Source organism: Galbibacter marinus (assembly GCF_000300875.1).
GTDB classification, from domain to species: domain Bacteria; phylum Bacteroidota; class Bacteroidia; order Flavobacteriales; family Flavobacteriaceae; genus Galbibacter; species Galbibacter marinus.
Genome location: NZ_AMSG01000007.1, coordinates 1 through 57,671, shown reverse-complemented (window position 1 = coordinate 57,671; position 57,671 = coordinate 1). Strand labels below are relative to the sequence as shown.

The 57,671-nt window shown below is 38.0% G+C and carries 46 protein-coding genes (1 of these 46 running past the window's edge); 23 read left to right on the top strand and 23 right to left on the bottom strand.

The window, feature by feature from the left end:
• The 9 genes from I215_RS07065 to I215_RS16480 form a co-directional block, all read left to right on the top strand.
• Nucleotides 1-2,731, top strand: the 3' portion of a protein-coding gene (locus tag I215_RS07065; RefSeq protein WP_008991278.1) for a SusC/RagA family TonB-linked outer membrane protein. It extends 428 nt beyond the left edge of the window; only the last 2,731 of its 3,159 coding nucleotides appear in the window; its start codon lies off the left edge, out of view; its stop codon occupies nucleotides 2,729-2,731.
• An 11-nt stretch (nucleotides 2,732-2,742) separates the two neighbouring features.
• The gene (locus I215_RS07060) at nucleotides 2,743-4,632 is read left to right on the top strand and encodes a RagB/SusD family nutrient uptake outer membrane protein (protein ID WP_008991277.1); all 1,890 of its coding nucleotides are present in this window, start codon (nucleotides 2,743-2,745) and stop codon (nucleotides 4,630-4,632) included.
• A gap of 31 nt (nucleotides 4,633-4,663) precedes the next feature.
• Nucleotides 4,664-7,681 (top strand): SusC/RagA family TonB-linked outer membrane protein, encoded by a 3,018-nt coding sequence (locus tag I215_RS07055; RefSeq protein ID WP_008991276.1) that lies wholly within the window; start codon nucleotides 4,664-4,666, stop codon nucleotides 7,679-7,681.
• A 20-nt stretch (nucleotides 7,682-7,701) separates the two neighbouring features.
• Nucleotides 7,702-9,447 carry a RagB/SusD family nutrient uptake outer membrane protein gene (locus I215_RS07050; RefSeq protein ID WP_008991275.1) on the top strand — a complete coding sequence of 582 codons (1,746 nt, stop codon included), beginning with the start codon at nucleotides 7,702-7,704 and terminating at the stop codon, nucleotides 9,445-9,447.
• Nucleotides 9,448-9,481: 34 nt separating this feature from the next.
• Nucleotides 9,482-10,513: a DUF5627 domain-containing protein gene (locus tag I215_RS07045; RefSeq protein ID WP_040459992.1), complete on the top strand. Its 1,032-nt coding sequence runs from the start codon at nucleotides 9,482-9,484 to the stop codon at nucleotides 10,511-10,513.
• A 20-nt stretch (nucleotides 10,514-10,533) separates the two neighbouring features.
• A complete protein-coding gene (locus I215_RS07040; RefSeq protein ID WP_008991273.1) occupies nucleotides 10,534-12,669 on the top strand; it encodes an endo-1,4-beta-xylanase in 2,136 nt (711 codons plus the stop codon).
• A 284-nt stretch (nucleotides 12,670-12,953) separates the two neighbouring features.
• A complete protein-coding gene (locus I215_RS07035) occupies nucleotides 12,954-14,084 on the top strand; it encodes an endo-1,4-beta-xylanase (protein ID WP_193362584.1) in 1,131 nt (376 codons plus the stop codon).
• Nucleotides 14,085-14,120: 36 nt separating this feature from the next.
• Entirely contained in the window at nucleotides 14,121-15,455 is a 1,335-nt protein-coding gene (locus I215_RS07030; RefSeq protein WP_008991271.1) for a glucuronyl esterase domain-containing protein, read from the top strand.
• Nucleotides 15,456-15,497: 42 nt separating this feature from the next.
• A complete protein-coding gene (locus I215_RS16480) occupies nucleotides 15,498-17,651 on the top strand; it encodes a family 43 glycosylhydrolase (protein WP_008991270.1) in 2,154 nt (717 codons plus the stop codon).
• A 346-nt stretch (nucleotides 17,652-17,997) separates the two neighbouring features.
• On the opposite strand, the gene I215_RS07020 is transcribed toward I215_RS16480, so the two are convergent.
• From I215_RS07020 to I215_RS07010, 3 genes are all read right to left on the bottom strand, one after another.
• Nucleotides 17,998-18,534, bottom strand: coding sequence for a DEAD/DEAH box helicase (locus tag I215_RS07020; protein ID WP_040459968.1), 537 nt, complete (start codon nucleotides 18,532-18,534; stop codon nucleotides 17,998-18,000).
• A complete protein-coding gene (locus tag I215_RS07015) occupies nucleotides 18,486-19,010 on the bottom strand; it encodes an SWIM zinc finger family protein (protein ID WP_040459966.1) in 525 nt (174 codons plus the stop codon). Before I215_RS07015 ends, I215_RS07020 begins: the two co-directional genes overlap by 49 nt.
• A 94-nt stretch (nucleotides 19,011-19,104) precedes the next feature.
• On the bottom strand, nucleotides 19,105-19,449 hold the full coding sequence (locus tag I215_RS07010) for a cupin domain-containing protein (protein WP_008991269.1): 345 nt from the start codon (nucleotides 19,447-19,449) through the stop codon (nucleotides 19,105-19,107).
• Nucleotides 19,450-19,739: 290 nt separating this feature from the next.
• Between I215_RS07010 and I215_RS07005 the strand changes: the two genes are divergently transcribed.
• Entirely contained in the window at nucleotides 19,740-20,549 is an 810-nt protein-coding gene (locus tag I215_RS07005; protein WP_237738938.1) for an aspartate dehydrogenase domain-containing protein, read from the top strand.
• On the opposite strand, the gene I215_RS07000 is transcribed toward I215_RS07005, so the two are convergent.
• The 6 genes from I215_RS07000 to tamL all read right to left on the bottom strand — a co-directional run bounded on the left by I215_RS07000 (nucleotide 20,532) and on the right by tamL (nucleotide 29,304).
• Nucleotides 20,532-21,437, bottom strand: coding sequence for an NAD(P)-dependent oxidoreductase (locus I215_RS07000; protein WP_008991267.1), 906 nt, complete (start codon nucleotides 21,435-21,437; stop codon nucleotides 20,532-20,534). The two genes, I215_RS07005 and I215_RS07000, sit on opposite strands and share 18 nt — an antisense overlap.
• A gap of 145 nt (nucleotides 21,438-21,582) precedes the next feature.
• A complete protein-coding gene (locus tag I215_RS06995; protein WP_008991266.1) occupies nucleotides 21,583-23,793 on the bottom strand; it encodes a polyribonucleotide nucleotidyltransferase in 2,211 nt (736 codons plus the stop codon).
• 290 nt (nucleotides 23,794-24,083) lie between these two features.
• A complete protein-coding gene (gene rpsO / locus I215_RS06990) occupies nucleotides 24,084-24,353 on the bottom strand; it encodes a 30S ribosomal protein S15 (RefSeq protein WP_008991265.1) in 270 nt (89 codons plus the stop codon).
• A 264-nt stretch (nucleotides 24,354-24,617) separates the two neighbouring features.
• The gene (accD, locus tag I215_RS06985) at nucleotides 24,618-25,478 is read right to left on the bottom strand and encodes an acetyl-CoA carboxylase, carboxyltransferase subunit beta (protein ID WP_008991264.1); all 861 of its coding nucleotides are present in this window, start codon (nucleotides 25,476-25,478) and stop codon (nucleotides 24,618-24,620) included.
• A 69-nt stretch (nucleotides 25,479-25,547) separates the two neighbouring features.
• Complete coding sequence (gene fbaA / locus I215_RS06980) at nucleotides 25,548-26,615, bottom strand: class II fructose-bisphosphate aldolase (RefSeq protein ID WP_008991263.1); 1,068 nt, start codon at nucleotides 26,613-26,615, stop codon at nucleotides 25,548-25,550.
• A gap of 151 nt (nucleotides 26,616-26,766) precedes the next feature.
• Nucleotides 26,767-29,304, bottom strand: a complete 2,538-nt coding sequence (gene tamL / locus I215_RS06975) for a translocation and assembly module lipoprotein TamL (protein WP_040459964.1) — start codon at nucleotides 29,302-29,304, stop codon at nucleotides 26,767-26,769.
• A gap of 43 nt (nucleotides 29,305-29,347) precedes the next feature.
• Between tamL and I215_RS06970 the strand changes: the two genes are divergently transcribed.
• Complete coding sequence (locus I215_RS06970) at nucleotides 29,348-30,067, top strand: RNA methyltransferase (RefSeq protein WP_008991261.1); 720 nt, start codon at nucleotides 29,348-29,350, stop codon at nucleotides 30,065-30,067.
• 18 nt (nucleotides 30,068-30,085) lie between these two features.
• On the opposite strand, the gene porT is transcribed toward I215_RS06970, so the two are convergent.
• A complete protein-coding gene (porT, locus tag I215_RS06965) occupies nucleotides 30,086-30,802 on the bottom strand; it encodes a type IX secretion/gliding motility protein PorT/SprT (protein WP_008991260.1) in 717 nt (238 codons plus the stop codon).
• Between the two features lie 34 nt (nucleotides 30,803-30,836).
• Complete coding sequence (ubiE, locus tag I215_RS06960) at nucleotides 30,837-31,568, bottom strand: bifunctional demethylmenaquinone methyltransferase/2-methoxy-6-polyprenyl-1,4-benzoquinol methylase UbiE (RefSeq protein WP_008991259.1); 732 nt, start codon at nucleotides 31,566-31,568, stop codon at nucleotides 30,837-30,839.
• 384 nt (nucleotides 31,569-31,952) lie between these two features.
• Here ubiE and I215_RS06955 point away from each other — a divergent pair, with 384 nt between their 5' ends.
• From I215_RS06955 to I215_RS06945, 3 genes are all read left to right on the top strand, one after another.
• On the top strand, nucleotides 31,953-32,861 hold the full coding sequence (locus I215_RS06955) for a DUF4231 domain-containing protein (protein ID WP_008991258.1): 909 nt from the start codon (nucleotides 31,953-31,955) through the stop codon (nucleotides 32,859-32,861).
• Between the two features lie 115 nt (nucleotides 32,862-32,976).
• On the top strand, nucleotides 32,977-34,326 hold the full coding sequence (trkA, locus tag I215_RS06950; RefSeq protein WP_008991257.1) for a Trk system potassium transporter TrkA: 1,350 nt from the start codon (nucleotides 32,977-32,979) through the stop codon (nucleotides 34,324-34,326).
• A 3-nt stretch (nucleotides 34,327-34,329) separates the two neighbouring features.
• Nucleotides 34,330-35,823, top strand: a complete 1,494-nt coding sequence (locus tag I215_RS06945; RefSeq protein WP_008991256.1) for a TrkH family potassium uptake protein — start codon at nucleotides 34,330-34,332, stop codon at nucleotides 35,821-35,823.
• Between the two features lie 73 nt (nucleotides 35,824-35,896).
• Here the strand turns inward: I215_RS06945 and I215_RS06940 are convergent, their stop codons facing one another.
• The gene (locus I215_RS06940; protein ID WP_008991255.1) at nucleotides 35,897-37,090 is read right to left on the bottom strand and encodes a pyridoxal phosphate-dependent aminotransferase; all 1,194 of its coding nucleotides are present in this window, start codon (nucleotides 37,088-37,090) and stop codon (nucleotides 35,897-35,899) included.
• A 15-nt stretch (nucleotides 37,091-37,105) separates the two neighbouring features.
• Nucleotides 37,106-38,212, bottom strand: a complete 1,107-nt coding sequence (locus tag I215_RS06935) for a fatty acid desaturase family protein (protein ID WP_008991254.1) — start codon at nucleotides 38,210-38,212, stop codon at nucleotides 37,106-37,108.
• A gap of 134 nt (nucleotides 38,213-38,346) precedes the next feature.
• On the opposite strand from I215_RS06935, the gene rsmG reads away from it, so the two are divergent.
• Nucleotides 38,347-38,982, top strand: coding sequence for a 16S rRNA (guanine(527)-N(7))-methyltransferase RsmG (gene rsmG, locus I215_RS06930; RefSeq protein WP_008991253.1), 636 nt, complete (start codon nucleotides 38,347-38,349; stop codon nucleotides 38,980-38,982).
• Nucleotides 38,983-38,997: 15 nt separating this feature from the next.
• On the opposite strand, the gene I215_RS06925 is transcribed toward rsmG, so the two are convergent.
• From I215_RS06925 to I215_RS06910, 4 genes are all read right to left on the bottom strand, one after another.
• Nucleotides 38,998-39,246 (bottom strand): hypothetical protein, encoded by a 249-nt coding sequence (locus I215_RS06925; RefSeq protein WP_040459962.1) that lies wholly within the window; start codon nucleotides 39,244-39,246, stop codon nucleotides 38,998-39,000.
• A gap of 175 nt (nucleotides 39,247-39,421) precedes the next feature.
• On the bottom strand, nucleotides 39,422-41,053 hold the full coding sequence (gene pruA / locus I215_RS06920) for an L-glutamate gamma-semialdehyde dehydrogenase (RefSeq protein WP_008991251.1): 1,632 nt from the start codon (nucleotides 41,051-41,053) through the stop codon (nucleotides 39,422-39,424).
• 90 nt (nucleotides 41,054-41,143) lie between these two features.
• Entirely contained in the window at nucleotides 41,144-41,530 is a 387-nt protein-coding gene (apaG, locus tag I215_RS06915; protein ID WP_008991250.1) for a Co2+/Mg2+ efflux protein ApaG, read from the bottom strand.
• 254 nt (nucleotides 41,531-41,784) lie between these two features.
• Nucleotides 41,785-43,038, bottom strand: a complete 1,254-nt coding sequence (locus tag I215_RS06910; RefSeq protein ID WP_008991249.1) for a type IX secretion system plug protein — start codon at nucleotides 43,036-43,038, stop codon at nucleotides 41,785-41,787.
• A 167-nt stretch (nucleotides 43,039-43,205) separates the two neighbouring features.
• Between I215_RS06910 and I215_RS06905 the strand changes: the two genes are divergently transcribed.
• The 6 genes from I215_RS06905 to nqrF are packed head-to-tail and all read left to right on the top strand — an operon-like array spanning nucleotide 43,206 to nucleotide 49,133.
• The gene (locus I215_RS06905) at nucleotides 43,206-44,549 is read left to right on the top strand and encodes a Na(+)-translocating NADH-quinone reductase subunit A (RefSeq protein WP_008991248.1); all 1,344 of its coding nucleotides are present in this window, start codon (nucleotides 43,206-43,208) and stop codon (nucleotides 44,547-44,549) included.
• Between the two features lie 13 nt (nucleotides 44,550-44,562).
• Entirely contained in the window at nucleotides 44,563-45,720 is a 1,158-nt protein-coding gene (locus I215_RS06900; protein WP_008991247.1) for an NADH:ubiquinone reductase (Na(+)-transporting) subunit B, read from the top strand.
• A gap of 2 nt (nucleotides 45,721-45,722) precedes the next feature.
• On the top strand, nucleotides 45,723-46,448 hold the full coding sequence (gene nqrC / locus I215_RS06895) for an NADH:ubiquinone reductase (Na(+)-transporting) subunit C (RefSeq protein WP_008991246.1): 726 nt from the start codon (nucleotides 45,723-45,725) through the stop codon (nucleotides 46,446-46,448).
• 6 nt (nucleotides 46,449-46,454) lie between these two features.
• Nucleotides 46,455-47,174 carry an NADH:ubiquinone reductase (Na(+)-transporting) subunit D gene (locus I215_RS06890; RefSeq protein WP_008991245.1) on the top strand — a complete coding sequence of 240 codons (720 nt, stop codon included), beginning with the start codon at nucleotides 46,455-46,457 and terminating at the stop codon, nucleotides 47,172-47,174.
• A 25-nt stretch (nucleotides 47,175-47,199) separates the two neighbouring features.
• Nucleotides 47,200-47,814 (top strand): NADH:ubiquinone reductase (Na(+)-transporting) subunit E, encoded by a 615-nt coding sequence (nqrE, locus tag I215_RS06885; protein WP_008991244.1) that lies wholly within the window; start codon nucleotides 47,200-47,202, stop codon nucleotides 47,812-47,814.
• Between the two features lie 26 nt (nucleotides 47,815-47,840).
• Nucleotides 47,841-49,133 carry an NADH:ubiquinone reductase (Na(+)-transporting) subunit F gene (gene nqrF / locus I215_RS06880; RefSeq protein WP_008991243.1) on the top strand — a complete coding sequence of 431 codons (1,293 nt, stop codon included), beginning with the start codon at nucleotides 47,841-47,843 and terminating at the stop codon, nucleotides 49,131-49,133.
• Between the two features lie 74 nt (nucleotides 49,134-49,207).
• On the opposite strand, the gene I215_RS06875 is transcribed toward nqrF, so the two are convergent.
• Nucleotides 49,208-49,732 carry a hypothetical protein gene (locus I215_RS06875; protein ID WP_156800223.1) on the bottom strand — a complete coding sequence of 175 codons (525 nt, stop codon included), beginning with the start codon at nucleotides 49,730-49,732 and terminating at the stop codon, nucleotides 49,208-49,210.
• 38 nt (nucleotides 49,733-49,770) lie between these two features.
• The gene (locus tag I215_RS06870; RefSeq protein ID WP_008991241.1) at nucleotides 49,771-51,579 is read right to left on the bottom strand and encodes a YfbK domain-containing protein; all 1,809 of its coding nucleotides are present in this window, start codon (nucleotides 51,577-51,579) and stop codon (nucleotides 49,771-49,773) included.
• 170 nt (nucleotides 51,580-51,749) lie between these two features.
• On the opposite strand from I215_RS06870, the gene I215_RS06865 reads away from it, so the two are divergent.
• Together I215_RS06865 and I215_RS06860 are read left to right on the top strand one after the other, a co-directional pair.
• Nucleotides 51,750-52,109, top strand: a complete 360-nt coding sequence (locus tag I215_RS06865) for a hypothetical protein (RefSeq protein ID WP_008991240.1) — start codon at nucleotides 51,750-51,752, stop codon at nucleotides 52,107-52,109.
• The gene (locus I215_RS06860; RefSeq protein WP_008991239.1) at nucleotides 52,090-53,127 is read left to right on the top strand and encodes an FAD:protein FMN transferase; all 1,038 of its coding nucleotides are present in this window, start codon (nucleotides 52,090-52,092) and stop codon (nucleotides 53,125-53,127) included. Before I215_RS06865 ends, I215_RS06860 begins: the two co-directional genes overlap by 20 nt.
• Before the next feature lie 3 nt (nucleotides 53,128-53,130).
• On the opposite strand, the gene I215_RS06855 is transcribed toward I215_RS06860, so the two are convergent.
• The 4 genes from I215_RS06855 to I215_RS06840 form a co-directional block, all read right to left on the bottom strand.
• Nucleotides 53,131-53,898 (bottom strand): class I SAM-dependent methyltransferase, encoded by a 768-nt coding sequence (locus I215_RS06855; RefSeq protein WP_008991238.1) that lies wholly within the window; start codon nucleotides 53,896-53,898, stop codon nucleotides 53,131-53,133.
• Between the two features lie 6 nt (nucleotides 53,899-53,904).
• On the bottom strand, nucleotides 53,905-54,720 hold the full coding sequence (map, locus tag I215_RS06850) for a type I methionyl aminopeptidase (RefSeq protein ID WP_008991237.1): 816 nt from the start codon (nucleotides 54,718-54,720) through the stop codon (nucleotides 53,905-53,907).
• Between the two features lie 176 nt (nucleotides 54,721-54,896).
• The gene (locus I215_RS06845) at nucleotides 54,897-57,194 is read right to left on the bottom strand and encodes a M1 family metallopeptidase (RefSeq protein ID WP_008991236.1); all 2,298 of its coding nucleotides are present in this window, start codon (nucleotides 57,192-57,194) and stop codon (nucleotides 54,897-54,899) included.
• Between the two features lie 63 nt (nucleotides 57,195-57,257).
• Nucleotides 57,258-57,635: a DUF6702 family protein gene (locus tag I215_RS06840; RefSeq protein ID WP_008991235.1), complete on the bottom strand. Its 378-nt coding sequence runs from the start codon at nucleotides 57,633-57,635 to the stop codon at nucleotides 57,258-57,260.
• Nucleotides 57,636-57,671: the final 36 nt, after the last annotated feature.

Sequence of the window (57,671 nt, the reverse complement as noted above, 5' to 3'; positions counted from 1 at the left end):
TTTAGAGCGAACCGGAGGGGTGTCCAGTATTGGATCAGCTTTAACAGGGAATGTGCCTGGTGTAATCACTAGTGCAAGTACAGGGATGCCAGGGGAAGAAGAACCTAGAATCCTAATTCGCGGACAAAGTACATGGAATAATTCTGAACCCCTTATTCTCGTAGATGGAGTAGAAAGACCTATGTCAAGTGTTGCCATAAGTTCAGTGGAATCCATCTCTGTCTTAAAGGATGCCTCGGCTACAGCTGTTTACGGTGTTCGTGGAGCAAATGGTGTAATTCTGGTGACCACAAAAAGGGGTAAAAAAGGAGAAGCAACCATACGGGTTAGAGTTAACACTACCATGAAAGTGCCATCCAAGCTACCTGGAAAGCTTGATTCTTATGGCGCATTGATGGTTCGAAACCGGGCCATTGAAAATGAACTTGGTTTAAACCCTAATGGTTGGAATGATTATTTGCCATTAGATATTATTGATAAATACCGAAACCCTGCCAATCAGGATGAACGAGAGCGATACCCAAATGTCGATTGGGCTGAAACGCTATTTCAAGATTATGCGATGTCTTACAACGCAAATGTCAACGTAAGCGGGGGAACAGATTTTGTAAAATACTTTACATCAGCAGATTTCCTGAGAGAGGGAGATTTGATGCAAAAATATGATAATAGCAGAGGGTATGAACCTGGTTATGGATATAATCGTTTGAATGTACGAGGAAACCTTGACTTCCAACTAACACCTTCGACCTTGTTTCAAGTAAACCTATCAGGATCTCGTGGAGTAAAGAAAAGTCCATGGGGAGCTGATGGTAGTGAGTACAGCATGTGGGTCGCTGCCTATAGTACAGCACCAGATGTTTTCCTTCCTCAGTATTCAGATGGAACTTGGGGATATTATGCCCCTAATGAAGGAGCTGCGACCAACTCTGCTAGAGTCTTAGGTCTAAGTGGTGTTCAATATGTAACTACCACCCGTTTAACAACAAACTTCACCTTAAACCAAGATCTGGATATGATTTTTGACGGTCTTGATTTCAGTGGAACTATTGCACTTGATAACACCTTCGTTGAAGGTGATCGCGGAGTGAATGATTTGTATAATGACGCACAAGAAAAATGGATAGACCCTGTTACAGGGACGATCCTTTATAAAAAAGCTTATGATCCCAATAGCCGTTTTGATTTTCAAGAAGGGGTGAAATGGTCGCCAAGCGCAGGTTCAGTTCGAGACTGGGCTTCTCACAGAAAATTATTCTATCAATTACAGTTGAGATATGCCAAAAATTTTGGTGGGCGACACGATGTTTCTGTTATGGGTCTTATGAATAGAAATGAAAATGCTACGGGTAGTGAAATACCCCGATATAGAGAAGATTGGGTTTTTAGAACTACCTATACCTTAGATAACAAATACACCTTTGAGTACAACGGGGCGTATAATGGATCCGAGAAATTTAGCCCTGAAAATCGATTTGCTTTCTTCTCCTCAGGAGGGATTGGTTGGATCGTTTCTAGAGAAAACTTCCTTGAGTCGGCCTCTTTTATAGATCTGATTAAACTCAGAGCGAACTACGGAGAAATTGGAGATGATAATGTTGCTGGAAGATTCTTATACATGACTCAATGGGGCTATAGCGGTCAAGCAAGACTTGGAATAACAGGCGAAGGAGCCGAACAAAGCCCATACACTTGGTATACCGAGCAATCCGTAGGAAACCCTGAAGTGTCTTGGGAAAAGGTGAAGAAAACAAACATTGGGGTTGATTTTGGATTTCTCAATGGTTTTATCTCAGGGAGCTTTGATTACTTTAAAGATGAGAGAACCGATATTTTAATAAACGGTGGTGATAGGGCGATACCATCCTATTTTGGTACTGATGCTCCAGTTGCAAATCTGGGACATGTGGTAAATAAAGGTTTTGAATTTGACCTTAACCTAAGCCATAGATTCCAAAATGGTCTAAGACTTTGGTCTAACATCAATATGACTCATTCTAAAAATGAGGTGATCTATGCAGATGATCCTGCTTTATTACCAGATTACCAAAAAAGACAAGGATTGCAAATAGGACAAGCCTATTCGCACGTCACACCAGGATACTACAATACCTGGGATGAGCTTTATGCAAGTACCATTCACAATGCGAATGACAGTCAAAAATTACCTGGAAATTATCACATTATAGACTATAATGCAGATGGGGTCATAGATTCATATGATAATATTCCATACGGCTTTACGGGCTCTCCACAAAACACCTATAATATAACCACAGGGGTTGATTGGAAAGGATTTAGTGCTTATGTACAATTCTATGGAGTTAACAATGTTACGCGTCAGGTAGTTTTAGGAAGTTTAACCAGTCAGAATCATATCGTGTATGATGAGGGTAGTTATTGGTCAAAAGACAATATCAACGGAGATACTCCTATGCCGAGATGGCTTACCACTCCTAGTGGATTTAATGACGCCAATAGATTTTTCTATGATGGTTCTTACGTACGACTTAAAAATGCTGAAATAGCCTATACGTTTGATGCAAAATCCAGTTTGGCACAACGATTAGGGATTCAAGACCTTCGGATCTACCTCAATGGAAACAACCTTTTCTTATGGTCGGATATGCCAGATGATAGGGAATCAAACTTTGCAGGTACAGGCTGGGCGTCTCAGGGAGCTTACCCTACTGTGAAGCGATATAACTTAGGAGTAAATATTACATTTTAAACTAGCCTCGTATGAAAAAGTACTTAAAAAATATTATAAAATTTAGCTTTGCCATTGGTACGATGGCTGTGATTTCTTCCTGTGAGAAGTATTTGGATAGGGAAGATGAATCCATTGTTTCAGAAACAGAAGCATTTAAGAATTTCACCAATTTTCAGGGCTTTACAGAAGAACTGTATCACTGTATTCCAGATTTCACCAATGCCTATTGGACAAATTCCTGGAACTGGGGTGATGATGAAATTCAATCAACAGCTAGAGATTTTCACTTTTTATGTAAGATTGAAAATGGAGACTTTTGGGGATGGCAATCAGAATTTGATGGTTGGCAAGCAGGTTGGATGGATAGAAATAACACCAATACCAATGATGACAGGTTTACTAAATCTCTTTGGCAATTAGGTTGGTATGGAATTAGAAAAACCAATATAGGGCTAGCCAATTTAGAACTACTAACTGACGCAAGCCAAGAAGAGAAGGACTTGATTAAGGGGCAACTCTTGTTCTTTAGAGCATGGTTTCATTTTCAGTTTATCCAATATTTTGGAGGATTACCTTATATAAATGAGGTCTTGCCAAGTGATGAACCATTGCAATTGCCAAGACTGAGTTATCATGAAGCAGCTGATCTTGCTGCTCAGGATTTTCGTGAGGCTGCTAATTTGTTGCCAATTGATTGGGACGATACCGCAGCTGGTACTGCAACCTTAGGTAAAAACCAACTGCGTATCAATAAAATAATGGCTCTTGGATATCTAGGTAAGAACTATTTATGGGCGGCAAGTCCTCTGATGAACAGAGAATCTACTGGAAATTCTGGTTACAACACGGCGTATGCTCAAAAGGCAGCGGAAGCCTTTGCAGAATTACTTAACCTTACTGAATCTGGTCAGGCTGATTATTCTTTAGTGCCATTTTCAGATTATCATTTGAATTTCTATACCACAGGTCAGAATTGGCAAATCCCAGGGAGTACAGAGGCTATTTTTAGAGGTCCTTACTTTGGAGCACATGGATCCACCTATGGTACGGCTAAACAATATCAGCCTTCACCAATTTTAACGGACGGTGATGTCAAATTTCTACCTACTGCAAATTATGTAGACCTATATGGAATGGCTAACGGAATGCCTATTGATGACATTACCCAAGCTGACCCTACTTCAGGATATGATCCTGAGTACCCTTGGAGAAATAGAGATCCAAGATTCTACAACGACATTATGTTTGATGGGGTTCGCGCCGTTCAAGGTTCGATGCCACCAGAGGAGGAGTTTAACCGCTATGCCAACCTTTTTACTGGAGGTAGTTATAGAAACATATCTACAGGAAGTAGAACAGGGTACTTGCTCTATAAGTTCATTCCAAGAACCGCCAATAAGTATGATGACGGTTATGGTTATGGAAATAACCTGAATATCCACTTGCCATATATGAGGCTTTCTGGTGTATATCTAATGTATGCGGAAGCAGCCGCTCAAGGGTATGGATCACCTTCAGGTCAAGTTTCTGGATTTAGTAAGACTGCTGTGGATGCCATTAACCATGTAAGACAGCGTGCTGGGGTAGGACCTGTAGCAGGTGAGTTTTTGGGAAGTTTGGATGCTTTTATGGGTGAAGTTCGTAGAGAACGAGCTGTAGAGTTGGCGTTTGAAGGACACCGATTCAACGACCTAAGACGTTGGTTGTTGCTTATAGAAAGTCCTTATACGCTCAAGAAATCTGTTGAATTTGATAGAGCGGGTGAACTCAACACCGATGATCCTTCCCAAAATCGAGTACTAAACCTAAGGGAAGAAATAATTCTAGAAAGAAATTTTAGTAGCAAGCACTATTGGCTACCTCTAAAAAATGTAGATGTAAATATGTACTTGGAATTTAGCCAAAATCCAGGCTGGTAACCACATAGTGTTCAACTTAAAGAAATAAAGAATGAATAATATAAAATTTAAAATAGCCTTTTGTGCACTAATTGCATTGTTTCCATTAATGGGAATCGCTCAAACCTCAGATCAAATTGATCTGCAGGCGACCGTCAGAGGCAAAAAAGGGGCACCTCTAGTGGGTGCGACCGTCAGAGGAGAATCTGGTGAGCAGGTCCTTACCGATTCTGTAGGTAGTTTTGCTATCACTACAAGATTGTATTCTGAATTGGTCATTGCGGCATCAGATTATAGGTCTAAAACAGTGATGGTTAAACCAGATTTGAGTAATATACTTCTCAAACCATTGGATGAGTTTTCGGATGTCAATGTTGCCTTTAGAAGCGTCGAAAAGAGAAATTTAATTGATGGGGTTTCCGTACTAGACTATGAAGATCTCATGGAGAAGAATTATAATACCAGTACATTTGAGAATCTAGATGGTATGATCAACGGATTCCACGGCAATCTCTGGGGAATGGATAAATATTTGGTTCTTATCGATGGAATTCCACGTGATGCTGGTAGTGTTAATCCTACTGAAATCGAGCAAATTAGTTTATTGAAAGGGATTTCCGCAGTCGCTCTATACGGAAGCCAAGCAGCTAAAGGCGTCGTTCAAATCACCACAAAAAGAGGGAAGGTACAAAAGCAAGAAATTGAAGTTAATGTAAACGCTGGGATATTTGTTCCTAAAAGTTTTCCAAAATATTTAGGTTCCGCCGAGTACATGACCCTCTATAATGAGGCAAGAGCAAATGATGGATTAAGTCAACTCTACAGTGATGAGACAATTTATAATTATGCCTCTGGAAGCAATCCTTACAGATATCCAGATGTGAATTATTACTCTTCTGAATATTTGAAGCAAACTTATAATCGCTATGATGCATCAGCTCAAATTACTGGAGGTAATGAGACTGCTCAATACTATACCAACTTAGGTTTTTATACCGCTGGTAGTCTTATGGACTTTGGTGAAGCAGAAAACAACAGAACCCAACGATTTAATATCCGAGGAAATGTTGATATTAACATTAGCAAAGCCCTCTATGCCACAGTAGATGCATCGGCAGTATATTACAATGGCTGGGGTGTAAATACTGACTACTGGGCAAATGCCGCCACTTTAAGACCAAATAGATTTGCTCCTCTAATTCCCATTGATATGATTGAACCGAGTGATGAGAGCTCGATGCAGTATGTAAATAACAGTAGTTATATTATTAATGGAAAGTATCTTTTGGGAGGAACGCAATTGGATCAAACCAATCCATTTGCAGCCATCTATGCTGGAGGAAGCAATAACTTTACCAGTAGACAATTTCAGTTTAATACTGGTGTAGGAGCGGATCTTGGAAGTGTTTTAGAAGGATTGAGTTTCCATTCAAAATTTGGGGTGGATTATTCAACTTCATATAATCAATCATATAACAACCAGTATGCGGTTTATCAGCCAAGCTGGACCAATTATAACGGATCAGATTTAATTTCTGGACTAACTCAATATGGGCAGGACGCCAAATCAGGAGTTCAGAACATCAGTGAAAGCTGGTATAGACAAACGATTTCATTCTCAGGGCAATTTAATTATGAAACGGTATTTGAGCAACATCACAACCTATCGGCTATTCTACTAGCCAATGGATTCCAGCAATCTATATCAGAGCAGTACCACCGTACCAGTAATGCCAATTTAGGTTTGTATTTAGGCTATGATTACATGGATAAATACTTTGTAAATTTTAGTGGCGCTTTAGTACATTCTGCAAAACTACCAGAGGGAAATCGTCAGGCATTTTCACCGACCATTTCACTTGGTTGGCGTTTAAGTGAGGAAGATTTCTTAAGTAATTCTGATGTGGTAGATGAGCTTAAGTTTACCGTCTCTGCAGGGATTCTTCACACCGATATCGATATAGATGATTACTTCTTATACCAGAGTATCTACACCCAAACCGATGGTGCTTGGTTTAACTGGAGAGACGGTGCTTTAAGTCAATCCACAGATTCTAGAAGAGGGGAGAATAACGACTTAACCTTCGCTAAAAGAAAAGAAATTAACCTAGGGGTAGAAGCTTCCTTGCTTGATAAGAGGCTACAAATTCAAGGATCCTTTTTCGCCAATGAAATATCTGGAGGTGTAGTACAGGCCGATATACTTTATCCAAGTCACTTTATAACCTATTGGCCAAACTCTTCCTTTATTCCTTATGTGAATTACAACCAGGATCAGCGTATTGGTTTTGATTTTAATATCAATTGGAAGGAGCAATTTGGCCAGGTGGAAACTACCTTAGGATTGGTTGGTACTTATTACAAGACAACAGCCACAAAACGAGCTGAAATGTTTGAGGATGCTTATCAAAATAGAAAAGGTAACCCTATGGATGCTATATGGGGCCTAGAGAATGATGGTTTTTTCTCCAGTATTGAAGAAATTGAAAACTCACCCACCCAGAGTTTTGGTCAAGTAGCCCCAGGGGATATAAAATATAAGGATCAAAACAACGATGGAATCATCGATACCCAAGATGAGGTATACTTAGCCAAAGGAGGCTGGTTTGGTTCTCCCTTAACCTTAGGGGTGAATTTCACTGCCAAATGGAAAGATTTCACCTTTTTTGCCCTAGGAGTTGGACGATTTGGAGCCCACGCTATGAAAAACAGTTCCTATTTCTGGATGGATGCCGAGGATAAGTATTCCATTATAGCTCGCGATCGTTGGACCCCAGAGACAAGTGAAACGGCGAGCTATCCAAGGCTAACCACCACCAATAGCAACAATAACTTTAGATCCTCAGATTTCTGGCTCTATAGCACTGATCGTTTTGATCTTGCCAAGGTTCAGATATCCTATAACTTACCCAATACACTGTTCGCAAAATCCTTTGTAAACGAATTGGGTGTTTATATAAGTGGATCCAATCTATTAACTGTGTCTTCTAATCGTGAAGTACTCGAGTTAAATGTTGGAGGAACTCCACAGAATCGATTTTTCAACTTGGGTGTAAAAGCAATATTTTAAAAATTAAAACAAAATTGGAAATGAAAAGTAAACTACTACTTCTTTTATTTTTAGTCGTTGCAATTACCGGTTGTGATGATCTTATAGAACCCGCTATAGAGAACAATAGAAGCCTTGATGATATGTATGATGAAGCGGAATACGCCCAGGGTATTTTACTCAATGGCTATACGCGATTGCCAAATAATGGGTATTCCTTTGATGATGTGGCCACGGACGATGCGGTTAGTAATGCTGTTGGTACGGTAAATAGTAACAACTACCGCGAGGTTGCCACTGGGCAGTGGACCGCTCAAAACAATCCTTTTGATCAATGGAGAAACGCACGTGCCGCAATTCAGTATATCAACATCTTCTTAGCAGAGGCCGATAAAGTTACTTGGTCTACAGATGAGCAAATTAGTCAGATGTTTAACGATCGACTTAAAGGAGAGGCATACGGGTTAAGAGCATTGTATATGTACTACCTTTTACGTACTTCCGCTGGGTGGGCTAACGGTGAACTTTTAGGGGTGCCGATTTTATTGGAACCAGAAGAAACTGGATCTGATTTTAATCAGCCAAGAGCCACATTCGAGCAGTGTATGCAACAATTATATCAGGATGTAGCCCAAGCAGAGATACTACTCCCTTTGGATTATGAAACCGTAGAAACACTTCCAGAAGGTTATTCAAACCTAGCGGATTACAACCGAGTTTTTGGGGAGTATGCCAAACAGAGAATGACTGGAAGAATAGCTAAAACCATTAGAGCGCAAGCCGCTTTACTGGCTGCTAGTCCAGCTTACGCGCAAGGAAATACTACCACTTGGGCTGATGTAGCCAATTACGCTGCTGAGGTGCTAGTTGAAAATGGAGGCGTAGCTGGTATTGCAGAAAACGGACATACCTGGTATAAAAATACTTCCATCATAAGTGGAATTGGAGGTGGTAACAACCCACCAGAGATTATTTGGAGAACTGATGTGGTAGAAACCAATGATTTGGAGAGACGTAATTTCCCACCAACACTATTTGGTGAGGGAGAGATTAATCCAACTCAAAACTTAGTGGATGCGTTCCCAATGGCAAATGGTTATCCTATTGATGATCCAGCTAGTGGATTTGATCCTTCAAATCCTTATGCTAATAGAGATCCAAGATTAAACCACTATGTGGTGGTGAATCAAAGTACTGCAGGAGCCAACAATGTGACCATTACTACAGCAGCCGATGGCACCACCAACGATGCCTTAAATGCTGTTGAAACTTCAACTAGGACAGGTTATTATCTAAGAAAACTGCTAAGGCAAGACGTTAATTTAGACCCTGTGGTGAATAATACACAGCAACATTATACCTCAAGAATGCGCTATACTCAGTTATATCTGATTTACGCTGAGGCAGCTAATGAAGCTTGGGGACCAAAAGGTACTGGAGCCCATGGTTTCTCAGCCTATGATGTTATCTCTAGAATACGTGAGCGTGCAGGGATTACCCAACCAGATGCGTATCTAGAGGCTATGGCACAAGATCCAGCGAGCATGCGAGATCTTATTAGAAACGAACGTCGATTAGAACTCTGTTTTGAAGGATTCCGTTTTTGGGATATACGTCGCTGGGGAAATGATTTAACCACTCCAGCTAGTGGAGTAAGTATCACTAATAATACTCATCAAACCATAACGGTAGAAAATAGGGTTTTTGAAGATTATATGCAATATGGTCCAATCCCTTTTAGTGAGGTTTTAAAATATGATAAGCTTATTCAAAACCAAGGGTGGTAGTAAGTCCGTCCCTTTTATAAACAAAGAAAACAATATGAAAATCAAACTCTATATAGCAGCATTACTTATTTTTTCAGGTTTGACTTCTTGTCATAATGATAAGACTGAATTTGATGACTATCAGTTCCAAACGGTTTATTTTGCTTACCAATACCCGGTGAGGACAATTACCTTTGGTGAAGATATTTTTGATACCACATTAGACAACCAAGGAAAGACCAAAATAATGGCAACCATTGGAGGGACTTACCACAATGATCGCGATGTTCGTATCAATTTTCAGGTCGATAACACTATAACCGAAAACCTACTTTTCGAGCAGGGTGGTGAGAAGATCCTACCTATGCCAGAGAATTATTATACTCTTAATTCCAACGAGATCAAAATACCAAAAGGCGAGATTGCTGGTGGTGTGGAGGTTCAATTTAGCGATGCTTTTTTTGCGGATCCACTTGCCACTAGTAGAAACTATGTTATCCCGCTTCAAATGACCAATGTGGTCAATGCAGATTCTGTTTTGTCAGGAAGACCTCTTGCGGCCAATCCTAGAAAAGCAGTTGCGGATGATTGGGATGTTTTACCTAAGGATTACATCTTATACGCAGTAAAATATATCAACACTTGGGAAGGAAATTATTTGCGTCGTGGTGTTGATGTCATTAAAGGAACCCCAGGAAATGAAAGTCTTGACGATACAGTGGTTAGACATCAACAATATGTTGAGGATGATCAAGTCATAGGGCTTTCAACGCGTAGTCTAACTGAAACTTCATTGGACTTGACTTTTCAAAATAGCGAAGGATACGCAGTGAACTGTACCTTAATCTTAAGCTTTGATGATGCTGGGAACTGTACCATTAGTGCAGGTTCTGATCAGTATACCGCTAGCGGAAGTGGGAAGTTTGTGAAAGATGGAGAGAAGGAAAGTTGGGGAGGCGAAGACCGTGATGCCCTTTACCTAGAGTATCAAGTGAACATGGATGAAATTTCAGTAAGTACCACCGATACGCTAGTTCTTAGAGATCGTGGTGTGGCCATGGAGACCTTTTCACCAGTAGTAGAATAAAATTTAAAACAAAATCGATTATGCAATATATAAATCGTTTTCTCGTATATAGCGGCGTTTTAGCTATGGTCTTTTCCTGCGCCGACCTAGATCCATTAGAATTTGCAGTGGAAAAACCAAAAGCTATTCAGGCGCAAGAAGAATTAAATGAATATGAACCTCTTAAAAGTTATATCGACAGTAGTTCAAATCCTAAGTTTAAATTAGGCGGAGCCGTTTCATTATCTGACTATGTCAATAAAGGCCTTGCCTACCGATTGATCAATAAAAACTTCCATGAACTAACCTTAGGTTACGGAATGAAGCATGGTGCTGTGGTACAAGCTGACGGAACCATAGAACTAAGGCAGGTCAATGAACTTATCGCGGCGGCAGAAGCCGTAGGAACCTCAGTATTTGGACACACTCTTACCTGGCACGCCAATCAAAATGCAAGTTATTTAAACGGGACACTTGCTCCACTTGTTATTGAATCTCCTTCTTTTCCAAATGATTTGGATAAAGCAGGTTTGGAAGATGGGAGTCTATCTGGATATACCACTAATAGTCAAGGATTAAGTATTGTAGATGGACAAGGAATTGGAGAAGGGGCCAATGCAATTGAAATTCAAGTAGCCTCAGCAAATGAGGACCCTGGAGCTGTTCGATTGACCACTCCAGATATTCCAGTGGTTGCGGGACATGAATACGAAGTGATATTTTATATAAAATCAGACCAGCCTGGACAAGGACGAATATCATTCGAAGGTTTAAATGAGAATACCCCCGCGTTGGACTATGATTCAGATGGAGAAGCAACTGAATTCTTTCAAACAGGTTTTTCTTGGAATGAAGTACGATTCAAAGTGAAGGATTTTGCAGGGGATAGTTTTAGCTTAAACTTTGATTTTGGTTATAGCGCTGGAGTAACCTATACAATTGATGTTAATAACCTTTATGTATACGATACCCAGGGTGACCTGATTGTTAGCAATTTGGTTGAAAACGGAGATTTTGAAACAGGAACTGGCTGGGGAGGCTGGGGTAATAATGCTCAAATGGGCGTAACCCAAGATGGTCTTGGATATGGGAATCAAGGAAAGGCATTTTACTTAACCAATCCATCGATAACAGGGGGATTTTGGGAAGTACAATCTGTCTACGAATTTCCAGAAGCTTTGACTAATGGAGAAATGTATACCCTGAGTTTTTGGGTAAAAGGGGATGCAGAAGGTATCATCCGACCAGAATTACAAAGCCCTGATTACAGCTCCAATGCATTTGGACAAGTAAACGTAAACCAAGAATGGCAACGCGTTGAACTTTCCACAACCGCAACGGCAGCTGACCGTCAAAGACTCATCGTTAGTTATGGAGAATTTGCAGGAACAGTATATATCGATAATGTATCTCTGATTAGCGCCTCTGGAGGTGGCGGGTCTACCACCATACTAATAAGAGACGATGAGGTGAAAAAAGCCATCGTTGAACAAGAATTAGAACGCTGGATTGAAACTATGGTTACGGGACTTCCCTATGTCAATGCATGGGATGTAGTTAATGAACCAATGGATGACGGAAATCCCTATGAGTTAAAAAGCGCCCAAACCGATTCCGATATAAGTAGCGATGAATTTTACTGGCAAGATTATCTAGGAAAAGATTATGCCGTAAAAGCATTTAATCTTGCTCGGGAATTCGGAAAACCGGAAGACCTCTTATTTATAAATGACTATAATTTAGAGTACAATTTAGACAAATGTAAGGGTCTGATTGACTATGTGTCCTACATTGAAAGTCAAGGGGCTACAGTGGATGGAATTGGAACTCAAATGCACATTAGTATTGATTCTGATAAAGATAAAATTACTGAAATGTTTAAGCTTCTGGCTCAAACAGGAAAATTAGTTAAGGTATCGGAACTTGATGTTAGAACAAATACTTCAGAGGCCACAGAGGAGATTCTTCAACTTCAAGCGGAGATGTACGCCTATGTGGTACAAGCATATATTGATAATGTCCCAAAAGAACAACGCTATGGTATTACCGTATGGGGAATCAGTGATAGTCCAGAGGACGCAAGCTGGTTACCAGGAGAATTTCAAGGTCTATGGGATATTAATTTGAACAGAAAGCCAGCGTACCAAAGTTTCGCTGAAGCATTAAAAGGACTTTAATAGCTATAGTTTTATGAATTAGATACTTAAAATAACCATACATATATTTAATTTTAGTCAAGTGTAGTTTTACACACCATAGTTCTCCTAACCTAAGGAAGCTTGTTTATTGGAAAGCGCGGTGACGCTAAAATCCAGTATACTAATAAGCTTTCCTGGGCTTAGGAGACCTGTTTGATAGTAATAAAGAAAAAACCAACAATACTCAACCTTGATAAAAGATCATTACAATAACAAGGTTAGCGCATTTTTAAATAAACAACGGTATGTTAAAAAGAACCCATATGAGGATCATGACACTAATGTGCTATGCAGTAATAAGCTTTTCTATCTGTACGATCCAAAAAGCAGTAGCCCAAAGTGAGCCTAGCACGCAAATGACCCTTAAAGACGCTTACAAGGATAAATTTTACATAGGAACAGCCCTAAACGCATGGCAGCTAATGGGAAATAAACCAAGCGAAATGCACATTGCTCAGAGTCAATTTAATTCTATAGTTGCTGAGAATGTCATGAAGAGTGGAAGAATACAAGCAAAAGAAGGCGAATTTAACTTTGAGCTTGCCGATAAATTTGTAGAATTTGGGGAGCAAAACAATATGCATATACACGGACACACTCTAATATGGCATTCCCAGGCTCCAAGATGGTTCTTTACAGATCAACAAGGTAATTTGGTGTCCAAAGAAGTACTTACCGAGCGAATGAAAACCCATATTTTTACCGTTGTTGGAAGGTATAAAGGAAGAATAGATTCTTGGGATGTGGTCAATGAAGCCATTGAGGATGATGGGAGCTACCGCAATAGTAAGTTCTATCAAATTTTAGGAGAAGATTTTATTAAACTTGCTTTTAAATTTGCTCATCAAGCCGATCCAGATGCTGAGCTGTATTACAATGATTATTCGATGGCTATTCCAAGTAAACGAAATGGGGTCGTTAAAATGGTTAAAAAATTAAAAGATGAAGGAATTCCTATCCATGGTATCGGAATGCAAGGGCATATAGGGTTAAACCATCCAGATATAAAAGAATTTGATAAAAGTTTAGAGGCTTATTCGCAATTAGGGAAGGTTATGATTACCGAACTAGAACTCAGCGTGCTACCGTCTCCATGGGGTGATGCTGGAGCAGAACTCTCAGACACCTATACTTATGAGGATAAGATGAATCCATTTCCCAATGGACTGCCTGAGGATGTCCAAAGACAGTTTACCCAGCGATATGTAGAATTTTTCAAACTTTTCTTAAAGCATAGTGACCATATAAGTAGGGTTGCACTTTGGGGAATTAACGATGGGAATTCATGGAAAAATAACTGGCCTGTTAGAGGAAGAACCGATTATCCGTTACTTTTTGATCGTGATAACCAAGCTAAGCCCGTAGTGAAAGAACTAATAGAATTAGTGCGATAATTTCTCAAAACAACCTGGGTATTAAAAGATAATAAGATGAGACAACGATCACTAATTACTTTGATGTTATTTGTGTTTTCAGGAACATTGACCGCCCAATTTTCACAGCATGCCTTGGACAGTATTAATCGTTTAAATACTGCAGATCATAAATTGATGATGGATAAATTGGGTATTGAATCTTTAAGACCGGGACCTTCAGGGGATCCAAATGCACCAAATGCTGCAAATTCAGATGAATCAAAGGTACGCTCCTTTGAACTGCCAGAATTACTGAACTTTAATAACGGCACTACTGTCAGTTCTGTTTCCCAGTGGGAAGAGCGTCGTTTAGAAATATATGAAGCTTTTGACACTGAGGTTTATGGACGTTTTCCAGAGAAGATACCAGAAGTACACTGGAAGGTGATTGCCGAAAAAGATTCCGTAATTAGTCAATACCCAGTTGTTGTTCAAAAGCTTTTAGGGGTTGTTGACAATACCTCTTACCCTAATATTAAGGTGTGTATTGAAATGACTTTAACCCTTCCAACGGATTATAAAAAGGTACCCGTAATATTAAAATTTGATTGGCAGTTCCCAGCAGGATTTAATCCAGCAAGCCAGCAGAAAATCCCATGGCAAGAACAATTGTTAGCCGAAGGATTTGGTTATGCTTCCTTGATTCCCACAAGTTATCAAGCAGATAATGGTGCTGGACTTTCATCGGGAATCATAGGTCTGGTAAATAAGGGAGAACCTCGAAAATTAGAGGATTGGGGCACCTTAAAAGCTTGGGCATGGGGTGCAAGTAGAGCACTCGATTATTTTAAGAGTCACCCGAGGGTAAATGAGAAAAAGGTTGCCATAGAAGGACTTTCACGTTATGGTAAGGCCGCCATGGTAACCATGGCCTATGACAAGCGATTTGCTGCAGGATTTATCGGTTCTGCTGGAGCTGGTGGAACAAAGATCCTCAGACGTAATTTTGGGGAGCAGGTAGAAAATTTGGCCTCTAGTTTCGAGTACCATTGGTTTGCTCCTAATTTTATAAAATACGCAGGGCCCTTAACGGTTGATGATTTGCCTGTGGATGCTCATCATTTAATAGCGCTCACTGCCCCAAGACCAGTGTTCATAAGTGCTGGGGATCCAAGTGTTGAGGGCAATTGGGTCGATGCTAAAGGAATGTTTTTAGCCAGTTTGCATGCAAGTGAGGCCTACAAACTCTACGCAGAAAAAGGGTTGTCAGCATTACAATACCCCGAAGTAGGAGAATTTCTTTCCCAAGGAAAGCTCGTTTTTAGGATCCATGAAGGTGGACATACAGTAGAGCCGAATTGGCAATATTTTATAAGCTTTATTAAACCAATTTTTAAATCCTCAAAATAAAAGAAAAGTAACGTCAACTAAATAATAATAACAGCCATTACAATGAAAACAAAAATGCTTATCTACCTTGGAATGTTTATGGTAATTTGCCAAGCTACTGCCCAGGATCCCAATTTCCATATATACCTTGCTTTTGGTCAGTCCAATATGGAAGGTCATGCTAGAATACAGCCTCAGGATACTGTAGAAACAGATCCGAGGTTTAAGATACTTCAAGGGGTAGACTGCCCAGAATTAAACCGGGTAATGGGTCATTGGTATACTGCTAAACCGCCATTAGTTCGATGTAGTACAGGGATGACCCCAACAGATTTTTTCGGAAGAGAAATGATCAAATACTTACCAGATAATATACAGGTTGGTGTTATTAACGTAGCTGTTGGTGGTTGTAAAATTGAGCTATTTGATAAGGAAAATTACCAATCTTATGTGGATGCATCACCAGATTGGTTAAAAAACATGGTAAAAGAATATGATGGTAATCCCTATGGTAGATTGGTTGAACTTGCTAAAATCGCCCAAAAAGACGGCGTGATAAAAGGGATTTTGGTTCACCAAGGTGAATCCAATACAGGGGATACTACATGGCCACAAAAACTAAAAGGGGTTTATGATAATTTAATTAAAGACCTTAATCTAGATCCTAAACAAGTACCTCTTCTAGCAGGTGAAATGGTCAGTGAAGAGCAAGGAGGTGCTTGTTGGAGCATGAATGAAATAATAGCCACCTTGCCAGATCACATCCCAAACAGCTATGTGATTTCATCCGAAGGCTGTGATGCGGTAGCTGATCGATTACATTTTTCAACCAAAGGTTATCAAAAACTTGGAAAAAGATATGCAAGACAAATGCTTGAGCTTCAAGAAATAAAACTGCCCGCAATCCCAAGTATCTATAATCCGATTATTCAAACCAATTACACTGCAGATCCAGCCCCAATGGTTTACAATGGGACATTGTATTTATACACCTCACATGATGAAGATGAGTCTACGTGGTTTACGATGAATGATTGGAGATTATACACCACTCAGGATATGGTAAATTGGACCGATCATGGAACAGTGCTATCGTATAAGGATTTTAGTTGGGGCAAACAAAACGCTTGGGCACCTCAGGCCATTGAACGGGATGGGAAATTTTACATGTATGTACCCATTACCTCTAAAGAGGGTAAAAATGGCATTGGAGTGGCGGTTGCAGACTCTCCTTATGGTCCTTTTAGGGATCCACTAGGCAAACCTTTAATTAGCAATAGTAATGCAGATATAGACCCTACGGTTTTTATAGACGATCATGGTCAGGGATATCTTTTTTGGGGAAATCCTGAGTGTTATTACGTCAAACTAAATGAAGACATGATCAGCATAGAAGGGGAGATAAGTAAAATTCCAAATACTATTAAATCCTTTGGAAAGCGAGAGGGTGAGAAAGATGAGCTACGACCCACAACCTATGAAGAAGGTCCATGGCTCTATAAGAGAGATGATCTTTATTATTTGTTATTCGCAGCTGGGCCAATTCCAGAGCATATCGGATACTCGACGAGCAAGAACATAACTGGGCCTTATACCTACAGAGGGAAAGTAATGCCTCAAGAAGGAAGATCTTTTACAAATCACCCTGCTATTATTGATTTTAAAGGAAACACCTACTTTTTCTACCACAGTGGTGCACTACCTGGAGGAAGTGGGTTTACAAGATCAGTAGCAGTGGAAAAGGCTAATTTCAACTCCAAAGGGGAGATTGAACAAATGAGTATGACTGCTGGAATTCAGCAGGCCCTACAAACTTTAAATCCCTATCGTAAAAATGAAGCAGAAACAATCGCCTGGTCAGAAAAGGTAAAAGCTAAAGAAAATGAGACTGTAGGAATATATGTCACCGGGGAAGCTAAAGGGGCTTTTACAATGGTTAGATCCGTTGATTTTCAAAATACAGGAGCCAAAGAATTTACCGCTCGTGTCGGGACAGTTCATAATGGTGATGTGAGTATAGAAGTGCGACTTGATTCGAAAGACGGACAAAAGATTGCAGAGATTAAGGTACCACTCACTGGAGGGGAAGACCGTTGGGAGCTAGTAAGGTCAGAAATTTCAGAGAAAGTCACAGGTGTTCACGATGTGTATTTTATATTTAAAGCAAAAGCCCCAAGTAAAATTTTGCATTTTGATTACTGGATGTTTTCTAGATAGGTAGGCTTCCCTTGTATGGTTAGAAAAATATTCAAGACAATGATAACAGGCATTTGCCATTAATTTATATCTTTGCCAAATAAGTTACTTTGATATTTTTTTTGAACTTTATATAAGTTCACCACTTATTATAATATAATGTGAATTCCTTTTTTTAAAATAATCTATTGTTAAAGAGGATTGTAAAGCGCTGAATTAGATCAGTGACTTTAATCACATAAAGATAGTTGTGTTGTTCAGTAGCAGGAGTGCTGCTGAAGGTTTAATAGTTAAACCAATGAAAGGCTTTCCTTTTTAGCAATAGCTAGAAAGTTGAAGGCTTTTTTTGTTTTTGACCATTATGGAATTATCCCAGTGTAAACAAGTCTTTTAGTTCCTTATTGCTCAGGTTACCAATCCAATTCTCACCAGTAGAAACCGTCATCTCTGCCAATGCCTTTTTAGAATTAATCATCGCATTGATACGCTCCTCAAAGGTGTTTTTTGTAATTAGTCGATGAACCATTACATTTTTTTTCTGTCCGATGCGATAAGCTCTATCGGTAGCTTGTGCCTCCACAGCAGGATTCCACCACAGATCATAATGAATTACGTGATTGGCAGCTGTAAGGTTGAGCCCAGTTCCAGCGGCTTTCAAGGATAAAATAAAAATTTTGTCCGCAGGGTTGTCTTGAAAATCTTTTACCATTTGTGTGCGCTGTTTTAACGAGCATCCACCATGATAGAACATCGGCGACTCTCCGTAACGCTCAGCAATGAAGTGTTGCAATAGTTCACCCATTTCTCGGAACTGGGTGAAGATTAATACTTTTTCAGAGGTATTTACAATACTGTCTAGTTTTTCAAAAAGTAAATCAAGCTTGCCGCTAAGAGTAGAATCCATATTCTTATCCTTAAGGTATTGGGAGGGTTGTTATCAATCTCCGCACTGATTTTGTATATAACGGCAGCTAAGTGTTTGCAGGGAACTGCCCAATCTGGGCAATTACAGTTCATTTCAATGTCCGACCACTGTTTTGGAAAAATCTTTAAACCGTTCTTCTCGGCAAAGGTTAACAATGTTGGGTCCAACTCTCTATTAAACAATTTAGAAATCAATAAAGGCTTTTCGGCAAGTTTGTCTATAAAATCATTTAAGGCTACCCCAGAGAATTCAGGAAGTTTGAGCTGCACCTTATAGGGTGTCATTTTGCTCCCTTGTACAAAAGCGTCGATGTGATTTCCTTGTATTTTAATTTTGGTTACATAACCTTTTCTAGCATAAGTACTCCCACGTGGAAGACGATTACTATAGTCAATATTGTTAAGGGATTGAAGCCACTTTTGACCCCACCAAGTTTTACCGAATTTCTCTGCCATTAGTGATTGAAATAATAAATGTAAAAGTTTTTGCCAAAGTTTGAAAGATTCTACTCAATTCATTAGGGTTTAGTCAACCTAAAATGTAGGTGGATTATTGTTTTAAATTTATTCTATCCGCACTATTGCCAGGGAATGACAATACTAAAAAGCGCAAGTCTGTAGAAGAGGTGTTGGCAATTTTGTGAACCTGCTCTCTTTTAATCTCAATGCCCTCTCCTTTAGATACTGAAACATTTTTCTGATCTATATTAAAGGTAGCTTCACCTTCTAAAATATAAAAGAATTGGTCTGTTTTATGGTGGAAATGCAGTTGTTCTTGTGTTTGTGGAGGCATAAGTTCCTCTTTGATAATCACCTGATCAGATAAGAGTAATTCCCATGCCTTGCACTGATCACCCCAAGTGTATGACTTTGTATTACTATTATTTACAACCATAATGGTTTTTTATTTAAAATGCGTATTTCAAAAATAAAAGAATTATGAGCTGTTTGGAAAATGAATTTTTAAAAAGTTTCGCTATCCTTAATTTCATTTTGTTAATAGAAGGAGCAAAAGTCTTTGTTTGATCCATGTAGATTCAGGGTAATTACATTGTTATTTACTACCTTTGAGAGTTCAGTAAGTAACTTACTTATTTTTATGTAAATAGGAATAAGAACTAAGTTATAAGCTTAAGGGAAATCTTAATGCCTTAAGAATTGAATGTCTAAAAAAAATCAAATAAAATGATGAAAGAAGCAAAGAAAACACTAGCCATAGTTGGTTGCGGAAAATTAGCAGATATTGTTGTTGATGCATTACTTAGTGGGGTGCTTGATGATTATCAGCTAATTGGTAGCTACTCTAGGACATTTGAGAAAGCTCAGAAGCTTGCCGAGCGAATAAATAAGGAAGAAATTGGTTATCGCTGCGATGCTTATGAGTCTATTTCAGAGATCATAGCCCTTAAGCCAGATTATATCGTAGAGTCTGCTGCTCCAGTTGCTTTGCGTGAATTGGCTTTGCCAGCACTTAAAAATGGCTCTTCAATTGTAACTCTTTCCATTGGAGCTTTGGCCGATGAGGAGTTTTACAATCAAGTCCAGGAGACCGCAAAGAAACACGGTACAAGAGTACATTTAGTCTCTGGATCCATTGGAGGTTTTGATGTTCTTCGTACAGCCTCCTTAATGGGAGATTGTGAAATCACATTCGACACAGAGAAAAGTCCAAAATCTTTGCGTTCCACCAGCGTATATGAATCTGCACTTGAAACTGATGCTAAGAAAGTGTTTTCTGGGAATGCTAAACAGGCCATTGCTTTGTTTCCGACAAAGGTGAATGTAGCTGTTGCGGCTTCACTTGCCTCAGTGGGACCTGAGAATATAAAAGTTTCGGTGACCTCTGTTCCGGACTATATAGGGGATGACCACCGAATAGAAATTAAAAATGAAGAGGTTCATGCTATTGTTGATGTTTATAGCAAGACTTCTAAGATCGCAGGTTGGAGTGTGGTAAATACCTTAAGAAATATTACCTCACCCATTGTATTCTGATAAGTTAGCTAACACTTTTTCACTTAATCGGATATAGGCTTGTCTGGTACGCCCCACAGAAACTTCCATACAACGGACATTAGGGTGCTTTAAAAGCTCTTTATCGCCAAGAGCACCCAAAGTGTCACAGTAACAACGATTTTCAGCTTCAAGCCACTTTTCAAAGGGTTTCATATCCCAGGCAGGGGAGAGTCCTGTGTTAAATAGTATTTTATGATCACCTAGGCTCTTAAATTCTGATTCATGTAAAAGGACTGTGTTTTTGTTAAGGCAGCAGAGTATAACCTCATTTTCTGATAGCAGCGTATCAAGATCTTGGAAAGTATAACCCTTGGCTTTAGCTGCTTGTTTTTCACTTCGTGCAAAATAGGAAATCTCAGCTCCGAAGAACTTTAAGGCGTCTGCAATCATGCCTCCTGAGGTTCCAAGTCCAACGATCCCAACTTTGAGTCCTGTAATTTCTCTAGGTACACCATCCCAAGGTTTTTCTGGCTGACCATTTTTGTCAGTTCCAAATCCATGTAAACAACGAACAAGTTCGCTTACAACATATTCAACCACTCCTTCGTCACCATAATCGCGTATACCTGTTACTTTTATTCCTCGCTCATTGGCATAGTGAATGTCCACATTGGCCGTTTCTGGGGAATATAATGAACAGCACATACCAATGTATATGATATTGGGACATTTCTCAAGAATTTTCTTGTCCAATGTTGAAGTATAGCTTAAAAGTACCGCATCAGCATTGGAAATACGTTCAATAATTTGCTGATCATCCTTTGGGATATCTCTAAATAAAACAACTTCCTGTGCAAACTCTTGAAGTTTAAGCTCTGCGGATGGGATAAGATCCAAGGGTTCGATCCCTACTAATTTCTTGAACATAATACTTGAGATGAAAATTAATCAACAAAAGTAAGTAATACTTTTTTGTTAAAGCAATACAGCTGGGAAGACTTAAGGCTCCAAAAAAGAAAAAGCCTGGCACATGTCCAGACTTTTCACACACTTTAAAATTAACATGAATTGTTTAGTCTCTTCGAGGCTTTCTATCTCGATCACCACCTCTACGATCGTTATTAGATCTATGGCGATTGTCAGAGCTTCTTTCGCGTTCTACATAACCTTCAGGTTTTGGTAGAACTGCTTTTCTAGAAACTTTTTCTTTTCGTGTTTTAGGATCAACTCCAAAGTACTTAACTTCAAAAACATCACCAATGTTAACCACATCAGTTACGCTGTTAGTACGTTCCCATGCTAGTTCTGAGATGTGTAATAGTACTTCATTACCTGGAGCTTGCGTATATTCAACAACAGCACCAAAATCAAGTAACTTAATTACTTTTACCTCATATACTTCACCCTTGACTGGTTTGAAGGTAATAGAATCAATTTTTGCAAGTACTGCATCGATTCCAGCTTGGTCAGTACCAAGAATCTCAACTACACCTTTATCGTCTACCTCTTCGATAACAATCTCAGTGTTAGTTGTTTTCTGTAATTCCTGAATTACTTTACCTCCAGGACCAATTAAAGCTCCGATGTAATCTCCAGGAATTGTAACTGAAACCATTTTTGGTGCATGTGCTTTGACTTGTTCACTTGGCGTTGCGATTGTATCTGTTAGTTTTCCAAGGATATGTAATCTTCCATCTCTAGCTTGTGCTAGAGCGTTTTCAAGAATTTCATAAGAAAGACCTTTGATTTTAATATCCATTTGGCAAGCTGTAATTCCATTTTCAGTACCAGTAACTTTAAAGTCCATATCACCTAAGTGATCTTCATCTCCTAGGATATCTGATAAAACAGCGTATTTCTCACCATCAGTGATAAGACCCATGGCAATACCAGAAACTGGCTTCTTAAGTTGAACACCAGCATCCATAAGCGCCATTGTTCCAGCACAAACAGTTGCCATAGATGAAGAACCATTGGATTCTAAGACTTCAGATACTACACGAACTGTGTAAGGACATTCATCAGGAATCATGTTCTTAAGAGCACGTTGTGCTAGGTTCCCGTGCCCAACCTCTCTACGTGAAGTTCCTCTAAGGGGACGAGCCTCACCAGTGGAGAATGGAGGGAAGTTATAATGTAAATAGAATCGCTCCTCGGATTGCTCTGTAGGAAGATCTATTACGTTGGCTTGTTTTGAAGTACCTAGTGTAACTGAAGCAAGAGCCTGAGTTTCACCTCTGGTAAAGATCGATGATCCATGAGTAGAAGGTAGGTAATCTACCTCACACCAAATTGGTCTAATATCTGTAGTTTTTCTACCGTCCAAACGAATGTTTTCGTCTAGGATTAGGTTTCTAACTGCTTCTTTTTGAGACTTCGCAAAATACTTACTGATAAGTTCTGCTTTTTCTTCTAGCTCTTCTTCGCTATACCATGCAGAAATCTCCTCTTTAATTAAACTGAACTTCTCACCACGCTCTTGTTTTGAAGTATCTTCTTTGGCAACAGCATAACATTTATCGTAAGCAAAATCGTGAATTTTAGCTTCTAATTCTAAATCCTCAACTTCTAGTTCGTATTCACGTACCTCTTTTTTACCAACTTTTTCAACAAGTCTTTTTTGAGCTTCAACTTGTACTTTAATGGCCTGATGAGCAACTTTAATAGCCTCTGCCATTTCTTGCTCTGACACCTCTAACATTTCACCCTCTACCATGGCAACAGAATCCTCAGAGGCTCCAACCATAATATCCATATCAGCAGTTTCTAATTGTGCTCTACTTGGGTTAACGATGAATTCACCGTTAACACGAGCAACTCTAACCTCAGAGATTGGATATTCAAAAGGAATGTCAGATAATTGAATACAAGCGGACGCTGCCAAACCAGCTAAGGCATCTGGCATCACATTGTCATCATTTGACATAAGTTGAATCATCACCTGAGTCTCAGCGTGATAATCCTTTGGAAATAATGGTCGTAATACACGATCCACCAAACGCATTGTTAATACCTCGCGATCGCTCGGTCTAGCTTCACGTTTAAAAAAGCCACCAGGAAAACGCCCTGCAGCTGCAAATTTTTCACGGTAATCTACCGTTAAGGGTAAGAAGTCAATACCAGGGTTTGCGCTTCTAGCAGAAACCACGGTAGCTAGTAGCATAGCATCACCCATACGGACAACGACTGAGCCATCAGCTTGTTTTGCTAATTTTCCCGTTTCTAGAGAAATGGTTCTACCATCCCCTAAATCAATAATTTCTTGTTTTACTTCAGGAATCATTTAGTTTTTTTATTGCTCCGCATAACTGAAAATTATAGCAGCGGAATGTTAAACAATGGGCACCCGTGGATTTCACGGCCGAGTTGTGTTGTAGTTGTTGTTACCCAATGAAAAACTAGTTATCTAAGCTTTTTTGTTAACCACTTACTGTCTCAGGTTGTGGTTAAACGAAAATTGAATTCTCAATATATGAGAAATTCAAAAGTATGTCTTTAATGATAGAAAGTCCAAAAAAAACAGAAAAAATAAAGACTAAATTAAAAAGGGAGCAAATTGCTCCCCTTTATAATTTACTTTCTTAATCCTAATTCTTTGATGATAGCTCGATATCTTGTAATATCTTTCTTCTTCAAATAATCTAGCAGGCTTCTTCTTTTACCCACCAACATAACTAATGAACGCTCTGTGTTGAAATCTTTTTGATTGTTTTTCAAGTGTCCAGTTAAGTGTTTAATTCTGTGTGTGAACAAAGCGATTTGTCCTTCTGCAGATCCAGTGTTGTTTTCACTTCCACCGTGTTTTTTAAAAATCTCTGCTTTTACCTCTTTTGATAAATACATGCCAATATTTCTTTTAAATGATTCTTATGTATTTGATAGTCGATCTATCAAGGGCGCAAATATAGTAATTATTTTAATTTTAAACCGATAAAATTAATAATTAATCCTATTAGGTAAAAGAGCCTATTTTGTTAGATCTTAATTCTTTAAGCCTGAAAAAAAAGGAAAAAATTAGTGACTCTTTTTAATTGCTGAAAGAACCTTAATGGTTAAAAAACAAAAGCTCCGAAATTGGAGCCTTTGTAGTAGATTATGTTGCTAATATTACGAAGCTCTTACCGCTTGGTTTTGTATTAAATCTATATACAGGTTCACCTTGTTCTTTAGATCCCTTCTATGGACAATAAAGTCAAGGAATCCGTGCTCTAACAAGAACTCAGATGTTTGAAAATCTTCAGGAAGATCTTTTCCTGTAGCTTCTTTGACAACTCTAGGTCCTGCAAACCCAATGAGTGCGCCAGGTTCAGCGATATTAATATCACCAAGCATAGCATAAGAAGCGGTTGTACCTCCAGTTGTTGGATCGGTACACAATGAGATGTATGGTATTCCAAGTTCAGAAAGCTGTGCTAATTTAGCAGAAGTTTTAGCTAACTGCATAAGCGATAAAGCGGCCTCCATCATTCTTGCACCACCAGATTTTGAAATCATCATAAAAGGAATTTTCTTTTTGATGGAGTAGTCAATAGCTCGTGCAATTTTCTCTCCAACAACACTTCCCATAGATCCTCCAATAAAAGAGAAATCCATACAAGCAATGACCAAATTTTTACCCTTAGACTTTCCTACAGCAGTGCGAACTGCATCTTTAAGTTTGGTTTTTTCTTGGGCTTGCTTAAGACGGTCTGAATATTTTTTGGTATCGATAAAGCTCAGCGGATCCTTTGATTCTAAATTAGGATCTAGCTCCTTGAACTTGTTATCATCAAATAATATTGAAAAATATTCTTTGCTACCGATACGCACATGATAATCATCCTCTGGACTTACGTAAAAGTTTTTAGCCAACTCATCGGCCTCTACAATTTTACCAGTTGGTGATTTATACCAAAGACCAACAGGGGTATCCTTTTTCTCTTCTGTAGCGGTTTGTATGCCTTTTTCTTTTCTTTTAAACCAAGCCATTGCCATATAGTATATAGAATTAAAAAAGCACTAAAGAGATTTATATCTCCTTAGTGCTTTCTGTTCAATTTATAACGTATTCACGTTGTTTAAATCTTCAAAAGCCTTTTTCAAACGAGTGATAAAGGTTTTTTCTCCTTCACGAATCCACACGCGTGGATCATAATGTTTTTTATTTGGTGAATCTTCACCATCTGGGTTACCGATTTGCCCAGCAAGGTAAGCCTCTTTAGATTTCATGTAGTCTCTGATTCCTTCTAAATAAGCATATTGAAGATCCGTATCAATATTCATTTTAATAACCCCGTAAGAAATTCCTTCTCTAATCTCCTCAACAGTAGAACCTGATCCACCATGGAATACAAAGTTAATTGTGTTGTGAGGTACATTGTATTTCTGTGAAATATACTCCTGAGAATTCTTAAGAATTTTTGGAGTTAGCTTAACGTTTCCTGGTTTATAAACACCATGTACGTTACCAAAAGCTGCAGCAATAGTAAAACGAGGTGATACTTTCAATAACTCCTCGTAAGCATAAGCTACCTCCTCTGGTTGAGTGTACAATTTAGAGTCATCCACATCAGTGTTGTCAACTCCATCTTCTTCACCACCTGTAATACCAAGTTCGATTTCAAGGGTCATCCCCATTTTATCCATACGCTCTAGGTAAGTTTTACAGGTCTCGATGTTTTCTTCGATAGACTCCTCAGAAAGATCGATCATATGAGAGCTAAATAATGGTTTTCCAGTTTGTTTGAAATACTCTTCACTAGCATCCAACATACCGTCTACCCATGGAAGAAGTTTTTTAGCACAGTGATCCGTATGGAGGATTACTGGAACTCCGTATTTTTCAGCCATTTCATGAACGTGTTTTGCGCCTGCAACAGCTCCTGCAACAGCAGCTTTTTGCTGATCGTTAGACAGTCCTTTTCCAGCATTAAACTGTGCTCCTCCGTTGGAGAATTGGATAATAACAGGAGAATTTAAATCCGCTGCTGTTTCTAATACAGCATTGATAGTACTGCTTCCAATGACATTGACTGCTGGAAGAGCAAATCCTTTCTCTTTCGCATAGTCAAATATCTTTTGTACTTCGTCTCCAGTGGCTACACCAGCCTTAATGTTGTGACTCATAAATTTAAGTTTCTAATTTTTATATAGTTATATAGTTGTTCGCTTCAAATGCGTCTTAAAAAGCCAAAAATACGACAATTTGTTCAAGAGAAAAACTCCACCGTTTTTACAACTTGGAATTGTCTTTGCAAAAATAATAAATTTACACGGCTTAAAAAGGATAATTGATCCCAATGTTATAGACGGCGTTGCCAAAATTGTAATCATTAAACCATCGTTTACTCCTCTGATCATAAGTAGGATCGTAGGTTTTAAAGCCAATATCAAATCTAAATACAAAAAAGTTAAAATCGTACCTAAGACCAAATCCTGTACCTATTGCGATCTCTTCTAAGGAACGTAGGTTTTCAAAAGTTGCTTTTTCACTTTCCACATCGTCTAAAAAATCCCAGATATTACCTGCATCCACAAATAAAGCGCCATTGATATCACCAATTAATGGAAATCGGTATTCTAGGTTAAATGCTAGTTTTAAGTTACCTACATTAAAGTCATTGGTGCTTTTTGTTCTTCCAGGCCCAAGTTCATAGGGCTGCCAGGCTCTGTTGTCATTCGACCCTCCAGCAAAGTAACTTCTGATGAAGGGAATGCTTCCAGAGTTGCCATAAGGAATAGCAACTCCCATAAATGATCTAAAGGCTAGGACATCACGACGTGAAAGACGCCAATATTTTATATAATCAAATTCTGTTTTTACGTATTGGGAATACTGAACGCCAAAAATTAAATTATTCCCATTTTCATCAGTATCTAAATTTAAAGCGGTCGACAAGCTCGAGAGCAGGTTACCAGCCAATTCTATTTTAGCTCTAAATTGAAAAAAGTTATTGTCGTTAAAATTTCGTCTTGTGTTCTTATAATAGGTGTAATTGGTTGAGAATATTAGGTTATTGGCAGTTAGTCGGTCCCTTTGGTCATCTATACGGGCTACTTCATTTTGATCAGCGGTACTGGTGTTAATGTTGCCATTTAATACATCTTCAGTAAATCCGCTGGTTCCTGTTGGAATGCTAAGATTGCCATTGTCATCAAAATACTCAGGATTTGTCTCACTGGCATAATCCGAGGCTACATTGTTGAGGTCATCGTAACTGTTCTCATAAACATCGTAATAGCGATCGGTGTTTAAGTTCTTAACATATTGAATGTTTATAAGTTCAAAGATATTCCTTCTAATATTGGAAGGGTTCCACCTATAGCGTACTATTCCGTTAAATGTTTGCTTGTCCAGCCCTATGTTTTTTTGAAGCGTGGTTCCAAGTGAAAAACGGGTCTCTGGGGTCATCGATTTAGGAATGATCCCATTGGTGTTTAAGGGGAAAAAGATTCTAGGAATGTTCAGTCCAATGTCTGCTCCGAATTCCGCAATATTGAAAAATCCACTTTCTGTATTTTTAAAATCAGATGAAGATCCAAAGGTCCCCCTAAAGGCGATGTCTAAGGTCTCTGCTCCTCTAAAAATGTTTCTCGCGATCAAAGACGTACTCAAGGATATACCAATATCCTGAATGTTGGAATGTAGTAAATCAGAACTAAAACCTAAAGAAAATCGAGGTCTTGGATTTAGGTATATGTTGGTCCTTAGCTGACTGTCTGTACTGTCTAAATAACTGTAATTGATGTTGGGGTATTTAAATACCTTTAGGTTGTTGATCTGTTTGGCTGTTAAAGACCGATCAGACTCTTTATAAACACTATCTGGTAAAATGGCAATAACATCGGTGAGTGCTTTGGGTCGGTACTTAAGTTGGTCCTTGAAATAGATGGTGTAACCGTCGTAGCTTATCGAGCTTAAGCTATCTTGCGAGTTATTAAAGGAATAATCCGCATAGATGTTTACTTCTTTAACATGATGGATTTTGTATGGGACCTCATCGCCGCCTTGGGTTGCTGGAGCGTTTTGAATATTAATTACCACTGGCATTTTCCTGTCTTCTGTATTCAGGGTGGTGTCTCTTTGGATGTCGAAGCTAATGGAAGAGGGTTGGAATTTGTATATGCCTGAGTTGACAAAGATGTTGTTTAATCGCTCCTTCTCAGCATCAAAAAATATGAAGTCAAATTTCTGACCAGGTCGAATTCGTGAAAAACGTTTATAGCGATTGTATATGGAATCTAAATCTTTCGATTCAAAATTGGTGCTGATAGAGTCTAGGTAATAGGCTGGGCCGGTGGTGAGGTTGTAATTTACCACTGCACGCTTTTCTTTAGTATCACTGCTGTCGATTTCATAACTCACCTGATTGTTAAAATACCCTTTTGTATCGTAGTATAATTTTAAGCGCTCTGCAGATTTTTCTATTTTCTCCTTATCAATGATCACCGGTGCTTCTCCAGTTTTCATGAGCCAATTATTAAAGTTGATTTTGTAATCAGCTAATTGAGTAAGCTGTTTTTTAGAAATCATCCGATCAAAAAAACTCATGTCCTGAAGGTTGGAATCGAGTTTTGCGGTGTAATAGCGAGCGGGATTTGGTTTGGCCATGTTGTAGACTGCCAAACGAGTTTTATTATTGGGCCTTTGAGTAATTAAACCTTCAATTTCATCCTCGGTAACCTTTTGTTTATTGACATAAATATGGTTGTCTTCAAGTAACAATTGGCCACTTTCTACCCTCTTCACGGCATTACATGAATTCAGCAGTACTATTAAAAATAATACCGTTATTTTTGCAAGAAGTTGTCTCAAGAGGGTGAATAATTAAATTTACGGTCAAAAATACACTATTTGTATGGTTAGCAAAAACGAATTAAAACTTATAACGTCCTTACATCAAAAAAAGTACCGTAATAAGCATGAACTTTTTATAGCTGAAGGAATCAAAGGTGTATTGGAACTTTTAGAATCCAAATTGCTGCCCTATGCTCTTTATGTTACCCAAGAGGTAGATGGATTGCCAATTGGTAATACTGTGAAGATAGGTGCTGGGGAAATGAAAAAATTGAGCTGTTTAAAGACCCCAACTGAAATTTTGGGGGTATTCCATATGCCAGAACAAAAGAGTTTAAAAACCGAAGGAATAATTTTAGCTCTAAATAATGTAAGAGATCCAGGGAATCTAGGGACCATAATACGGCTTTGTGATTGGTTTGGGATATCTCAGCTTGTGTGCAGTGTAAATACGGTTGATTGCTACAATCCAAAAGTGGTTCAAGCTACTATGGGTTCTTTAGCCAGAGTGCAAATCAATTACCTGGAGCTTGAGGACTTTTTAATCTCTACCGATAAGCCGATCTATGGGGCGATTATGGATGGTGAAAACGTATATAAGTCTAAGCTACCTAAGGAGGCCATTTTAGTTATGGGGAATGAATCTAATGGGATAGGGACTTCCATACTACATAAAGTCAGTAATAGGCTAAGTATTCCAAGATTTGGATCTCAGCAAACCGAAAGCTTAAACGTTGCTACCGCTACGGCAATTCTCCTTAGTGAATTTAGAAGAGGCTAAGTTAAAACACCAACAAGGTTACTCAAAGGTAAAGTTTACGAAAATAGCTCTGGAATAAGTTCCTGCTATATTTTTTACGTAATTGAAATCTCCTGGCTTACCACGGAAGATCTCATCTTTAAATGCAAATGAACCTCTAATAGATGGAGAGAATTTAAAATATCTAAGATAGAAGTCAATTCCAAATCCAACTTCCCAATAATAATTGCTTTTACTCATCGAAATAACTTCATTGTCAATGGTTTCTGTGTTTCCATTATTACTACTAAGGTTAAATGAAGTTGCAGCCCCACCAACTATATAAGGTTTTATGTTACCAAGTCTTTTAGTGCTTACCTTTAATAAAAGGGGGATATGGATATAAGTGGATTTAACAGGAACCATTGTTGCGATGTTAGTGGTGAAATCTTTAAATCCAACTTCTCGTTGATTGTAATACAATCCTGGTTCTAGGCGAAGATCTAGGTAATCGTTTAAACGAAGTTCACCTATAAGACCGACATTAAATCCAATACTTTTTTTGGTCAGCATTTGATCGCCCTTATATCCAGTTGAATAGTCATGCTTCTCATAATCGACCTTAAAATCGTACTGGTTAAAGCCCAAATAATATCCCCAATTAAGTCTTTTTTTATCCTCGTTTTCGAGATTTAAAATAGGGTTTTCGTTGAACTGTGCATGTAGGGATGTGAGCCCACTTATAATTAAGGTTAAACTGAAAAGTAACGTTTTCATTCTTAGGGGTTGGTTTTTCTTAACTGCAATATAGTTATTTATATGCTTGGTAGATCGTAGCGACACCTAAAGTTTGTGGATGATCTGTTGCTTTTATAAATCCTACCTTGGTCAAAATATCGTTAAATGCCTTGCCATATGGGAAGACAGATGCGGATTCAGATAAATACGCATAGGCAGATTGATCTTTAGAAAAAAGCTTGCCAATGACTGGTAATAAATGTTTGGTATATAGGTTGTATCCTTGTTTGAAAGGAGTCTTTGTTGGGATAGAGGTTTCTAAAACCACAAAGGTTCCGTCTTTTTTTAGTACTCTGTAAATCTCAGCCAAGCCTTTTTCTAGGTCTTCGAAATTTCGAACACCAAAAGCAACAGTAATTGCGTCAAAGCTATTATCGTCAAAAGGAAGCTGCTCGCTATCTCCTAATACAAGTTCAATACGATCAGTAAGGTTTTTATCAGCGACCTTTTGCTTTCCAACCTCTAACATACCTGCAGAGATATCAAGTCCAACTATTTTGGGAGCATGCGTTTCTTTGGCAAGGTTTATCGCTAGATCACCTGTTCCTGTCGCAATGTCTAAAATGGATTGTGGTTGAGTAGCATGCACCATTTTAACCACTTTTTTCCGCCATTTGATATCGATACCGAATGAAATCACACGATTTAAACCATCATAATTACCAGAAATAGTATCGAACATCTTGGTAACTTGTTGTTTTTTACCTAAAGAAGAATCTTTATAGGGCGTAACCTTTTTTGACATGCTTAATTTTTTGCAAATATACTATTTACAATTCATCTCCATAGATTGAAGCTTGATTTTAAAAGGTTTTTAGCCACAATCTTTAATTTCAGTTAGATATTTCCATGCAACCCACGCCATCAAAATAAATGAATTGAATCATTCAACTCTTTATAAATCGCTAAAAGAGTGCTTTGACTTCAGCCAGTTAATGTTATTTGGTGGGTTTAAATTGGTTATAAAACGAATATTTTACCCGTTTGCGGATTACCGTACACTACTTTGAATTAATTTATGTTATTTTGAAAAATTGGAATAAATAGAAGTGTGATGATTCACTGCTATTTGTCCTAAACGACCCCTAAAATATCCTCCAGACTGCAAATTAAACTATGTACTGAGATTATGGATTTTAACGATTTTCCGAACTATTTCCAAGTAGCTACCAATGCCGCTTTAAAGTATCAGGGCTACTATAAAACGATCAAGCGGTCTGCGGTGATCCTATTGATTCTTGCTGTAGTTATTACTATGTATACATTTCAGTATACAGGAGACTTAAATGTGGTTTATGGCATTATTGGCATTATGCTTACTTTAAGCTTGATCCTTGCCTTAGTATTACAAAGTAAAAACTATGATCAAATTGCGCAAAATAACCTTAGTCTTAAGGCTTCTTTTAAAACCGTAACGTGGCAATTTATAATGGGTGTAGGTGAGTTTGGCATGCACGCTAATACTTCTGAATTAAAAACAGTATTTGAAAACCGTATCAAGCACATTAGCAAAGGATTTGATGAGTTTGGTCCACAATTAGAACCGGCCATGCTAAAGCAACAGACTGTAACGCCCAAAATGTTAGAACTCAGAGAGGCATCTTTCGAGTTTAAAAAAAATTATTATGCGCAGAATAGAATTCGTTCACTTTATGAGCATTACTTTAAAAAAACTGTAGAGCATCATCAGAAATACAAACTATGGTTTTTGAATTTGATTATGGCTCAAGTTTTTGCTCTAATTGCTATAAGTTTTTTGTTTCTAAATATTAGCGAGAATTGGAGTATTATCGCTCTTATCACCATGATAGTGTCTTCCATTGTTAGCTGGTTAGAGCTGCAAAGCAATCTTGAAAAAAAACAACACTACACCCTAACATCAAAAGAACTTGAGATAATACAGCAAGCATTAGAAGATGTGGTTCTTGAATCTGAGTTGGCTGATTTTGTGAAAGATACCGAAAAAATAATTTCCAATCCTAATGCTTTTTGGTTAATTCCAGGACCAGTAAGGGATCGACAAGAAATCTTTATCTAGTAGTTCATAAAAAGCAGAAACATTCCCATAGGTGACTCTCCGAATTTAGAAAAGCTTTCCCTCGAGGCTACGAGTATTTAATATATCTTTGCATAGAAATTGTTTACTGTAAGCTATGAGAATTATTATTGCTGGAGCAGGAGAAATAGGATTCCACTTGGCGAAATTACTGTCTTTGGAATCTCAAAATATAACTTTGATAGATACTGATGCGGATAGTTTAAGTATAGCCGAGAAGAGTTTGGATATCAGAGTTTTAACAGGAGATGCGACATCAATTTCAACTCTAAAAGATGCTCAAGTAGCAACTTCTGATTTAATGATAGGTGTGACTGCTTCTCAAGCTACGAATATTACACTTTGTCTTCTTGCAAAACAATTAGGATGCAAACGAACCATTGCTAGAATATCCAATACAGAATACATTCACAACAAGGAAGAAGTTAAATTTCAGCAGTTAGGAATTGATGAGCTAATCTCTCCAGAGATGCTAGCTTCGGAAGAAATTGAGCTATTACTTGATGAATCTGCATTTAACGATACTTATGAATTTGAGGGTGGCGCATTGATTATGGTTGGAACTACTTTACAGCAAACCGCTCCATTTGTCGGTAAAACAGTACAAGAGGCAGCTAGTATTTTTCCTGATCTTAATTTTCAGCCTATTGCCATTCAGCGCTCTGGCACCCAAACTACCATTATTCCTAGAGGGGATGTGGAATTTAAAGAAGGTGACCAAGCTTATTTTGTGACCTTGCCAGAGGGTGTAGATCATCTCTACCAGTTAACTGGGCAGGTTCGAAAGAAAATTAAAAATGTTATGATACTTGGTGGAAGCCAAGTTGGTTTTAAGACCGCTCAAAATTTATGTCAAAGTAAATTCCGAGTAAAAATCGTAGAAAAAGACAGAGCACGTGCACTAAGTTTAGCGGATAGACTTCCAAATGCACTTGTTATAAATGGTGATGGTCGAAATTTAGAACTTCTGGAAGAGGAGGATCTTTCTTCGATGGATGCTTTTATTGCCGTTACCGAAAATGCAGAGACTAATATTATGTCCTGCTTAATGGCTAAATCAAAAAATATTAAGAAAACCATTGCCCTAGTGGAGAATGTTGATTACTTTCAACTATCGCACTCTATAGGGATCGATACGCTAATTAATAAAAAGCTTCTAGCGGCAAATACGATATCAAGACATATAAGAGAGGGTGAAGTCGTAGCACTTACGAATCTCAATAACCTAAATGCTGAATTATTAGAATTCGTAGCTAAACCTAACAGTGAGGTTATAGGCAAGGCAATAAGGGATTTAGATTTTCCTCGATCGGCAACCATCGGTGGAGTTATTCGCGATGGTGAGGGGATTATTGCTCTTGGTCATTTTGTGATTCAGCAGGAAGATAGCGTGGTGGTGTGTTGCTTGCCTGAAGCTATTTCCAAAGTCGAGAAGCTATTTAAATAATTCATGAAAAGATTCAACACCAAAATAATCTACTATTTCATGGGGCTACTTTTGCTCTGTAATGGAGGATTTATAATGCTCTCTGCACTGTTTAGTTGGATTTATCAAGACGGCGTAACAAAGCAGCTCAGTTTTACTGGTGTTTTTGTATTGCTCCTCGGAGTTCTCTTAATGTTTGTTACTAAAAAGCATCAAAAAGAAATAAAAAAGCGAGATGGTTATCTTATTGTAACCTTAGGATGGCTTGTTATGGTCTTTTCTGGTATGTTACCTTATCTATTTACTGGGGCCATCCCTGGTTTTACCAATGCGTTTTTTGAGTCAATGAGCGGTTATACCACCACAGGTGCCACCATCTTAAGAGATATTGAATCACTTCCTGAAGGGGTTTTATTTTGGAGGAGTATCACCAATTGGATCGGTGGGATGGGCTTTATCGTTTTAGCCGTAGCCATTTTACCGCTTTTGGGTATTGGGGGCATGCAGTTGTTCGCCGCTGAGGCACCAGGACCAAGTGCAGATAAATTACACCCGCGTATTACAGATACTGCTAAAAGATTGTGGTATATCTACTTTGGGTATACTGTAGCCTGCACCCTTTTTATGAATTTGGCAGGGATGAGTTTTTTTGATGCCATTAACCATGGGTTAACCTCCGTATCTACGGGTGGTTTTTCAACAAAGAATTTAAGTATGGCCTATTGGAATAACAACCCCATAGTCCAGTACATATGTATGATTTTTATGTTTTTGGGAGGTACAAACTTTGTGTTGAGTTATTATGCATTTAAAGGAAAATTTTTAAATGTAATTAGAGACCACGAGTTTAGGTTCTATTTCTTGCTTATATGTGCGGTTTCAATCATTGCTGGTTTAATTATTTTATTTAGAGCTGATGTAGCTATGAGTGCTTATCATCCTATGGTATTTGGAGAGACTGAGAGTTCATTTAGGCATGCACTTTTCCAAGTCATTTCAGTGGTAACAACAACTGGATTTGTGAGTGCTGATTTTAGTAGTTGGACACCTTTTTTAACCATAGTGTTTTTCGGATTAATGTTTGTTGGAGGGTCAGCAGGTTCCACCTCTGGTGGAGTTAAGGTTGTTCGACACCTTCTTATGATTAAAAATGGTATTCTCGAGTTCAAACGAGCTCTTCACCCTAATGCGATTATACCTGTTCGGTATAATGGAAGAACCATACAAGAACCTATTATATATAATATACTTGGTTTTTTTATCATCTATATGTTGATGTTTATTATTGGATCCCTAGTTCTAGGTATGCTTGGACTCGATTTTGAGTCAGCTGTTAGTGGAGCAGCAAGCGCTTTAGGAAATGTGGGTCCTGCCTTGGGTGTTCTAAATCCATTGGCTTCTTTCGATGTTTTGCCTGAGCTTGGTAAATGGTGGTGTGCGTTTCTAATGTTACTAGGTAGATTAGAACTCTTTACAGTACTTATCTTATTTACCCCTTACTTTTGGAAACGCGCTTGATACTTTGTATAAAAGCAAAAAGCACACCTTAAGGTATGCTTTTAGAGTATTATCTTTTCTAGAATTAGCGTTTTTAAGCGTTTGAAACCGCTGCTTTAATTCTACTAATAGCTTCTTTTAAGGACTCCTCAGAAGCTGCATATGATATTCTAATACAGTTCGGGTTTCCAAAAGCTTCACCAGTAACAGTAGCCACATTGGCATGTTCTAAAAGGTAAAGTGCAAAGTCAGAAGCATTTTCAATTTTATTTCCTTTAAGGGTTTTTCCAAAGAATGACGAAACATTAGGGAAAACATAGAACGCTCCCTCTGGAACATTAAGCTGGAAACCTTCAATCTCTCCTAATAAAGAAAGTACTAAGTCTCTTCGTTCTTTGAATTTGTCAATCATAAATTGAATACTACTCACAGGCGCTTCTAGGGCAGCGATGGTAGCTCTTTGTGCAATACTATTAGCTCCACTTGTGATTTGTCCTTGGATCTTATTACACGCTCTTGCGATCCAATCTGGTGCTCCGATATATCCGATACGCCATCCAGTCATTGCAAATGCTTTTGAAACTCCGTTAACAGTCACGGTGCGATCAAACATACCTTCGATTGAAGCAATACTTGTATGACCACCAGCAAAATTGATGTGCTCATAGATCTCATCGGAAACAACTATAATGTTAGGGTGTTTTCTTAAAACTGCTGCAATAGCTTCTAATTCTTCTTTGCTGTAAACAGATCCACTTGGATTACAAGGTGAACTATACCAAAGCATCTTTGTTTTAGAAGTAATGGCCGCTTCTAATTGGTCAGCAGTCATTTTGAAATCATTCTCTATTGAGGTTTGAACTTCCACAGGAACACCTTCAGCTAATTTTACGATCTCTGAGTAACTAACCCAGTACGGTGCAGGTAGAATGACTTCATCCCCTGGATTTATTACAGCCATAGCGACATTGGCCAATGATTGTTTTGCTCCCGTAGAAACCACTATACCATTAGGGCTATAGGTCAAGTTATTATCCCTTTGGAATTTCTTAATAATAGCATCTTTAAGATCAACGTAACCATCCACTGGGGAATAACTACTGTAATTCTGATCAATTGCTTCCTTTGCAGCCTGCTTTACAAAATCAGGTGTGTTGAAGTCTGGTTCACCCAAACTCAATCCGATAATGTCTTTACCTTCAGCGCGTAATTCTCTTGCTTTGGCTGCCATGGCAAGGGTTGCAGAAGTTGCCATGTTCAAAACTCTTTCCGATAATTGTTGTGACATAAAATTGATATTCGATTAATTGTAAACATAAGCTGGTTTTTGACCCAGCTCTTTTAAGTGTTTAAAATGCGAAATTATAGCTTTTCTTGTAGTTTTATACTCATAATATGGTAAATCAAACTCCTGAGCAGTTTGTTTAACAATTTTAGCAATATTTGTGTAATGTACATGGCTAATATTAGGGAAAATATGATGTTCCACTTGATGATTTAGCCCTCCAGTAAACCAGTTTACCAATCTGTTATTGGTTGAAAAGTTTGTAGTGGTAAACAATTGGTGTATTGCCCAGGTATTTTTAATGGTGCCAGTCTCATCAGGGAGGAACGTGTCAGCTTCATCCACAATATGTGCCAACTGAAATACCACACTTAAAATAAGACCAGCAGTATAGTGCATCACAAAAAATCCGATTAGAACCTTCCACCAAGCCAGCTCAATGAAAAACATTGGAATAGCAATCCATACAATTACATATATGATTTTGGTAATAATAAGTACGCTCCATTCCTTTGCAGGATTTGGAAACTCACCATAGGAAAGCTTACGAGACAAATAACGTTTCATTTGTTTAAAATCCGTAGTGATTGCCCAGTTTAAAGTAAGCAATCCATAAAGTAAAATGGAATAATAATGCTGGAAGCGATGAAAACGGTGCCATTTAGAATGTTCACTAAAACGAATAATTCTACCCGCATCTAAATCCTCATCATGTCCAGGGATGTTGGTATAAGTATGGTGGAGTACATTGTGTTGTACCTTCCAATTATAGACATTCCCTGCAAGTATATAAATACTTGATCCCATCACTTTATTGATCCATTTTTTAGAAGAATAGCATCCGTGATTTCCATCATGCATTACATTCATTCCAACACCAGCCATTCCTATTCCGATAACAACTGTCAATAACAACTGTATCCACTGATTTAAATCCGTGGTCAACAGTAAAAAATAAGGTGTTAAGAAGATTGCAAACATGATCGCAGTTTTGAGATATAGTTTGAAATTCCCTGTCTTTTTTATTTCTTTTTCTTTAAAATATGTGTTTACTCTAGAATTCAATGTTTTGAAAAATTTTTTCGGATCCTTCCGAGAAAATCGAATCGTAGTATCTGTATTCATTTTGAAGTGTGTATTAATGCCTTACATTCAAAAGGTATGTGAGAGGCAAAAGTATAATAATTAATTCCAATATCCTTCGGATAGATTCAAAAGTGAATGTTAATTTTCTATTTTTGTGAAAATATTGTAATAGAATGGCTCTTAAGATAATCCAAAACTACTTTCCAAACCTAACACCAAAACAAGTACAGCAATTCGAACAACTAGAACCGTTGTACAAAGACTGGAACAGTAAAATAAATGTTATTAGTCGCAAGGATATAGATGAATTATATGTGCGACATGTGCTTCATTCTATGGGCATAGCTAAAATACAAAGTTTTGTACCTGGTAGTTCGATTATGGATGTTGGGACAGGGGGTGGCTTTCCAGGGATTCCTCTAGCGATACTCTATCCAGAAACTGAATTTTATCTCATTGATGCTATAGCAAAAAAAATAAAGGTTGTTCATGAGGTGGTAGAAGCTTTGGGGCTAAAAAATGTGACTGCCGAACAAAAACGCGCGGAAAAGGTTAAGGCTGAATTTGACTTTATTGTAAGTAGAGCAGTCACCTCCATGCCAGATTTTGTGAAATGGGTTAGAAACAAGGTGAAAAAACAATCTAAACACGAATTAAAAAATGGGATCCTTTATCTAAAGGGCGGGGACTTAACCCAAGAACTTGAGCTGTATCAAAGCGCCACTATTTATGAGCTTTCCGATTATTTTAACGAAGATTTCTTCCAGACCAAAAAGGTGGTCCATCTTCCTATAAAATACAAAGGATAGACAGGTTACAGTAAGCTAGATTCTGAACATTTCTTTTTGAGTGTAGTTCCAACTTTTTATCAAATTTTTGATATACGCCTTACTGCGCTGATAAAAGGAATTCGTTTTCTGAGGTTTTAAACTCATTTCAAAAGATTTAATCTTAGCTCTTAATTTTTTCTTATTAGAGGCTGCGTAAAAGTGTTTTGTTTTAGACTTATCCGAAGACGGATCTAAGATGGAATACGTGACACTTAACACTACTTTGTCTTCATCGGCTTTCATTGTAATTGTTTTTAGTGATTCACCCAAAGTTAGCAAAGAAACATTAAATTTACAATTACATAACATTAAATTAACATTGCGCTATACTGACATTTAGTGATATACACAAAAAAACCCCAGTTTTCACTGAGGTTTTCTGCTCTAATAAGAACTCTATAATAAGAAGTCCTAATATCTATGATTCGCCCAAAAAGGGATATCTGTAATCTACTGGAGTAACAAAAGTTTCCTTGATCAATCTTGGAGAAACCCAACGAAGTAGATTCTGTGCTGAACCTGCCTTGTCATTGGTTCCAGATGCGCGAGCACCTCCAAAAGGCTGTTGACCAACAACAGCACCAGTTGGCTTATCATTAATATAGAAATTACCAGCACTGTTTTGAAGCGCAGTTGTAGCTTCCTCGATTGTATAGCGATCATTTGAAAAGACCGCGCCTGTAAGTCCGTATTCTGAAGTTGTATCAACTAAATTTAAGGTTTCAGCCCACTGATCGTCCTTGTATACATAGACTGTAACCACAGGTCCGAAAAGCTCAGTGGTCATTGTTTTATACTTAGGATCCGTAGTGACAATTACCGTTGGGTGAATGAAGTACCCCTTGGATTTGTCGTAAGTACCACCTACAAAAATTTCAGCATCTGCATCTTCTTTTGCTTGATCAATATAACTAGCTAGTTTGTCAAAAGATCCTTCGTGAATCACAGCTGTAATGAAATTCTCCATTTGGTTCGGAGCACCAATTTTGAATGATTCAACGTCTTGTTTTACAAAATCCAATACCTGTGAAGCAATAGATTCTGGAAGATAAACTCTTGATGCAGCACTACACTTTTGACCTTGGAATTCAAATGCTCCTCTACTAATAGCTGTAGCTACTTGTTTAGGATTTGAACTTGGGTGGGCTATAATGAAATCTTTTCCTCCAGTTTCGCCAACGATTCTTGGATAGGATTTATAGATGTCAATATTATTACCAATGTTTTTCCAGATGGATTTAAATACACTGGTAGAACCTGTGAAGTGAATTCCTGCAAAGTCAGGGCTTGAAAGTACGGTATCTGTGATCATTTGAGGATCACCATACACTACATTGATTACTCCATCGGGAAGTCCAGCTTCTTTGAAAATGTCCACGATTACTTTTGCAGAATAAATCTGACTATCGCTAGGTTTCCAAAGTACCACATTCCCCATCATAGCTGCACTAGCTGGAAGATTTCCAGCAATAGCCGTAAAGTTAAATGGAGTAACAGCGTAAACAAAACCTTCTAAAGGTCTATACTCAACACGATTCCAAATACCAGATTCCGATTTTGGCTGGTCTTGGTATATGTTGGACATAAACTCAATGTTGAAATTCAAGAAGTCGATTAATTCACAGGCAGAATCAATCTCTGCTTGATGAATATTTTTCGATTGCGCAATCATTGTAGCTGCATTGATTTTAGCCCTATAAGGACCTGCGATCAGTTCTGCTGCTTTTAAAAATACTGCTGCGCGCTGCTCCCAAGAAAGGGCAGCCCATTTTCCTCTGGCTTCAAGATTATTGGCAATAGCTTTACTTACAAGCGATTTATCAGCCAAATGATATTTCCCAACGATATGTTGGTGGTCATGTGGAGGGGACAGTGGTTGGGTGTTACCCGTTCTGACCTCTTCGCTTCCAATATACATTGGAATATCAACTGTACTGTTGAAGTACTGATCGTACTGTTCTAATACAGCCGCTCTTTCAGGTGAACCCGGTGCATATGATTTAACCGGTTCGTTCACTGCCTTAGGGACATGAAAAAAGCCTTTTCCCATACTCTTTATGATTTATAGCATTAAATATAAAATCAAAGGTACTAAAAAGCCTATAGGTTTAAAAAGCAAATTTATGTTAAAGGTTTTCCTTTAGTTTAACGCGAATGGCGCATGTAATTTGAAAGTTGGCACAAGAACTCGAAACCTTCTAGTTGAAGTAAAGTTAATCATATTAAAATGCCCTCGCATAGCGCCGATAGGAGAGGTTAATAAACAACCTGAATTATAACTGTATGATTCACCTGGCTTAATCACTGGTTTTTTTCCAATAACCCCTTCGCCGTCGACAATTTCTACTCTATTAAGAGCGTCAAAAATTTGCCAGTGTCTAGTGGTGAGTTGGACCGAGTCTTTACTTTGATTTTCAATGGTGATACAATAACCGAAAGCAAAGTGCATCTTATAGTTTTTGAAGAAGGTGCCTTCAAAACTAGTTTTGACTGTAATTTTTATGCCTTTGGTTATTTGTGTAATCATGTCTTTTCAATCTCTTTAATCGGGACCTTGTGATCTAATAACGATGCTAAATTAGTAAAAATTGTTTTATCATTTACTATTTTAACAATTGTTTACCTTGCTTTTCGTCCTATAATTCACCGTGTTAGGTCTTATTTACAATATTACCTATCGATTTAGTAGACTAAATGACAACAGAATCAATAGGTTATGAATTATTGAATGGATCTTACCTTCTAGAAAAAAATAAATTTAGAATTCCAACTTTAACGTTTTTAATTCGAAATTGTCTGAGAACTAGCACTTCCCATGCCAATTACACTGTCATAAGTTTTTCCGAATTCTCTGTAATAAACTAGTACTGTGTAATTGTTTTCGGTCTCCCAGTGACTTCCGCTTACATAGTTGTAATCAACGATCTGATTTTTGTCTCCCACCTTTACGTATTTATAGTTGTAAAAACCTTGTTTTAAAAGTATGGGAGTTTGCAGTAATTGATTTTCCTGATCAATCTTTAGTCTGTTTTCTTCGGTGAGTTGGTAATTGTTAAACTTCCCATAAACATAAATATTATCCAGGCCAATCTCATTGTTATATGGGAGGCTAAAATACACAAAAGAATAATCCGCTTCACGGTCAGAATTGGTCGCGCCAGCATCTATGGTTCGAATTTCAAAGTCACCATTGATATCTGGGTTGTAGGTGTAAGGTTGGCCCTTTCTGATTTCATCTGGGTATAAATAGTGATAGTACCTATTTTTTGACTCAACCATCGCGATTGAATTACTTGCTGTTCGTATTTCTTTGGTATCAAACCATAGGTATTCATTTCCGCCCTCGAAAGAAGTTTCTTTTTCGTATCTATATAGTAGTTGACTGCCCGAAATAAATTGAGGAGAAACATCTTTAATACTATGGTTAAAATTTCCATTTTGGTAAATGATAACCTTTACGTCCTGTTTGGGGTTAATCAGCTCAAAATCTGGAGCATCTATTATGATTTCTAAACGCTGCATTTTATCTAAATTCTTGACGTCTTTGGAGGTTTTTACAGCTAGGCCAACTTGAACAGATTCTTTATAAACCACAAAACGACGCGAGAATAGTAGTTCTCCTTTGCTATCAGTAACCTCTAGGACGTAATTCCCTGTAATTTTGAATTTTGTTTGCGAATTAGGCAGTTGTAATTGGTAGTTGGTATAAGGTTGTAGGGTTGTTAAGGAGTTGGCGTAATTTGTTATGCGTAGATCATCAATACCGTCTAAATATTGTGATTTTAAAAGACGTGATGGCGTCCAATCGTAGTTGCAATAAACAATACGATAATAGTAGTCCATCTCATCTGCGTATAGGTCATCAAAGGAGAGCTGTATGGTTTGTCCCAATTTTACAATTGGGAATTGATCTCCCTGCTTATCTGATTTGAAAATGATGGATTTAATATTTTCTGGTGGTCCTTTTTCTTCGACGATCTGAGAAAAACCAATTTTAAAAATTCCGATACAGAAGAGTACAAAGGTAAATTTCACTTTCTAATTGAGTTTTTAATTTTTGTCATAAAGGTAAACAAATTCAGTTAGAGCTGTTTTGTTTGTTTTAAGGTGTCTAAATTAATCCTGTTTTATTGTGCAAACTCTATTTTAATTATTAAATTTGCACGAATTTTTGAGTTAACTAATTTCATTAGATAGATAACATGTCAAACGACATTAAGATTAGAAAAGGCTTAGATATTAAGCTGAAGGGCGAGGCAGAGAAATTGATTTCCGCAGCGCCAAGATCTAAATTCTTCGCAATTAAGCCTACGGATTTTCACAGAGTTACTCCTAAGATGGTAGTTAAAGAGGGTGCAACAGTTCAGGCTGGTGATACCATTTTTTATTCCAAAAGCAGTGAGAGCGTGAAGTTTGTTTCCCCAGTTAGTGGAACCATTCAGGAAATCAGAAGAGGTGCAAAGCGTCGTATTTTAGAGGTGGTAATCAATGCCGATGCCACTGACACGTTCAAGGATTTTGGTCAAAAAGATGTTTCAAAAATGTCTGCTGAACAAATTAAGGAACATTTGCTTGAGAGCGGATGTTGGCCTTTTATAAAGCAAAGACCATACGATATTGTAGCGAACCCAGAAGATACTCCTAAAGCAATTTTCATTTCAGGTATGTCAACAGCACCTTTGGCTGCTGATGTTGAGTTTATACTTGAGAAGAGAAAAGAGGATTTTCAGGCAGGTATCGATGCGATTTCGAAACTAACTTCTGGAAAAACACACCTTTCTGTCGATAAGCGTTCAGCTTCATTTTTCGGCCAGGTAAATGGTGTGACACTTCACAAAGTTTCAGGACCACACCCTGCTGGAAACGTAGGGGTGCAAATTCATCACATCGATCCTATTAATGCAGGAGAACGTGTATGGGTTATCAATCCTGAGGATGTAGCCATTATAGGTTCGCTGTTCAAAACAGGACACTATGATCCGACTCGTGTTGTGGCAGTAGCTGGAACTGAAGCTCCTAAAGCTCAGTACTTCAGATTCAAATTAGGATCCAATATCAAAGATATTGTTGGAGCTATTTCAGCCGATGTTCGTATTATCAGTGGTGATGTTCTTACAGGAACTAGAATTACTGGTGATGGTTTTGTTGGTTTTTACGATAACACGATTACATTGATTCCTGAGGGAGATAACTATAGAATGTTTGGATGGTTACCTTTTAAAGATAATAACATTCCAAGTATGTCAAAGACTTCATTGTCCTGGTTATTTCCAAATAAGAAGTATAAGGTAAATACAAATCTCAATGGAGAAGAACGTGCCTTAGTAGTGACAGGAGAAATGGAACAAGTGATGCCAATGGATATCTATCCAATGCAATTATTGAAAGAATGTATGGTGTTTAATATAGAAAAGATGGAAAATCTTGGAATCTACGAAGTGGCTCCAGAGGATTTTGCACTGATAGACTATGTGAATACCTCCAAGTTGGAAGCTCAGGCTATCATTCGTGAGGCATTAGATGTAATGATAACAGAAGTTGGTTAAAAAATATTGAGATATGAACGCCTTAAGAAAAAAATTAGATCAACTAAAGAAACCTTTTGCAAAGGGTGAGAAGTGGGAGAAATTTGCTCCTGCGGTAAATGCATTTGATACCTTTTTGTACGTTCCAAATCACACAACACAAAAGGGTGCCCATATCAGGGATTCTGTGGATTTAAAAAGAACGATGATTACCGTTGTCATTGCATTATTACCAGCATTGATTTACGGAATTTATAATTCAGGATACCAACATTTTATACAATTAGGTGAACAGTTCACATTTTGGGATGCTTTTTCACATGGAGCTCTAAAGGTTCTTCCTATGATTATTGTATCTTATGTTGTTGGACTTACTATTGAATTCATTTTTGCTATTTATAGGGGGCATGAGGTCAATGAAGGTTTCTTAGTCACTGGTATTTTAATCCCAATGATTATGCCTGTAGACTTACCTCTTTGGATGCTTGCTCTATCTGTTGCTTTCGCAGTAATTTTGGGTAAAGAAGCCTTTGGTGGTACTGGAATGAATATATTGAACCCAGCTTTAACGGCTAGGGCTTTTGCTTTCTTTGCCTATCCGACTTACATGTCAGGAAATAAAATATGGGTATCGGAAGCATCTAATATTGATGCTATCTCTGGTGAAACCTTGCTAGGTTCATTGGCAGCTAATCACGAAGTACATTATAGTGTATGGGAAATGTTTTCTGGATCTATTCCAGGATCTGTTGCTGAAACATCTGTATTGTGGATTTTAGTTGGCGCCGCCATATTGATCTTCACTGGTGTAGGTAGTTGGAGAATTATGCTAGGAGGAGTTATTGGAGCTGCATTTATGGCATTGCTGTTTAATTTATGGGGAGTAAATGCACTGATGAATTTTCCTTGGTATGAACACTTACTTGTTGGAGGTTTAGCTTTCGGTCTTGTATTTATGGCGACGGATCCAGTATCTGCTGCACAGACCTTTAAAGGAAAATGGATTTATGGAATTTTGATTGGAATCTTCTGTATCATGATCCGTGTATTCAACCCAGCTTATCCTGAAGGTGTAATGTTGGCAATTTTACTGATGAACGTATTTGCACCTACGATTGATCATTATGTGATACAAGCTAATGTTAAGAGAAGAAAGAAACGTGTATCGACTGCAACTGTTAAATCCGCTTAGTCATGAATAGAGAAAGTAACGCATATACATTAATATTCGCCGTGATCATGGTAGTGGTAGTAGCTTCTGCATTGGCAATTGCTGCGACTTCACTTCAACCATTACAGGCGCAGAATATAAAAATCGAGAAAATGCAAGACATTTTGTCGACTATTGAAATTTCAACCACGAAAGAGGAGGCTGAAGAAATTTATAACCAGTACATTACAGAGGTGCTTGCACTAGATTCTAACGGTGAAGTTGTATTAGAAGGACCAGAGGCATTTGCTATTGATCTTGCTAAGGAGTATAAAAAAGAAACTAATCAACAACGTTTTCCACTTTATGTGGCTGATGTAGATGGTTCGACTTACTATGTTATTCCTCTTTACGGAGCTGGACTTTGGAATTCAATTTGGGGATATATCTCACTTGAAGAAGATGGTAACACCGTAAAAGGAACCGTTTTTTCACACGCTGGAGAAACCCCTGGTCTTGGTGCTGAAATCACTCAAGATTGGTTCCAAGAACGTTTTATCGGTGAAAAAATCAAAAATTCTAATGGAGAATTTGTCGGTATTAACGTTCAAAAAGGATATTCAGGAGGAAATGATAAAGACGATAACGCGGTGGACGCAATATCAGGTGCTACTATCACAGGTGATGGTGTAACTAATATGATTCATGAGCGTTTGGAGTACTATATTTCTTATTTGGAGAAACAGAACACTAATTTAGCTTTAAATTAAGGTATTATGGCTGATATTAAAAATAAAAAGGAAAAAGAGCCTACTGTGCTTTTTGTAGCAGAGGAAAAAGAGCCACTTTTCTCAAAGAAAAACCGAAAGTTATTAACAGATCCACTTAATGATGATAACCCAATAACTGTTCAAGTACTTGGTATTTGTTCAGCCCTAGCGATTACGGTTCAGTTAGAACCATCGGTAGTAATGGCCATTTCTGTAATGGCTGTAATGGCGGCTAGTAATGTGGTGATTTCTTTACTTCGAAATCTAGTTCCAAATCGAATTCGTATAATCGTCCAACTAGTAGTAGTAGCAGGTTTAGTTGCTCTTGTGAACGAAGTGCTAAAGGCGTATGCTTATGATGTAAGTAAACAGCTGTCAGTTTTCGTAGGACTAATTATTACCAACTGTATTGTAATGGGTCGTTTAGAAGCGTTTGCCTTAGGTAATGGCCCTTGGAAATCTTTCTTAGATGGTATTGGGAACGCAGCGGGTTATGGATTTATCCTTATTTTAATTGCATTTTTCCGCGAATTATTAGGATCTGGTAAATTATTTGGAATTGAGATCTTGGGACACAAAGGTGTTACTTTGGCTGAATCCACTGGACTATACGCCCTAGGTTATGAGAATAATGGACTAATGTTGTTATCACCAGCTGCCTTATTGGTTTTAGGTGTCATCGTTTGGTTCCAGCGTTCAAAAAATAGAAAATTAATCGAAAAATAAGCAATCGCATTAAAAACATTAAATTATGGAATACGTAAATCTTTTTGTAAGAAGTATTTTTATAGAGAACATGATCTTTGCTTATTTTCTTGGGATGTGTTCTTATTTGGCAGTTTCAAAAACGGTTAAAACAGCCGTTGGATTGGGAGCTGCGGTGATCTTCGTACTGGCCATTACCGTGCCGATGAACTTTATGATAGATAACTATTTACTTAAGCCTGGAGCTTTGTCATGGTTAAGCCCGGATTTAGCAGAATTGGATTTAAGTTTTTTAAGTTTTATTCTATTTATAGCAGTAATCGCCTTTATGGTTCAGCTTGTTGAAATGATTGTTGAGCGATTCGCACCAGCACTTTACGGTGCACTGGGGATCTTCTTACCACTAATTGCAGTTAACTGTGCAATTTTGGGAGCTTCATTGTTTATGCAACAAAAGGACTTTTCCTCTGTTGGAGAAGCTTCTGTATATGGATTAGGTTCTGGTGTTGGCTGGTTCTTAGCAATTCTTGCAATTGCTAGTATACGTGAAAAGATTACGTATTCTAATGTTCCCGCCTCTCTAAGAGGCCTTGGAATTACATATATCATCACTGGACTTATGGCCATTGGGTTTATGAGTTTTATGGGAATTAAATTATAATATAAATCTTATTAGTTAAGTAGGATATGGATTATTCAGTAATCATAGCAAGTTTATTAGTCTTTCTAACACTCATTATTTTAATGGTATTAGCTCTCTTGTTTGCCAAGTCTAAGCTATTGCCATCTGGTCCAGTGACCGTAAAGATCAATGGGGAGAAAGATTTAGAAGTATCCTCAGGAGGGACCTTGTTGTCCACCTTAGGAAATAGTAAAATATTCTTACCTTCTGCATGTGGAGGAGGAGGAACCTGTATTCAGTGTAAATGTATCGTTACAGAAGGAGGAGGTCAAATCCTTCCAACTGAAGAGCCACACTTTACACGTAAAGAAATTGCCGAAGGATGGCGTCTTAGCTGTCAGGTGAAAATCAAACAAGATTTGGTTATACAAGTTCCTGAAGAAGTTTTCGGTATTAAGAAATGGGAAGCTGAAGTTGTCCGTAACTGGAACGTTGCTTCTTTTATTAAAGAATTCGTTGTTAAACTTCCTGAAGATATGGACTATCAACCAGGAGGATATATTCAGATTGAAATTCCTAAAGGGGAAGTTAAATTTCAGGATATGGATATTACGGCTCACCCAGAGGAGCATGACGATCCTAATAAATTCCAATTGGAATGGGATAAGTTCAACCTTTGGCCACTTGTAATGAAGAATGACGAAGTTGTAGAAAGAGCTTACTCCATGGCTTCTTACCCAGCAGAGGGAAGAGAAATTATGTTGAATGTTCGTATTGCAACACCACCATGGGATCGTAATAAGAACGGTTGGATGGATGTAAATCCTGGGATCGCTTCTTCTTATATATTTGCTAAAAAGCCAGGAGATAAAGTTATTATTTCAGGACCTTACGGTGAATTCTTTATCAATCCAAGTGAATCTGAAATGGTATACGTTGGCGGTGGAGCAGGTATGGCACCAATGCGTTCACACTTGTACCACCTATTCAAAACCCTTAGAACAGGTAGAAAAGTATCATACTGGTACGGAGGTCGTTCAAAACGTGAGCTATTCTATTTAGAGCATTTTAGAGAACTAGAACGTGAATTCTCAAACTTTAAATTCCACATCGTGCTTTCAGAACCTTTAGAAGAGGATAATTGGAAAGTTAAGGATTCAATGGAAGCTGAAGGTGATGGCTTTGTTGGGTTTGTTCACCAAGCTGTAATCGACAATTACTTAAACCATCATGAAGCACCAGAGGATATAGAATTCTACTTCTGTGGTCCTCCACTGATGAATAAGGCTGTTGAGAAAATGTGTGATGATTTTGGTGTTCCGCCTGAGAATGTACGATTCGATGATTTCGGAGGATAATTAAGAAACCGAAATTACTATAACATAAAAAAAACCGCTCTATAGGCGGTTTTTTTTATGTTATATTTTGAGTTCTACTTCGATGGGATGGTGATCATCTTACTGTCTCCACCTGACTTGAATTCCAAGGTCTTTAATTTATTATCTACTGGTAATTTAAAAATTAGTGTTGGAGTAGTTGTAAAAGACTGCTTATCTCCTTGTTTAGTTTTGTAGGTGATAAAAGCTCCAGAGCCAAATCGCTCCGCCTGAGTAATCTCAATGCTCGTTTTAATATCTGTAGCTGGCATTACAATAGCCCCGATTCGTGTCTTATCAAAATCTATTGTACTTATGGCGTTGTCCATGGTCTTTGCTACCCCAAATTGGTTATCAAAATCCTCCTGATTATCGATGGTAAAATATTGAATAACTCTTGGAGTCATATCATTTTTAGTAAAATAATTTTCCACAATTTCAATTTTCAGGGGTTCTGTTTCCGCAGTCATTTCCATGTTGTTTTCGGAATTGTTCTTATCTTTTTTCTCACTGTTACAAGATATACATAGACTGAGGATTAGAAGTACGAATAGTGGGTTATTGGGTCTAAAAGTTTTCATAAGACTTTTATATTTAATGAATTAGCCCTTTAAAGATACTAATTTTGATGGTAACTTTTTATAAGACGTACAAATTCCGCTCTGTAACCTTCAGGATCTTGACCCTTGTTTTGCTGCGCTAATGTTATAATCTGCTCCTTGGTGGCGCCATTTAGATATTCAGACTCTCTTAAGTACATACCCCACATTGCTACAGCAGCGGCAAAGTTAAAGTCGGTATCTGTCTTTTCTATAGTACTTCCCACGGTATGTACAACCTCTTTACTTTTTTGAGCATTGGGTTTTTTGTATCTGAACTTTACAGTTACAAACTCATTTTTAAAATCTTTACTCGGGGCTACCTTAGAATATTTTAAAGAATCAATATCCTTTAAATATTTACTTTGAATTCCTGTTGGAATAATTTCATATAGAGCTGTTACTATGTGGCCACTTCCCAGTTCACCTGCATCCTTAGTGTCGTCTTTAAAATCCTCATCATTTAATAGCCTGTTTTCATAGCCTATTAAACGGTAGGCTTGAACCTGGGCGGGATTAAATTCCAACTGTAACTTAACATCCTTAGCAATGGTGTACATAGTTCCACCAAATTCGGTTCCTAAGATTCGCTGCGCCTCTTGCATTGTATCGATATAAGCATAATTACCGTTGCCCTTGCTAGAAAGGGTTTCCATCTTAGAATCTTTGTAATTCCCCATCCCAAATCCTAAACAACTTAAAAAAACTCCTGATTTTCGTTTTTCTACAATTAAGTCTTCCATTTCGCTATCCTTGTAAGGTCCAACATTAAAGTCTCCATCGGTGGCAATGATCACTCGGTTGTTCCCATTTTTGACAAAATTCTCCTCTGCGGTTTCATAGGCCAATTTGATTCCTTTACTTCCAGCGGTGGAGCCTCCAGCCCGCAATGAATCCAGAGCGGCAATAATAGTTTGTTTCCTATCTCCTGAGGTAGGAGCAAGCACTAGGCCAGCAGAGCCAGCGTATGTAACAATTGATACTTTGTCCTGGGGTCTTAATTTTTCAACTAGAACTTTAAAAGCAGACTTTAATAGCGGCAATTTATTGGGAGCATTCATGGAGCCTGACACATCGATTAGAAAAACTAAATTAGATGCAGGAATGTCCTCTAAAGGTACTTCTTTGCCTTGTAAACCTATTTTTAGAAGTTGATGGTCCTTATTCCATGGCGCTTTGCTTAATGTTGTTGCTATGGATATTGGATCTTTTGATTTTGGCTGCTTGTAATTATAAGTAAAGTAATTGATCAGTTCTTCCACTTTAATGGCATCTTTTGGTATTTTAGTCCCATTGTTTATCATGCGTCTCATATTACTATAAGAGGCCTTGTCTACATCTATTGAAAAAGTAGAAAGAGGTTTATAACGAACTTGTAGAAAACCATTCTCTGTAATCTTTGCGTAACTTTCTGTGTTTGTGGGTATGGGAATCCTTTGATGTGAAACAGGAATAAAGGTTTTGCTTACGCCTTTAATCCGGGCTGGTGGCGCGGATATCTGTACAACTTCCTCATAGAGCACCTCGTTATTAAGTTCTTCAGGCGAGTGCTTTTTTAATTGAACATTTATTTCAGAGTCGTTTTTAACTGTAATCTCCAAGGGTTGATATTCTTTTAATGTAAAGCCTAGGGTATTCCCTTTTTCTGCTTTGATGGAATATTTTCCGTTTTGATCAGTTACAGTAGTGACTTGGGTATACTGGTTAGTGACTAAGACTCCAACTAATGCCTTATTGGTTTTTACATCAGTTACACGACCCTTAATGGTCGCGTACTGGGCATTGCTCCAAGAGAAACAAAGTATTAAAAACATGAGAATGATTCGCATTTTGAGTATGTTTTATTGATTTTCAAAGTGAATAAAACAAGTTTTATGCCACAATAAAATATCCTAAAGTAAATCCTCTAAAAGCGTTGGTTTTAGTTTGTGAATTTTCCGATGAATTCAATTTAATTTGTTAGATTGCATTTGGAAAATTTTAAGATAGCAACAAAAAGATGCCTGAGGAATTTACAGAGCAAGAGCTCCATAACTTGGCGATGAATGTCGTTGGTAAAGAGCTCGAAAAAGAAGGGTTTGAGTTTATGACTGTCAACTCAAAGCTAAAAAAAGACCCTCAATTCGTTTGCTTGAAGAATAAGAAGCTTCATTTTGTTATCGTTCGAGCAATAAGCTACCCTAATAACCCTGCAACTTATGATGTCACCTATATGGAAATAGTGAAACAACATGCCTTAAACTTTAAGGCAAGAACCTATTATGCAGGAGTGGGGATTGCCAATGCAAATGATTATTCAAAAGCGGTGATCAAGGGTGATAAATATATAATAAACTTTAATGGAATTACCGAAATTTAATCCTTTAACCCCACTTCTAGGATTGTTGATGCTATTTGGAAGTTGCACCATTGAGAAGACTCCAGATGTAAAAGTCGAAGAAGGATACGTTTTGGGATCCACTTACCAGATACGTTATCAGGCTATAAAAGACTCGCTTTTAATTAAGCAGGAAATTCAACAGGTTTTTGAAAAAATTAATTCATCTCTGTCTACTTACTTACCCACCTCAGATTTATCAGCTATTAATAGTGGAGATTCTAGCAGGGTTATTAATTCCCATTTTAAAGAAGTGTATACCACAGCAAAGGAGGTGTGGCGACAGACAGAAGGTTATTTTGACCCCACTATCGGTGGATTAATAGATGCTTGGGGATTTGGTTCTGAGCCTTCTTTAAGAGGTATGGGAAATAATGAGGTAGATAGTTTAATGGAGTACATTGGTTTTGGAAAGGTTTATTTATCACATGACAATAGGATAATAAGAGAAAATCTCAAGACTAAATTAAACTTCAATGCCTTGTTAAAGGGGTATACTGTGGATCTCATTGCTCAAGTACTGGAGCAGAATGGAGTGGAAGATTATTCTATAGCCATAGGGGGTGAGCTTATGGTAAAGGGGGATAAGGATTTTGCTAATAAAACAAAAAATTGGGTGGTGGCCATTGAGAGTCCGATTCAAACCAAAAAACAGGATGTTTTCATAGCCAAGGTAAAGCTTAAAAATAAAGCAATGGCTACTAGTGGTAACTATAGAAAATTTAGAGTAGATCCTATTACCAAAGAACATTATGTTCATATTGTTGATCCACACACAGGTTATCCCAAAAAGAGCAATGTATTAAGTGTTGCGGTTATTGCTGATAAGTGCATCATCGCTGATGCCTATGCAACGGCGTTGATGGTGATGCCTTTGGAGAAAACCAAAGCTTTTTTAAAGGAGAACTCCGAAATTGAGGCCTATATTATTGTCGCCGATAAAGATGGAGATTTAAGTGAGTACAAAACAAAAGGATTTCAAGAACTGCTACAGCAATAAATGCTAAAGAACCTTTTTACAAAGTGGCAGTATTTCAGATGGATTCAATCCGTAGCGCTTGATTTGCTCAGGCGTTAAGGTATTTTGAAGCAATACTTCTTCCACCTGAAAACCAACACTTCTTAGCTTTTCAAAATAATCCATTCCATAGACTCTTACATGGTCATACTGACCGAAGATTTTTGCTCGCTCTTTGGGATCCGTAATACGATCATCCTGAAATGTGGTGGAACGCTGCATATCGAGTGGTATTTGAAAAATACCCCAACCGCCAGGTTTCATTACACGATACAATTCCTGCATAGCTTTACGATCATCTGGGATGTGTTCTAAAACGTGATTACAGAGAATCACATCATATTGATTATCTTCAAAGGGAAGGTTGCAGATATCAGCTTTTACTGTCGCTAGGGGAGATTCAATATCAGTGGTTGTGTACTCCAGATTCTTCTGAATCTTAAAACGCTTATAAAACGCTTGTTCGGGTGCGAAGTGTAATAATTTTATAGGTTTTTTAAAAAAATCTGTTTCCCTTAAATACAACCATAATAAACGGTGACGCTCCAAGGATAAAGTTCCTGGAGCCAATACGTTTTCTCGTTGATTTTCATATCCATAAGGTAAGAAAGAGCGGTAGTTTTTTCCATCAATAGGATCAATGTAACCCTCACCTCTGTAGAAAAAGGCCACAATTGGACTGACCCAATAACTTATTTTTATAAGAAAAGGGCGTGGAACTCTATTTAAGATAAATTTAAAAACGCGCTTCAAGGAAGTTTAGATTGTTACATGATTTTTAAATTCGTCTTCCTCATCACTCTTAATACCCAAGGCTTCATAGATGTAATTAAAGGTAGATAAAATTTCTGGTTTACCATCAATAAGGGCTACATCGTGTTCAAAGTGAGCACTTGGTTTGCCATCAGCGGTAACAATAGTCCAACCATCTTTCAATTGCTTAATACGATGTGTTCCCATATTTATCATTGGTTCGATCGCCACGACCATTCCGTTTTGGAACTTTTTACCACGTCCCCTTTTACCGTAATTAGGCATCTCAGGGTCTTCGTGCATCTTTTTTCCAAGACCATGACCCACTAGTTCTCTGACAACTCCATATCCATGATCTTCACAGTATTTTTGGATTGCATAACCCACATCACCCACACGGTTCCCTTGTTTGAACTCCCGAATTCCGATATATAGTGAATCTTTGGTTACTTGAAGTAATTTTTTAGTCTCAGGTTTCACTTCACCAATCTCGAAAGTGAATGCATGATCGCCATAAAAACCATTTTTTAGCGCACCACAATCAATGGATACGACATCACCTTCCTCAAGTGGTTTATCAGTTGGAAGACCATGAACTACTGCCTCATTGGTGGAGGTCAGTAAGGTAGAAGGACAGCCGTATAAACCCAAAAACCCAGGTTCAGCACCTTGCTCTCTGATATAATCTTCTGCAATTTTATCTAAATGTTTGGTAGTAACACCTGGCTTTAATTCCGTAGCTAACATTCCCAAAGTTTTGGAGACTATTAGCGCACTTTCTCTCATCAACTCAATTTCCTCAAGCGTTTTTAACTCAATCATATACTGTTATTTTAGAATCTAATACTTCTTTAATTTAGTATTGGCTAGTTGTGGAGCAAAAGTAGTTATTATTTTTTGTTTTCGCGCTTCATTTTTATGAAGACTGAAAATGGGCTATTAACAAAAATCGAGTCCATGATAAATCAAGGACTCGATTAATTTTAGGTTAGGTTCAATTATTGTACCTTTTTCTTAAAGTTTTCAAAATCAGAATCTGACTGATCTTTTGGCCACTTATTATTGGAAGTATCCACATCTGCAGTTTGAAGTTTTGGATCTACTTCAATACTGGTGATTTCTTTATCACTTGCGATCACTCTTTTGTGCTCATTATCATTTTTTCTCCAAACCTCAACCGGATAGGTAATTGTTTCCTTAGTTCCATCTCCGTAGGTGTACTGAACAATTAGTGGCATAGGAATACCTCCAGGCTTGATGAAGGTAACTTCGTAAAAATACTTTGGTGTTTTTAATTTGGATCGCTCAGAAGGGGTGAAATTATCCATCAAGTATTCATTAAGTGTTTTGAAATTTTCTTTTTCAGTCCTTTTGATAACTTCATTTTTATATTCGTCACTCTCCTCTGCAACCAGATATAGCAATTCTGGTAAATCAGATTCACTCATTCCTCTTTGCTCCAAAATTTCCTTTACTCGATTGTTTGGTTTGGATGTCACATGGAACTTTTTAACTCGTTCAATACCTATATCTACATTATCAGTAGTGTAGAACCAAGCTCTCCAAAACCAGTCTAAATCTATTCCTGAGGCATCTTCCATGGTTCGGAAAAAATCTTCAGGGGTTGGATGTTTAAACATCCAACGTTGAGCATAAGTTCTAAAGGCGTAATCAAAAAGTTCGTGACCCATCACCGTTTCCCTAAGGATGTTTAACGCAGTGGATGGCTTACCATAAGCATTTGCCCCAAGTTGATGTACGTTTTCAGGATTAGACATAATTGGCGAGATAAAGTTTTGATCGCCTTTCATATAGCTGACAATTTTGCTAGGTTCGCCTCTTCTTGATGGGTATACCCCTGAAGGTACTGCAGCTGGATTGTTTCTTGCAAACTCTTGCTCGGTTAAGTACTGGCAAAAAGTGTTTAAACCTTCATCCATCCAACCCCACTGACGCTCATCAGAATTTACAATCATAGGAAAGAAGTTATGTCCGATCTCGTGAATAATTACACTGATCATTCCAAATTTAGTTCGATCGCTATAACTTCCGTCTTTCTCTGGTCTACCGTGGTTCCAGGAAATCATAGGATATTCCATTCCTTGATTTTTAGCATGAACAGAAACCGCTTTAGGATACGGGTAGTCAAAGGTGTGTTTTGAATAAGTTTTAAGAGTCTGAATGACCGTTTTTGTGGAGAATTCTTCCCAGAGGGGATTTCCTTCTTTAGGATACATAGATACAGCCATTACCGTACTACCATCTTCCATTTTTACCGCTTGACGCTCCCAAATATATTTTCTTGAAGTAGTAAATGCGAAATCTCGAACATTCTCTGCCGTATAGGTCCAAGTCGCTTTATCCGTAGAGTATCCTTTTTCGTTTACTATAGCTTGTTCTTCTGTAACAATAAACACAGGGCTTTTATACGAAGACTTCGATCTTTCGTATTCTCTAAGCATGTCCTCTGTAAGCACCTCTTCCGGGTTTTGCAGCGTACCTGTTGCTTCCATGATATGATCGGAAGGAACAGTAATGCTTACTTCAAAATTTCCAAAAGGAAGTGCGAATTCACCATCGCCCCAAAATTGATGGGTCTGCCAACCTTCCACATCGGTATAGGCTGCCATACGAGGATAAAATTGAGCAATAACATAATTTCTGTTCCCATCAGGGAATTCCTCATAACCGCTTCTTGCTCGATCGACAACGTGGTTGTTTATCTTATACCACCACTTAATGTTAAGAACAAATTGTTCTCCCGATTCTAGCGGCTTATCCATCTCTATTCGCATCATAGTCTGATTGATGGTGTAAGGCAAATTTTTTCCTGTTTCATCTTTAACTTGGGTAATATTAAATCCACCATCGAAAGCAGGTACATAATGCTTGTTTACAAAACTGGCTGTTTCTTCTGCAGGAGGCATACCTTCACCGTCTTTTAAGAGTGCTTTAGAGTCTTTGGTTCGTATGTTTTGATCTAATTGAAGCCATAGATAATCTAAAGCCTCAGGAGCATTGTTAGTGTAGGTGATGGTTTGCTCCCCACTAATTTCTTTAGTGTCATCATTTAGCGTGATGTCCATTTTGTAATCCGCCTGCTGTTGGTAGTAGGCCGAACCGGGAGCCCCAGATCCCGTTCTAAATAAATTAGGAGTGGAAAACTCCTGATACATTTGTCGGAACTTGTTGGTGTTTTCATGTCCTTTTTGACTGCCATTCTCTCCATCTTGTGCGATGGTAAGACCGAAAACCAAAAGTCCTAAGCTTGTTACTAATAGTTTGATTTTTTGCATTGTGAATTGTAAATATATTAAAGTTGAAATATAATTATATTCTTGTTTTTGGAGCAGTTTATCTTATAATTTTAACACAGCACTGTTTTTCTCTTTAATCAAAACATAGCTTTTCTTCACATCTTTTACTTTAATGTGAATAACATTCTTTTGATCGGGGTAAACCCCATAGAGAACACTGCTTTGTACTCCAATACTTTGGAATTTATCTCGGTCTAAATTGGGAATTTCTAAATAGACCTTCATAACATCTGTGTCGTATTGCTTGCCAATGAAATTCCACTCCACTTTTTTTCCGTCGATAAATATAATAAATTTATCCCTGAGGTACGTTTCGATATAGGTGTCGATATCATGTAGTTCTTTATCAGACATCAGCTCAGGCTTAATACCATAGCGCTCCACAAGAAGCTTCTCCATATCATCTGTGAACTTACCCATCTACCCTAATGCGATAGATAGGCTTCGGGTTTCAAC

Bases quoted from the DNA above. Each gene is read 5' to 3' on its own strand.
- I215_RS07005 (WP_237738938.1), top strand. From the start codon at position 19,740: ATGATGAAAGAAGCAAAGAAAACACTAGCCATAGTTGGTTGCGGAAAA.
- I215_RS07045 (WP_040459992.1), top strand. From the start codon at position 9,482: ATGAAAATCAAACTCTATATAGCAGCATTACTTATTTTTTCAGGTTTG.
- apaG (WP_008991250.1), bottom strand. From the start codon at position 41,530: ATGATTACACAAATAACCAAAGGCATAAAAATTACAGTCAAAACTAGT.
- pruA (WP_008991251.1), bottom strand. From the start codon at position 41,053: ATGGGAAAAGGCTTTTTTCATGTCCCTAAGGCAGTGAACGAACCGGTT.
- I215_RS07050 (WP_008991275.1), top strand. From the start codon at position 7,702: ATGAAAAGTAAACTACTACTTCTTTTATTTTTAGTCGTTGCAATTACC.
- I215_RS07035 (WP_193362584.1), top strand. From the start codon at position 12,954: ATGAGGATCATGACACTAATGTGCTATGCAGTAATAAGCTTTTCTATC.
- accD (WP_008991264.1), bottom strand. From the start codon at position 25,478: ATGGCTTGGTTTAAAAGAAAAGAAAAAGGCATACAAACCGCTACAGAA.
- I215_RS06970 (WP_008991261.1), top strand. From the start codon at position 29,348: ATGGTTAGCAAAAACGAATTAAAACTTATAACGTCCTTACATCAAAAA.
- I215_RS07000 (WP_008991267.1), bottom strand. From the start codon at position 21,437: ATGTTCAAGAAATTAGTAGGGATCGAACCCTTGGATCTTATCCCATCC.
- nqrC (WP_008991246.1), top strand. From the start codon at position 45,723: ATGAATAGAGAAAGTAACGCATATACATTAATATTCGCCGTGATCATG.
- ubiE (WP_008991259.1), bottom strand. From the start codon at position 31,568: ATGTCAAAAAAGGTTACGCCCTATAAAGATTCTTCTTTAGGTAAAAAA.
- I215_RS06865 (WP_008991240.1), top strand. From the start codon at position 51,750: ATGCCTGAGGAATTTACAGAGCAAGAGCTCCATAACTTGGCGATGAAT.
- nqrE (WP_008991244.1), top strand. From the start codon at position 47,200: ATGGAATACGTAAATCTTTTTGTAAGAAGTATTTTTATAGAGAACATG.
- I215_RS07060 (WP_008991277.1), top strand. From the start codon at position 2,743: ATGAAAAAGTACTTAAAAAATATTATAAAATTTAGCTTTGCCATTGGT.
- I215_RS06925 (WP_040459962.1), bottom strand. From the start codon at position 39,246: ATGAAAGCCGATGAAGACAAAGTAGTGTTAAGTGTCACGTATTCCATC.
- I215_RS06845 (WP_008991236.1), bottom strand. From the start codon at position 57,194: ATGCAAAAAATCAAACTATTAGTAACAAGCTTAGGACTTTTGGTTTTC.
- rpsO (WP_008991265.1), bottom strand. From the start codon at position 24,353: ATGTATTTATCAAAAGAGGTAAAAGCAGAGATTTTTAAAAAACACGGT.
- I215_RS06905 (WP_008991248.1), top strand. From the start codon at position 43,206: ATGTCAAACGACATTAAGATTAGAAAAGGCTTAGATATTAAGCTGAAG.
- fbaA (WP_008991263.1), bottom strand. From the start codon at position 26,615: ATGAGTCACAACATTAAGGCTGGTGTAGCCACTGGAGACGAAGTACAA.
- I215_RS06860 (WP_008991239.1), top strand. From the start codon at position 52,090: ATGGAATTACCGAAATTTAATCCTTTAACCCCACTTCTAGGATTGTTG.
- I215_RS07030 (WP_008991271.1), top strand. From the start codon at position 14,121: ATGAGACAACGATCACTAATTACTTTGATGTTATTTGTGTTTTCAGGA.
- I215_RS07055 (WP_008991276.1), top strand. From the start codon at position 4,664: ATGAATAATATAAAATTTAAAATAGCCTTTTGTGCACTAATTGCATTG.
- I215_RS06840 (WP_008991235.1), bottom strand. From the start codon at position 57,635: ATGGGTAAGTTCACAGATGATATGGAGAAGCTTCTTGTGGAGCGCTAT.
- map (WP_008991237.1), bottom strand. From the start codon at position 54,720: ATGATTGAGTTAAAAACGCTTGAGGAAATTGAGTTGATGAGAGAAAGT.
- rsmG (WP_008991253.1), top strand. From the start codon at position 38,347: ATGGCTCTTAAGATAATCCAAAACTACTTTCCAAACCTAACACCAAAA.
- I215_RS06900 (WP_008991247.1), top strand. From the start codon at position 44,563: ATGAACGCCTTAAGAAAAAAATTAGATCAACTAAAGAAACCTTTTGCA.
- I215_RS07015 (WP_040459966.1), bottom strand. From the start codon at position 19,010: ATGGCAGAGAAATTCGGTAAAACTTGGTGGGGTCAAAAGTGGCTTCAA.
- I215_RS06890 (WP_008991245.1), top strand. From the start codon at position 46,455: ATGGCTGATATTAAAAATAAAAAGGAAAAAGAGCCTACTGTGCTTTTT.
- nqrF (WP_008991243.1), top strand. From the start codon at position 47,841: ATGGATTATTCAGTAATCATAGCAAGTTTATTAGTCTTTCTAACACTC.
- I215_RS06940 (WP_008991255.1), bottom strand. From the start codon at position 37,090: ATGTCACAACAATTATCGGAAAGAGTTTTGAACATGGCAACTTCTGCA.
- I215_RS06955 (WP_008991258.1), top strand. From the start codon at position 31,953: ATGGATTTTAACGATTTTCCGAACTATTTCCAAGTAGCTACCAATGCC.
- I215_RS06995 (WP_008991266.1), bottom strand. From the start codon at position 23,793: ATGATTCCTGAAGTAAAACAAGAAATTATTGATTTAGGGGATGGTAGA.
- I215_RS07010 (WP_008991269.1), bottom strand. From the start codon at position 19,449: ATGGTTGTAAATAATAGTAATACAAAGTCATACACTTGGGGTGATCAG.
- I215_RS06875 (WP_156800223.1), bottom strand. From the start codon at position 49,732: ATGAAAACTTTTAGACCCAATAACCCACTATTCGTACTTCTAATCCTC.
- I215_RS06870 (WP_008991241.1), bottom strand. From the start codon at position 51,579: ATGCGAATCATTCTCATGTTTTTAATACTTTGTTTCTCTTGGAGCAAT.
- trkA (WP_008991257.1), top strand. From the start codon at position 32,977: ATGAGAATTATTATTGCTGGAGCAGGAGAAATAGGATTCCACTTGGCG.
- I215_RS06945 (WP_008991256.1), top strand. From the start codon at position 34,330: ATGAAAAGATTCAACACCAAAATAATCTACTATTTCATGGGGCTACTT.
- porT (WP_008991260.1), bottom strand. From the start codon at position 30,802: ATGAAAACGTTACTTTTCAGTTTAACCTTAATTATAAGTGGGCTCACA.
- I215_RS07040 (WP_008991273.1), top strand. From the start codon at position 10,534: ATGCAATATATAAATCGTTTTCTCGTATATAGCGGCGTTTTAGCTATG.
- I215_RS06935 (WP_008991254.1), bottom strand. From the start codon at position 38,212: ATGAATACAGATACTACGATTCGATTTTCTCGGAAGGATCCGAAAAAA.
- I215_RS16480 (WP_008991270.1), top strand. From the start codon at position 15,498: ATGAAAACAAAAATGCTTATCTACCTTGGAATGTTTATGGTAATTTGC.
- I215_RS07020 (WP_040459968.1), bottom strand. From the start codon at position 18,534: ATGGATTCTACTCTTAGCGGCAAGCTTGATTTACTTTTTGAAAAACTA.